Source organism: Streptomyces sp. NPDC054887 (genome assembly GCF_053610585.1).
In genome coordinates this window covers 1-57,671 of the sequence record NZ_JBSGYQ010000027.1, presented here as the reverse complement: position 1 = coordinate 57,671, position 57,671 = coordinate 1, and the positions used below count along the sequence as shown (strand labels likewise).

Genomic DNA, 57,671 nt, shown 5'->3' with positions numbered 1-57,671 from the left:
GACGAGCGGGACGTGGCCGAACTCGCCCGGACGCTGCCCCGGTTCACGGCACGGTCGCCGGAAGCGGCACTGGTCCTGGCCCGGCTGTACGAGCGCCTCGGGCCACGGCTGGGCGACTGGCGCCCGCCGTCGTGGCGCGGGGACGAGCTGCCGGTGACCGTGCGGATCGCCCTTCTGCGCGCCGAACTGCTCAACGAACCGGCGCTCCTCGACCGGGAACCGCCGGGCGAACTCCTCTACCAGGCCGTACGCGGCACGGACATCACGCGCGCCCACCGGCCCGCGCTCCTCGTGGCGGAGCTCGCGGGCAGCGGCGACGCCGTGCTCCAGGCCGAGGCGCTGCGGCTGGCCCGTCAGGGACTGCACGCCGGGCTGCTGGCCCCCGCGCTCGTCCGTGAACACCTCGTCGGCCTGCTCGGCGCGGCCGGCGCCGGCGTCGTGGCCGGCGCGCTCGCCGAACTGGCCCGGCCGTGGTCGGCGCTGCACCCTCTGCCGCCGGGGCGCCTGTTCCCCTTGCTCGCCGCGGACGCGGTGGCCGCGCACCCCGAGGTGGCCGACGCGGCGCTCGCGGCGGCGGCCCGCCACGGGAACCGGGACGCGCTGCTCCGGGCCGTCGAGGACCCGCGACTGCCGCCGCTGCCACGCCGCCGCGCGCTGGAACTCCTCGGCGACGTGGCGGAGCGCGGCGACATCGCCGGACTGACGGCCCTCGCCGCGCAGGACCCCCTGCTGCTCGGCGGACCGGCCGTGACCTGCCTGCGCGGCCTCCACCGACGCGGGCACTTCCCGGACGAGCGGGCCGTCCCGTCCGTCGTCGCCCTGGCATTGGCCGACCACACGATCGCGCCCGGCGAGATCGCGACGGTCCTTTTCACCTGCCGCCAGGCCGTGTTCCGGCTGCTGACGCGGGCCCCCGCCGACGACCCGGCCTGGCCCCGGCGGCTCGCCCTGCTGGTGGCCCTGGCCGGCCAGGGGCCGGGCGACCTGCCGATCGGAGAGGCGATCACGCGGCTCCTCCCGCTGTCTCCCGCGCCCGGCCCCTTCCTGGACGCCATCCGTCAACTCCGCCACACGGAGGCCGAGGAGGCCGTACTCGCCCTGCTGCCGACAGCCCCCACGGCCGCCCTGGACGCCCTGGAGGCCATGGGCGGCGACCGTACGGCGGCAGCTCTCGCCGAAGGGCTCGGCCTGGCGCGGGACGCGGCACCGGACGACGCCCCGAACGTCGTCGCGCCCCACCTGCGGGCCGTACGCGGCCGGGCTCTCGAACTGCTCTGGCACCTGACCCACGAGCCCGGACCACGGCAGCGCCTCCTCGCCCGTCTCGACCCAGCCGGGCTGCCGCCCCGCGTCGCCACCGACCTGGGCGCGCCCGACGCGCGCGAACTCGCGCTCCTCGGCTCCCACCTGGATCCCGCGGAGCCCGTGGAGGCGCTGTGCGGGCTGGCGGCCCACGGCGGCCCCGGCACCCTGCCGCTCCTGGCCGATCTGCTGCTCGCGGTCGTACGCGACCTGGCCGCGTCCCGGCTGCCGGACCGGGCGCCCGTGCGTCCCGGCGGCTCACGGGGCGCCGACGAGTCCGCCGGTGAGCCTGCCGTACCCCAGGAAGCGGTGGACGCGCTGTCCGCGCTGGGCCGCCGTCTGCACGCACGCGGAAAGATCCGCCCGTCCTGCCTGCTCGACACGCCGCACACGCACGAGGCCGGACACGCGCTCGTCGCCGCCCTCGCCCTCGATCTCCTCGACCGGCCGGGGCTGACCGGCGGCGAGCAGTCGGTGCTGCTCGACCTGCTGCTCAGGGCCCCCAGCGCGCGCACCCGCCCCCGCGTCCACCGGTTGCTGCGCTCCCGCGACCGGCACGTGCGCAAGCGCGTCATCGCGCTCCTCGCCCAGGAGGCGTCGGGCGACGGCGCGCAGGCCCTTTCGGCGAGCCTGATCACCCTGACCAGGGCCCAGGACGTCCAGACCGTACGGCAGTCCCTCCTCGCCCTGGGGAACGCCCGGGCCGCCTGGGCCTGCGCCGCCGTAGCGGCCTGCCTCGGCCACCCGAACATGAACGTCAAGAAGACCGCCGCCGACGCCCTCGCCACGGCCGGCACCCCCGCCGCCGTGCCGGCGCTGCTCGACCTGCTCGGACGCCACGACAACCCGGGACTGCGCACCGCGCTCGTCCGGGCGCTGCGCGCCGTCCTCGGCGACGCCTGCCCGGCGACCGTCCTCGCCGCCGCCGAACGCGCCGCCGACCGCCGCACCCGTGAACTGCTCCTCGCGGCGCTCGACGGACTGCTGCCGGCCCGCTCGGTACTGGCCCTGGACGACCAGGCATCCCCGGCGGCCCCCGCGTTGCTCGCCCTGCTCGCGTCCGGACGGGTGACTCTCGCCTCCGGAACGCTCGCGGACCTCGCGGAACCGCTGGCCCGGTACGGCCTCGGCGCGCACACCGTACGGGCGGCGGACGCGGCCACGGCGGAGAGCGACGGCGACGTCAGGTCGCTGCTGACGGAGGGCTGGGACGCCACGACCGCCCTGCGCGTCACCGAGCGGCAGGAGCCGCCGTCCGCCGACCGGCTGCGCGAACTGCGGCCCCTGCTCACCGACTGGCTCCGTCTGGCCGGCTCCGCGCACACCCCCGCACAGCGCACTCGCGTACTGCGGCTCGTACTCGACCTGTGCCCGGCGCCGTTGACCGCAGGGGAACGCGCGGCGTTCGCCCGGCACGTCCGGGTACTGCTCGACGGACTCGCCGACGCCCCCGGCGTAACCGGCGACGGGGATCGGCAGGGCCCGGGGAACGGCATCGGGAACCGCCTCGTCGCGCTGCTCGAAGCGATCGCCCCCGACCTGCCCGCCGCGGTGGGGCTCGCGGTGGCGGACGCGGTACGGGCACTGCCCGCTTCGGCCGCGGGAGGCCGGTCCACCCTGCCGCTGCTGCGGCACTGCGGTGCGGTGCTGGTCCGCGCCGATCTCGACCGTGCACTGGCCGCCGTCCGGCTCGGCGCCGACCCGTGGCGGGCCGGGACGGCCGTACTGCGTGACGCCTTCACCGCACCGGGGCCGTGCGGGGACGGCGGGGACGTCGGGGCGGGGACCGGGGCGGGGGCGGCCTGGCGGGCCGCGCTGCGGGGCGCCGTGCGTACGACCGGCGCCCTGGAGGCGTTCCGCCGCCGCGCGGGGGACGACGCCCCGGGTTCGCGGGAGCGGCTGGGCGCGCTGATCGACGCCTACGCGTCCGCCGCCCCCGAGGTCCGTTCCGCGCTCCTCGACTGGATGACGTCCCTTCAGCCCCTGGACGCACCGCCCTGGACCGTCGCGGAGACGGCCGGCGCCCCGGCCCCGGCGCCGCGCCGGATACGCGTCGACGACCTCGACCAGCCGCGTTCGGCCGCACAGCGCGCACGCCTGCTGGACACGCTGGAGAACGGTGCCGCCGACCGCCGCGACGCCGCCGCCCTGACGCTCTCGCGGTGGCCCGAGCCCGAGGTGGCCCGCCGCGTGCTGCTCGCCCACCTCCGGGGCCGCGCCGTTCTGCCGGACACCGCCGTGCCGGCCGGGGCGCTGGACGCCATGAGTGAGACGGAGCTGCGTTCCGACGGCATCCTGCCGGACCGCGTCCTCGTCACCCTCCGGCGCGCCGACGACCCGGAGAGCGGCCACCGGCTCCTCCCCCTGCTCCTCGAATGGTGGGAGCACGGCCCGCCCGCCCTGCGCGCGGACGCGCGGTCGGCCCTGCTGCGCATACCGGCGGACACGCTCGCCGCGCCCCTGGCCGACCGACTCGACACCGGCGCCCGCGGGCTCATGGACCTCCTCCAGGGGCGTCCACTGCTGCGCACTCCGGCCCTGACACGGATCCGGCAGCGACTGCGTGCCGAAGGCCACGACGACCTGGCCGACGGGCTGCGCCTGGTCGACGGCCCCCTGCGGGGCGCGGACGCGCTACAGCGCGACGCCGCCGCCGTGGCCGAGTTGCGCGCACGCGCGCGGACACCGCGCGAAGCTCCCGAACGGCCGTCCCGCTCCGAGCTGCTGAGGACGGCCGGTACGGGCACCCCGGAACAGATCCGCCGCGCCCTCACCCGCCTGGCCGAGGAGCACACCGGCCCGCACCCGGACGACGACCCCGGACTGCGGTCCCTGCTCGCCGCGTTGCTGAAGCACCCCAGGCCGGCGGTCCGCCTGCACGCCCACCGGACCGCGCGGGCGATGCTCGACCGGCCGGCGTACCTCCACCACACGGCGGTCCTGCTGGACGATCCCCAGCCCGACGTGGTGCGCCTGGCGGTCCGCACGCTCTGCCACGCGGGCTTCGAACCCGCTGTCCCCGCCGTGACCGCGCTGCTCGACCACCCGCACCCGGTCGTCCGCGGGGCCGCGCGGGAGGGGCTGCTCCTGATGCCCGGACCCGCGACCGCCGCCCTCAGACACGCAACCGGCCACGCCCGCCCCGACAAACGCCACCTCTACGCGGATGTCCTCGACCTGATCCGCACCTCGTCCGACGGAAACCCCGGCTAGCGGAGCGGTCCGCGGCGGCCGCCGCTCACTCCTCCGCCCGCACCGGCCCCGTCGCGAGGACGGTGGCGACGGTGTCGGCCTCGGTCGCCGGCTTGTCCTCCCGGTAGCGCACCACGCGCGCGAACCGCAGGGTGACGCCCTCCGGGTAGCGGGTGGACCGCTGGAGCCCGTCGTACGCGATCTCGACGACCAGCTCCGGACGTACGGTCACCACATGGCCGTTGTCACCGGTCGCCAGTTCCCCCAGCCGCTGCGTCTGCCAGTCGAGCATCACGTCGGTGAGGCCCTTGAACGTCTTGCCCAGCATGGCGAACGTGCCGTCGGGCCGCCTGGCCCCGAGGTGGAGGTTGGACAGCTTGCCGGTCCGCCGGCCGTGGCCCCACTCGGCGGCCAGTACCACCAGGTCGAGCGTGTGCACGGGCTTCACCTTCAGCCAGGACGCGCCGCGCCGCCCCGCCTGGTACGCCGCGTCCAGCGCCTTGAGCACCACCCCTTCGTGACCGCGCTCCAGCGTCCGCGCGAGGAACTCCTCCGCCGCGGGCGTCCCGTCCGGGCCGTCCACCACCGTCCGGCGGACGCGCATCGGCTCGGGCACCAGCCGTCCCAGCCGCTCGTACCTCTCCCGGTACGGCAGGTCGACCAGGACCTCGCCGTCGAGCGCCAGTACGTCGAAGAAGACGGGGGACAGCGGCAGTGCCTCGCGCGCCGCCGCCACGTCGAGGCGGGAACCGACGCGGCCCGCGATGTCCTGGAACGGCAGCGGCCTGCCGTCCGGCCCGAACGCGACGACCTCGCCGTCGACGACGTAGCTGTCCCCGGCCAACTCGGCCGCCACCTCGGTCAGTTCGGGCACCCGGTGCGTGATGTCGTCCAGGGTGCGCGTGAAGACCCGTACCCGCTCGCCCTCGCGGTGCACCTGTACGCGGATGCCGTCCAGCTTCTCCTCGACCGCGCACGCCCCCAGCTTGCCGACCGCCGCGCCGACGTTCTGCCCCGGCTGCGCCAGCATCGGCGGGACGGCCCGGCCGACCTCCAGCCTGAACCGCGCCAGCGCCCCGGGCCCCTCGGCCAGCAGCGCCCGTCCGACCTCGACCAGCGAGCCGCTCAGCATCACCGCCCGCCGCACCTCGGCCGCCGGCACCGCCGCCGCGGCGGCCAGGCCCTCCGCCGCGAGGGCGTCCAGCGCGCCCTGCCGCACCTCGCCGGTGAGCAGGCCGAACAGGAACCGCTGCTCCTCCTCCGTCGCCGCCCCCAGCAGCTCCCGCACCAGCCGGGCGCGCTCCGCCTGCGCACCGGCCCCGGACACCCCGGCGAACGCCGTCAGCGTCGCGTCCACGTCACGCACCGTCAGCGTGGGCCCTTCGGCGGGAGGGACGGGTTCCCGCAGCACGCTCCAACCGGTCCCGATGCGACCCTGCGGAAGCCGGCCGGCGAGATACGGGATCACGATCGGTACGTCGTCGGGGCCGGCGCTGCGGAAGAGCTCCGCCAGCAGCGCGGTCTTGCGGGAGCGCGCGGACGTCGAGGCGATCTCCCGGGACGCCCGGGCGAGTGTGGCCAGCAGCATGCCCCCATCCTGCAACGGCGCCCGCCGCCCCGCAGTCCTAAGGTTCCGGTTGTGGCCCTCTTCCGTATCGAACGCCGGACCCCGCTCTCCCCCGACGAGGCATGGCGGCGCCTGACCGCGTGGGAACACCACGCCGCCCAGGTCCCGCTCACCCGCGTCACCGTCCGCCCCCCGGCGCCGACGGGCGTCGGCACGCTCGTCGTGGCGCGCACCGGCCTCGGGCGCCGCGGCTTCGACGACCCGATGGAGGTGGTGGCCTGGGACCCGCCGGAAGGCGGCGGCGCCGGTCACTGCCGGCTGGAGAAGCGCGGCGCGGTCGTGCTGGGGTGGGCGGAGATCGACGTACGCCCGGCTCCCGGCGGGGCCGTGGCCGTCTGGACGGAGGACCTGCGGCTGCGGGGGCTGCCCGGGGCGTTCGACGGGGTGGTCGTGCGTGCGGGGCGTCTGGTCTTCGGGCGGGCGCTGAAAGGACTGCTCGGCCCGCCGCCGGCCCGGTGACCGTACGGGCCCGCCCCCGTTCCGCCTCACTGCGTCGTTTCCGCCGCCGCGCTCCCCGCGGGGCGCTCGGGCGGCGGTGAACGGCCGGTGCGATCGGGTGACTCTTGGCAGCGGCCGACATGCCGGGGCGGCGGGCAGGTTAACCGTGCGGTCATGAACCTTCAGCCCCTTCGCAGCAACCCCGGTGTCAGCCACCGTGCCCGGCGCGTCCGCACGGCCGTCCTCTGCGCCGCAGTCGTCGGCGTGCTCGTCGGCGGGTGCGGAAGCGGTGGTGACGCCGCGACGTCCCACGGCGCGCCCGACCGCCAGGAAGCCCGGCAGACCACGTCGCCCAGCCCTTCGGGTTCCGCCCGGCTCACCGAGGACCAGGCAGCGCGCAAGGCCCTCCTGCCGGCTGCCAAGGTCACCGCCGACAAGGCGGCGGCGACGGCGGTGGGCGAGGTGTCGGGCAGTGCGCTGCTCTCGGTCGAGCTGAAGCGCTCGCCCCGGGGAACCGGCGCGAGCCCGAGCCCGACCGGCAGTCCGAGCCCGAGCCCGGCCGTCGGCAAGCCGGTCTGGGTCGCGGAGGTCTCCGAGAAGGACGGCACCGGGCACACGGTCCGTATCGACGCCGTGTCCGGCGACGTCCTGCGCTCCCGTACGGACGCGGGACAGGACGCCGACGAGAAGGCGGAGCGCGCCGACTGGCTCACCAAGGTCAAGCAGTCCCCGGAGCAGGTGGCCAAGGCCGCCACCGGCCGGAAGAAGGGCACGATCACCTCCATGGAACTGGACGACACCGACAGCGGTGACGTCGTCTGGTCCGTCGAGGTCGTGTCCACCGACGACTGGAGCAAGAGCACGTTCGGCATCGACGCCACGACCGGCGAGGTCCTGAGCGAGGACGTCGACCGCGACTGACGCGGCACGGCGTCCGGGCGCGCCGACTGCGGCGGATCGGGTGCGGCGGTGGCATGGACGACCCACTGCGGCCACCCGGCCGAACCCACGCACGACAGCGGCCCGTACGGCGCCGTGCCCGGCGGGCATCATGTGGACATGACATGCCCGGCCGGCGCGTCGCACAGTTCACCGGCGCGGACGGCGAGCAGCGCTTCAGCGGCCCCCCGGTGGGCGACGAGCGGAGCATGCTCGCCGCCGTGCCGGACGCGCGGCGCGCCACCCTGGAGCTGAAGTGCGCGGGCCCCGGGACGGAGCCGGCCCGGCGGTCCGTGTCACCGTCGTCGCTCTCCCCGCTCGGCCTCGTCCGGCACCTCGCCGACGTGGAACGCCGGTGGTTCCGGGCCGTGCTCGCCGGGCAGGACGCCGAGCTGCGTTTCTCCTCGGCCGACGCCTCCGAGGGCGACTTCGACGGCGCCGGCCCCGTTCCCGGGGCGTCACGGCCTCATGGGCGGCCCGGCGGGACGAGGTCGCGTGCGGCGCGGGCGTTCGTCGCCGGGGCCCCGCACCTCGACGTCGAGGGGCACGACGGCCGGCGGGGGCGGGTCTGCCTGCGCCGGGTCCTCGTCCACATGATCGAGGAGTACGCCCGCCCCAACGGGCACGCCGACCTGATCCGCGAGCGCATCGACGGAGCGGTCGGGGTCTGATCCGGCGACGGGCGCCGCCGGGACCGCTCCCGGATCAGCGGCCCCCGGCTCCGACGCCGCTCACGACTGCGCCCGCGCCCCGCCGTCACCGGAGCCCGCCGCCACCGAACGGGCCCACCGGTAGTCCGCCTTGCCGCTCGGCGACCGCTGGATCTCCGGAGCGATCACCAGCTGCCGGGGAATCTTGTAGCCCGCGAGCCGGCTCCGGCAGTGGTCCTGGATGGCGCCGAGCCCGGGCGCGTCCGCGCCCCCGCGCAACTGCACCACCGCCGCCACCCGGTTGCCCCACTTCTCGTCGGGCACCCCGGCCACCAGCGCGTCGTACACGTCCGGATGGGACTTGAGCGCCTGCTCGACCTCCTCCGGGTACACCTTCTCGCCGCCGGTGTTGATGCACTGCGAGCCCCGGCCGAGCACCGTGACGATGCCCTCCTCGTCCACCGTCGCCATGTCGCCGAGCAGCACCCACCGCTCGCCGTCCGCCTCGAAGAACGTCTCCGCCGTCTTCTTCCGGTCGTTGTAGTACCCGAGCGGGACGTGCCCGCGCTGCGCGACGCGGCCCACGACGCCCGGTGCGACCGGAACGTGCGTCACCGGATCGACCACGGCGGTACGGGAGTTCACCCGCAGCCGGAAGCCCCGGCCCGGGCCCGAGTCGTCCGTCGCCGTGCCGTTGAAGCCGGACTCCGACGACCCGAAGTTGTTCAGCAGCATGACGTTCGGCACCAGGGCCAGGAACTGCTCGCGCACCGTCTGGGAGAGGATCGCCCCCGACGAGGAGACGCTGAACAGCGACGAGCAGTCGGCGCCCTTCAGCGGCCCGTCCAGCGCGTCGATCAGCGGCAGCAGCATCGCGTCGCCGACCAGCGACACGCTGGTGACCTTCTCCCTCTCGATCGTGCGGAGCACCTCGTGCGGCACGAACTTGCGGTGCAGCACCACGCGCTGGCCGAAGAAGAACCCGATGAACGCGGTGAGCGTCGAGGTGCCGTGCATCAGCGGGGGAGTGGGGAAGAACGTGATCCCGTCGCCTCCGGCCGCCACCCGCTCGGCCAGTTCCCCGGGGAACTTCACCGGCTCGCCGGTCGGCGCCCCGCCGCCGAGCCCGGCGAAGAACAGATCCTCCTGCCGCCACATCACCCCCTTCGGCATGCCGGTGGTGCCGCCGGTGTAGATGATGAACTGGTCGTCGCCGGAGCGCGGTCCGAACCCCCGCCGGTCCGACGCCGACGACTCGGCCTCGGCGAACGGCGCCGGCGGCACGGCCGGCTCGGGCGCACCGGCCGGCGGCGTGCCCACCCGTACGAGATGCCGCAGCCCCTCCGCGCGGGGCAGGGCAGCCGCGACCCGCTCGGTGAACTCGGCGTCGAAGACGAGGGCCGTGAGGTCCGCGTCCCGGTAGAGGTGGACCAGCTCCTCCTCGACGTACCGGTAGTTGACGTTGACCGGCACGACACGCGCCTTGAGGCAGCCCAGCACGGTCTGGAGGTACTCGACGCCGTTGTAGAGGTGCAGCCCCAGGTGCTCGCCGGGCCGCACACCGGCGTCGATCAGGTGGTGGGCGACGCGGTTGGCCGCCGCGTCGAGTTCGGCGTACGTGAGCCTCCGCTCCGCGCCGGTGCCCGGGTGGTCGACGTACACGAGCGCCTCACGGTCGGGGACCGCGTCGGCGACCGACTCGAACAGGTCGGCAAGGTTGTACTCCACCGTTCCTCCTGACCCGGGCTGCGTAATGGCTCGACGGTCACACGACGGTCATCAGAGCAAAGCCCGCCTCAAGTGGGAAGAGGCTGTGGCCAAAGAAACTGACTGGCTGTCAGAAAACCCTTGAAGTGGACGCCGCCCTACTGCAACCTGTTCTCGTTCCTCGGACGGGAGGCAGTCAATGGGTGGCACGGAACACCTCACCGCACGGCGCGAAGGCGCCACGCTGGTGCTCACCTTGAACAGGCCGGAGGCGAAGAACGCGCTCTCGCTCCCGATGCTGGTCGGGCTGTACGACGGCTGGCTCGCCGCCGACGAGGACGACGACATCCGCTCCGTCGTGCTCACCGGAGCGGGCGGCGACTTCTGCGCCGGCATGGACCTCAAGGCCCTCGCCGGCGACCGGGGGATGGGAGGCGACCAGTACCGCGACCGCCTGAAGGCCGACCCCGACCTCCACTGGAAGGCCATGCTCCGCCACCACCGCCCCCGCAAACCGGTGATCGCCGCCGTCGAGGGGTACTGCGTCGCCGGCGGTACGGAGATGCTCCAGGGCACCGACATCCGCGTCGCGGGGGAGAGTGCCACCTTCGGCCTCTTCGAGGTCAGGCGCGGCCTCTTCCCGATCGGCGGCTCGACCGTGCGCCTGCCGCGCCAGATCCCGCGCACGCACGCCCTGGAGATGCTGCTGACCGGCCGCCCCTACCCCGCCCGGGAAGCCGAACGCGTCGGGCTCGTCGGCCATGTCGTCCCCGACGGCACCGCCCTGGAGAGGGCCCTCGCCATCGCCGGACAGATCAACGCCTGCGGCCCGCTCGCCGTCGAGGCGGTCAAGGCGTCGGTGTACGAGACGGCGGAGATGACCGAGGCCGACGGCCTCGCCGCCGAACTCCAACGCGGCTGGCCCGTGTTCGACACCGCCGACGCCAAGGAGGGCGCCCGCGCCTTCGCCGAGAAGCGCGACCCCCACTACCGCCGCGCGTGAGCGGACGCCCGCGAAGGAGCCGTACATGCCGGAAGTCCTCAAGGCCCCCCTCGTCGTCGAGTTCCCCTTCACCCGCTCCCTCGGACCCGTCCAGAGCGCCTTCCTCACGGGCCTGCGCGCGCGCACCGTCCTCGGCGTGAAGACCTCCGGGGGCCAGGTCCTCGTGCCGCCCGTCGAGTACGACCCGGTCACCGCGGAAGAACTCCGCGACCTGGTCGAGGTGGCCCCCACCGGCACCGTCACCACCTGGGCCTGGAACCCCGCCCCGCGCCGCGACCAGCCCCTGAGCACGCCCTTCGCCTGGGTCCTGGTCGAGCTCGACGGGGCCGGCACCGCCCTCCTGCACGCCCTGGACGCGCCGGGCCCCGACGCCGTGCGCACGGGCATGCGCGTCCGGATCCGCTGGGCCGCCGAACCCACCGGCGCCATCACGGACATCGCCTGCTTCGAACCGTACGCGGGCGAGCCGGGCGGCCCGGCGGTGCCGCACGACGGCCGCTTCGCGGACCCCGTCACCGGCATCGTCACCCCCGCCCGCCTCGACTACACCTACACCCCCGGCCGCGCCCCCACCGACTACCTCGACGCGCTCGCCGAGCGGCGCACCGTCGGCGAACGCTGCCCCTCCTGCCGCAAGGTGTACGTACCGCCCCGGGGCGCCTGCCCCACCTGCGGCATCGCGACCGCCGAGCGCGTCGAGGTGGGACCGCGCGGCACCGTCACCACCTTCTGCGTCGTCAACATCAAGGCGCGCAACCTCGACATCGAAGTCCCGTACGTCTACGGGCACATCGCACTCGACGGCGCCGACCTGGCCCTGCACGGCCGGATCGGCGGCATCCCGTATGACCAGGTGCGCATGGGGCTGCGCGTCGAACCAGTGTGGACCGACGGCGGCCGGTACCCCGACCACTACCGGCCCACCGGCGAACCGGACGCCGACTACGACGCCTACAAGGAGCTGATCTGACATGCCCGGGCTCCCCGGCGCACGCGACATCGCCGTCGTCGCCTTCGCGCAGACCGCCCACCGGCGGCGCTCCGACGACCTGTCCGAGGTCGAGATGCTCATGCCGGTGCTGCACGAGGTGCTGGCGAGCACCGGCCTCAGGACCGGCGACATCGGTTTCACCTGCTCCGGCTCCAGCGACTACCTCGCGGGCCGCGCCTTCTCCTTCACCATGGCCCTCGACGGGGTCGGCGCCTGGCCGCCGATCTCCGAGTCCCACGTGGAGACGGACGGCGCCTGGGCGCTGTACGAGGCGTGGGTCAAGCTCCTGACCGGCGAGGCCGACACCGCGCTCGTCTACGCGTACGGCAAGACCTCGGCCGGCGAGATCCGCGACGTCACCACCCGCCAGCTCGACCCGTACTACGTCGCCCCCCTCTGGCCCGACTCCGTGTCCCTCGCCGCCCTCCAGGCCCAGGCGCTGATCGACGCCGGCGACACCGACGAAACCGCCCTGGCGGCGATCGCGGCCCGCAGCCGCACCGCGGCCGGGGCCAACCCGCACACCCAGCTCAGCGGGCCCGTCCCCACCGGCGACTACCTCGTACGACCGCTGCGCAAGGGCGACTGCCCGCCCGTCACGGACGGCGCGGCGGCGGTGGTCCTCGCCGCCGGGGACACCGCGCGCCGGCTGTGCGAGCGGCCCGCCTGGATCCGCGGCATGGACCACCGCATCGAGGCGCACAGCCTCGGCGTACGCGACCTCACCGACTCCCCGTCGGCCCGGCGGGCCGCCGAACGGGCCGGGGCCTTCGACGCGCCCGTCGACACCGCCGAACTGCACGCCCCGTTCACCTCCCAGGAGGTCGTCCTGCGCAAGGCCCTGCGGCTGGGCGGCGACGTGGACGTCAACCCGTCGGGCGGGGCGCTCGCCGCCAACCCCGTCATGGCGACCGGCCTCATCAGGATCGGCGAGGCGGCGGCCCGCATCCACCGCGGCGCGTCCGACCGCGCGCTCGCACACGCCACCTCGGGGCCCTGCCTCCAGCAGAACCTCGTCGCCGTCCTGGAAGGGGAGTCATGAGCGGGACAGCCACGGGCAAGGAACCGGTGGCGGTCGTCGGCATCGGCCAGACCAAGCACGTCGCCGCCCGCCACGACGTCTCCATCGCCGGTCTCGTACGCGAAGCGGCCCGGCGCGCCCTGGACGACGCCGGGCTCGACTGGGCGGACGTCGACGCCGTCGTCATCGGCAAGGCCCCAGACTTCTTCGAGGGCGTCATGATGCCGGAGCTCTACCTCGCCGACGCCCTGGGCGCCGTCGGCAAGCCCATGCTGCGCGTCCACACCGCCGGCTCCGTCGGCGGCTCCACCGCCCTCGTCGCCGCCAACCTGATCGCCGCCCGCGTCCACGGCACGGTCCTCACCCTCGCCTTCGAGAAGCAGTCCGAGTCCAACGCCATGTGGGGCCTGTCCCTGCCCGTCCCCTTCCAGCAGCCCCTGCTCGCCGGGGCCGGCGGGTTCTTCGCACCGCACATCCGGGCGTACATGCGCCGCAGCGGCGCACCCGGCACCGTGGGCTCCCTCGTCGCGTACAAGGACCGCCGCAACGCGCTGAAGAACCCGTACGCCCACCTGCACGAGCACGACATCACCCTGGAGAAGGTCCAGGCGTCCCCGATGCTCTGGGACCCCGTCCGCTACTCCGAGACCTGTCCGTCCTCCGACGGGGCCTGCGCCATGATCCTCACCGGCCGCGCCGGGGCGGCCCGCGCGCCGCACCCCCCGGCCTGGGTGCACGGCGGCGCGATGCGCAGCGAGCCGACCCTCTTCGCCGGCAAGGACTTCGTCTCCCCGCAGGCGGGCAAGGACTGCGCCGCCGACGTCTACCGCCAGGCGGGCATCACCGACCCGCGCCGGGAGATCGACGCCGCCGAGATCTACGTGCCGTTCTCCTGGTACGAGCCCATGTGGCTGGAGAACCTGGGCTTCGCCGCCGAGGGGGAGGGCTGGAAGCTCACCGAGTCCGGGGCCACCGAACTCGACGGCGACCTGCCGGTCAACCCGTCCGGCGGGGTCCTGTCCACCAACCCCATCGGCGCCTCCGGCATGATCCGATTCGCCGAGGCGGCCCTCCAGGTGAGCGGCCGGGCGGGGGAGCACCAGGTCGACGGCGCCCGCCGGGCGCTCGGGCACGCCTACGGCGGCGGCGCCCAGTTCTTCTCCATGTGGCTGGTCGGCGCCGAACCGCCCCCCGGCTGAGCGGCCGGGGGCGGCCGCGCTCCACGGCGCCCCCACGCGGCCTGTCCGTCGCCGGGCACGATGGCTAGGCTGACCGGCGGACGACGAACCGGGAGGAGCAGGGACGTGGCCGAGACCATCACCGCGCAGCGGCTTGCGGGCCGGGACAAGCCGGAACTGGACCTGAGCAAGGCGGACTGGCAGTCGGGCAGTCAGGGGGCGGGCGACGTCCAGATCGCGTTCGTCGAGGGATTCGTCGCGATGCGCAACGCCGCCGCCCCCGGCACCCCGCTGATCTTCGACCCGGCCGAGTGGCGCGCCTTCGTCGTGAACGCCCGCAACGGCGCCTTCGACCTGACCTGAGGTCCCCGCCCGCGGCAGGTAGCGCCGGCTCCGGACGACGCCGTACGGGCGGAATCGGCCCGTACGGCGCTCCGGGACCGAGCCCTCCGGCGCCCCGGCGCCCCCGGCCGCCCCTGACGCCGGAAGGCCCCCCGGGCCACGTACCATGGCGGCATGTCCTTCCTCCGCCGCCGCCCCTCCGCCACTCCCGCGGGCCCGGAATTCGATGTCCTGGCCATGGACCCGGGCGACTGGCCGGGCAACCTCGGAGCGGGCCTCCTGCCCGCACCCGACGGCAGCTGCCAGGGCGTCTTCCTGCGCTACGACCTGTTCGGCGGCCGCGGCCCCGCGATGATCATCGGGAACCTGCCGGAGGGCTCGCCCGCCCGGGAGCTCGAAGAGGGCCAGGTGCCCTTCGAGGTGGCGCAGCTCCTCCTGGCGCTGGAGAACGACGAGCCCGTCACGGTGACCGGTACGGAGGACCTGCCGGTCATGCAGGGCGACAACCTGCTGATCGTCCGCCGTATCAAACTCTCCGAAACCCGCATCTCCTGCGTACAGTTCGACCGTAGCGACAATGTGCTCGTCACGATCGCCAGCTGGGACCGGCCGATCACCGACGACCTGTACGCGCTGCTGAAGCCCCTGCCCGCGGAGTTGTTCCAGCAGGGCTGAGTCCCTGTGAGGCGAGGAGTGGTTGTGGGAGACACGGCGGTCGGCGAACCGGACACGTTGTACCGGAAGCCGGACAGGAGGAAGCAGCGCCCCTTCTGGACGGAGCTGCCGCTCCTCGTGGTGATCGCCCTGCTGCTGGCGCTGGTGATAAAGACCTTCCTGCTCCAGGCGTTCTCGATCCCCTCGGACTCCATGCAGAACACCCTCCAGAAGGGTGACCGCGTCCTCGTCGACAAGCTGACCCCGTGGTTCGGCTCCGAGCCCGAGCGCGGCGAGGTCGTCGTCTTCCACGACCCGGACAACTGGCTGAAGAACGAACCGACGCCGAGCGTCAACGGCTTCCAGAAGGCGCTCGGCTTCATCGGCCTGATGCCTTCCGCCGAGGAGAAGGACCTGATCAAGCGGGTCGTCGGGGTGGGCGGCGACACGGTGGAGTGCGCGGGCGAGGGCCCGCTGAAGGTCAACGGCAAGGCGATGGACGAGCCGTACGTCTTCGCCGGCAACACCGCGTGCAGCACCGACGACGGCGGGCAGTTCAAGGTCACGGTCCCCAGCGGCCACCTCTGGGTGATGGGCGACCACCGCCAGGCGTCCGGCGACTCGCGCTACCACCAGCACGAGCCCCGTCGCGGGATGGTGCCGGTGGACGACGTCGTCGGGCGCGCGGTCGTCGTCGCCTGGCCGGTCGGCCGGCTGGACAACCTGCCGGTGCCCGACACCTTCGGGCAGCCGGACCTCGCAGCGCGGCGCTGACCGCTCCGCCGCCCCCGCCCGGTGGTGAACCGGCCGCGGCGAGCGGCCTCTTCACCACCGGGGACGTGACGCCTACACGGGCGCCGCGGCCGGCCGGCCCAGCAGGGTGAGGATCTGGGCGGCCGAAGTGCCCATGCCCGTGGGGCCGGACAGGTGCCACGGGGCGCCGCCCGTCCCCGACCGCAAATCCTCGTCGTGGTAACGGACGCACTCCCGGTGCCAGTTGAGGATGCCCGCCATCCAGTCCTGGAGCTCGCGCACATAGCCGTCCAGGATGCCCCGGGCCTCCGCGTCGAGCGCGAAGTCGTCGTACAGCACGGGCAGTTCCACCTTGATGACGTGCTGGAACTGCCGCATCCGGCCCTTCATCAGCTCGTGCACCATGTCGACGCCCGTCGGGTAGTCCACGCCGAAGAAGTTCTGCACGACGAGGACGGCGTTGTGCACCTCGCCCTCGTACTCGATCTCCTTCTGGTACGAGAACAGGTCATTGAGCAGCGTGGCGTAGTCGACGGCGGAGTTCTCCAGCGACCGGACGGGGCCGCTGCGGTAGACCTCGTCGGGCACCCGGTCCCCGTGCGACAGCCGGCACAGCCGCATCGTCATGTCCGCGCCGAAGGTGAACCTGCGCATCTCGATGTAGTCCACCGGGTCGGGCACGCGGTGCAGCGCCTGGTTGGCCAGTTCCCACTCCCAGCTGGCGATCATGTCGTCGACCGCCTTGCGGAACGTGCGCCGGGAGGCGTCGTCCATCGGCCCCGCCGTCCGCCGCCACAGGTCGCCGAGCCCCCGTTCCATCGCGTCGGCCGGCTCCGGCACGGGCTCCCCGTCCAGCGGCATGAAGAGCCGCAGCCGCTCGTTGGCGGCGTGGGCCCCCGCGAGGTCGCGGGTGCGCCCGTAGATCACCGGGTACAGGTCGTCGCCGTACGTCCCCCAGGTGAGCCAGTTCGACGAAAGGTCGAGTTCCTCAGGCGTCGCGTCCGGTTGCAGGCCCGCCGAGCACAGCGGCAGGTCGATGTTGCGCACCCGCCGCTCGTCCCACACGTGCGAAGCGGGCCGCCCCGGCTGCGGCTCCAGCATCCCCATGCGCCGCGCCCACGCGATGTTGCGCTCCCGCGCCCCCGCCAGGTGCGGACTGAGCTGGAGCCGGTACGGGAAGTCCAGTTCGGGCACGATCGAGGGGCCGACGTGCTGATAGGGCACATGGCTGTGCTTGCGCAGCCGCGCGGTCTCGGCGCGCGGGGTGAAGCGGAGGGTGGCCGCCGCCATGCCCCAGCCCGTTCCGGCGGGCCCGGCCGCCTTCCCGCCGCCGTTCATGTACCGGCTGGAGCGCATGTGCCACTCGTGGCCGCCCGACTGCCAGTCCTGAAGGCCCTTGGCATAGGCCAGCACGGCGGCGGTCTCCTCGGGGCCCAGCCCCGCGTCGGCGCAGAGCGGAGCGATCTCGGTCAGCACGGTGTTCTCGAACTGCTGGAGCCGTGAGGTCAGCAGGTCGTTGACGGCTTCGGCGGCCTCCTGTGTCGTGCAGCCGAGGAAGTGTTCGAGGACCAGTACGCCGTTGCTGTTCTCCTGCTCGTCCTCCACCTCGCGCTGGTACGAGAAGAGGTCGTTGCGCAGGTGCACCGCGTCGGAGAACGTGTCGCGCAGTACGCCGAGCGCCCGGGAGTGCGCCACCGGGGCGGGGACTTCGGCGTTCGCCGCGAACTCGACGAGCCCGGCCGACCAGGGGGCGCCGCCCACCTTGCGGCGCATCTCGATGTACTCGACGGGGTTGGCGATTCGGCCCTCGTCCATGTTGGACAGTTCCCACAGCGACTCGTTGAGCAGGTTCCTGGTCGACTCGGCGAATCGTTCCCGCCACGCCTCCGTCATGCTCGGCACGGTCCGCGCCCACAGGTCCGCGAGCCCTGCCTCGACCGGATTCTCCGGCTCCGGCATCCCGTCGGCCAGGTCCATCGGCATGAACGCCGGCAGCCGGTCGAGGTAGTGCTTGCCGCCCTCCCGGTCCAGCGACCTCTTGAAGGTCTCCAGGAAGTGGTCGTCGAAGAAGAAGACCCACACGTACCAGTCGGTGACGAGCGCCAGCACGTCGGACGAGCAGTCGGGATGCGTGTACGCGCAGAGCAGTGCGTAGTCATGGGCTTCCAGGTCGCGCTCCTCCCAGATGCCGGAGCCTTCCAGCATCTCCATCCGGCGTGCCCACTCCCGCGTGTGACGACGGGCGTCGTCGACGTGGGGGTTGAGCCGCGCCGGATACGGAACGTAGAAGTCCGGCAGTGTGAAGGGCTGCTGTGCCATGTACGAAGGGCCTTTCCTGGACGTCCGCGCGTCCACCGTCGCGCGGACCGGTCAATTCCGCCCAGCCCTACCCGTAGCCCGGACGGCCCAAGCCCCGGCCCGATTAGTCATACAAGAGGGCGCCGTCATCGCCCGTGGCCGACGGCGCCCCTCCGTCCGTACCTTCCCGCTACGACGTGAGTACGCGCACGTCAGCGGCCTTCACATAGGCCACCCGGTGCCCGAACTGGATCTGGTAGTACGCCTCCTCGCCCCGGATCACCCGGTGCCCGGCCGTGTCGAACGCCGGAGCGAAGTAGTACTCGCCCGGGGCACGGTCCCCGATCACGTAACGCTGGCCGGCGAGCAGCTTGTACGGCAGCGGCGAGATGGCCTGCACCGGCACGGACGTCCCCGCGTACGCGGCCGCCTCCGGATAGGCCCGCCCGTACACCGGCACCTCGCCGGCGCCGTCCTTCGGCGTCAGCAGCAGGCCGCGCGAGGCGACCGCCGTTGGCCGGGTCCGCGGGTTGTGGAACCAGGCCCGCTGCCCCAGGTACCAGATCGCGGTCCAGTCGCCGCTGCGCCCGGCGACGGCGAACCGCTGCCCGGTCGATGCGCGGGCGCCCGTGTCGTTGACTCCGTTCGTCGAGTCCTCGCCGCCGGGGCGCAGCCCGACGTCCTTCACCAGCGGGGCGTCGTCGGCGGGCGCGGTGTGCAGCCGGACGGCGCCGGACCCGTGCGGGGCGCACGGTTCGCCGGCCCGCACGCAGCCCGTGTAGAGCGGCCGGTGGCTCCCGTACTCGGGCCGGACGGTCACCACACCGCTCTTCGGGCCCGCCGTCGGGGTGAAGGGCCTGCCGAGGAGTTCGAAGTAGTGCGCCCAGTCCCAGTACGGGCCCGGGTCGGTGTGCATCCCCCGGATGTTCGCGGTCACCGTGCCGGGGACGTTGTCGTGGCCCAGGACGTGCTGCCGGTCCAGCGGGATCCCGTACCGCTTCGCCAGGTACTTCACCAGCCGCGCCGAGGTGCGGTACATCGCCTCCGTGTACCAGGCGTCCGGCGAGGCGAGGAAACCCTCGTGCTCCAGGCCCACGGACTTGGAGTTGACGTACCAGTTGCCCGCGTGCCAGGCCACGTCCCTGAGCGGCACGTGCTGGGCGATGTGCCCGTCCGAGGAGCGCAGCGAGTACTGCCAGGACACGTACCGGGGGTTCTGCACCAGTTGCAGTGTGGTGTCCCAGGTCGCCTCGGTGTCGTGCACGACGATGTAGTCGATGCCCTGGCTCCGGGGCCGGTCGCCCTTGTCGTGGTTGCCGTAGTCGCCGTCCCCGAACTCCTCGTAGGGGGCGGGGATCCACTCGCACGCCACGGTCCTCGGGCACTCGGCGGGCCCGGCCCAGGCCGTCCGCAGGCCGAGTCCGGCCGCCTGCGCCCGGTCGGGCTCGATCCCGGGAACGCCCGGCAGGGCCACCCGCTGACCGCTGTCGGTCGTACGCCGCTGCCCCGTGCGGATCACGTCGTACACGTCGTTCGCGTACGTCGTCGCGGTCGCCGTGTCGTCGGCTCCGGAGAACCGGGCGACGGCCCCGTACCAGTCGGCCGGGTCGGCGCTCGGCGGATGCCCGAGCCGCTTCTGCGCGGCGGCGAGCAGCGCGGCCCCGCCCCGGACGTTCGCGGCCGGGCTCCGCCGCAGGTCCGCGTCCGGCAGGCCGGTCAGAGCGGCGGCCCGCTCCAACGTCCGCAGGCGCGGCGGAAGTTCCGACGCCTTCGGCAACGCCGCGTCGCCACCGGTCCGCGCGGGGCGCGCGTCGTCACCGCGCGGGTCCTCGCCGGAGTCCGTGTGGTGCGGGGCCTGCTCCAGAGCGGTCCGCGCGTCGGTGAGGTGCATCGGGCCGTAGCCGCCGGTCACACTCGGAGCGCCACCGTGGCCGTCCCAGCGGGACTGGAGGTACGAAACGCCGAGCAGCACGCTCACCGGCACCCGGTACTCCGACGCGGCCGCCTCGAACGCGCGTTGCAGCGCGCCGGACGGGGGCTGTTCGGCCGTGGCGGAAGGACCGGCCGAAAGGAGCGGCAGCACCAGGGCGGCACAGGCCACGAAGCCCCCCGCCCGCCGGGCACGTCCGCGCGCGGCCGCGGAACGAGACGTGACGGATCCTTGCAATGCGGCCTCCAGGGACGGGTGGTGCGCGAAGGACCTGCGGGCGGGAACCCGACTACAGGGGTATCGGCTCCCGGACGATCCGTCAATGAGGCTCCACAGCCGGGACTTCCCACGTCAGCGCCGGTGCGGCCGGCTTTCACCGTGGTGGCGCGCGGGCCTGCGGCGCGTCAGTGGTGTGAACCACCGCCGGACCCGGGAAGACGCCGGCTCAGGTCGCGTCACGCCCCGCGCGCACCGACTTCAGCGCCAGCAGCAGGACGCCGATGTCGTCGAGGAACACCGGGTCGGGCATCAGGTCCGCCGGCAGGACGAGATAGCCGACTGCGGCCCAGAACACCCAGGGACGCCCCTCCGGCAACCCGGCCTCCCGCAGGCTCCTGCGGGCGCGCACCAGCCGTACGAGCACGAACACCGCCACGGCGAGTGTCGCCACCACCAGCACCACGGCGACGGCGACCAGGATCCAGGCTTCGGTGCTCATGCGCCCTCCAGGCGGCTCGGGTTCCGCGCACTGTCCTCCCTCGTCTGCCCGTGCCGGGACGGGTTCAGGCACCGGACGACGGCACGTCGCGCGTACGGGTCCACGTCAGGAGGTCCTCCAGGGACCAGGTGTTCACCACCCGCTCCGGAGGCACGCCGCACTCCTCGGCCCGGGCGCACCCGTAGATCTGCCAGTCGAGCTGGCCCGGCGCGTGCGCGTCGGTGTCCACGGAGAACAGTACGCCCGCGTCCACGGCGCGGCGCAGCAGCCGCCGGGGCGGATCCAGACGCTCGGGCCGGCTGTTGATCTCCACCGCAGTGCCCGAAGCGGCGCAGGCTGCGAACACCTCGTCGGCGTCGAACTGCGACTCGGGCCGCCCGCGCCCGGTGATCAGCCGGCCGGTGCAGTGCCCGAGGACGTCCGCGTGCGGGTTGGACACGGCGGCGACCATGCGGCGGGTCATCGACGCCGCGTCCATCCGCAGCTTGGAGTGCACGGACACCACGACCACGTCGACCCGCTCCAGCAGCTCGGGCTCCTGGTCGAGCGAGCCGTCGAGGAGGATGTCGCACTCGATGCCGGTGAGGAGCCGGAACGGCGCCCAGCTCTCGTTGAGCGCGGCCACCACGTCCAGCTGCTCGCGCAGCCGCTCGGGCGACAGCCCGTTGGCGACCGTGAGCCGCGGGGAGTGGTCCGTGAGGACCGCCCACTCGTGGCCCAGCGCCGCCGCCGTACGGCCCATCTCCTCGATGGGGCTGCCGCCGTCCGACCAGTCCGAGTGCAGATGGCAGTCCCCCCGCAGCAGCGCGCGCAGCCGCTCCCCGCCCTCCGTCCGGGGCCCCGCGCCCTCCTCCTCCAGCCGCTGCAGATACGCGGGCGTCCCGCCGGCCAGCGCCTCGCGGACCACCTGCGCGGTCTTCGGCCCGACGCCCTTGAGCGTCTCCAGGGAACCCGCCGCCGCGCGGCTCGCCGTCTCACCCTCGGGGAGCGCGGCGACGGCCGCGGCGGCGGTGCGGAACGCCCGTACACGGTAGGTGGGGGCCTGCGCCCGTTCCAGCAGGAACGCGATCCGTTCCAGAGCCTCGACGGGATCCATCGCCACCCTCTCGTCCGCACCCGGGCCAGCAGAGGTGTCCAGCTTCACCCGGAGCCGCGCGGCGCGCACGTCCGCGCACGCCACGCGCCGGGGGACGAACCTACGGCTGCCCCGGGGCCGGCACCCGTTCCGCCACCGGCACCGGCCCCGGCGGCGTACCGTCCCCGAACGGACGGCCGCCGAGCTCCGCGCGGTCGTGCGGGGCCAGCCACCCCGACAGGTCCGGCCCCAGCGGCACGATGCCGGTCGGGTTGATGCCGGAGTGCACCCGGTAGTAGTGGCGCTTGATGTGGTCGAAGTCGACGGTGTCCCCGAAGCCCGGTGTCTGGAACAGGTCGCGTGCGTACGCCCAGAGCACCGGGTTCTCGGTGAGCTTCAACCGGTTGCACTTGAAGTGTCCGTGGTAGACCGCGTCGAACCGCACCAGCGTGGTGAAGAGGCGGAGGTCCGCCTCCGTGATGGTGTCCCCGACGAGGTAGCGGCGGTCCGCGAGCCGCTCCGCCACCAGGCCGAGCCGCCGGAAGACGTCCCGGCAGGCGTCCTCGTACTCGCTCTGGTTCGTCGCGAAGCCCGCACGGTAGACCCCGTTGTTGACGTCCCGGTAGATGCCGTCCATGACCTCGTCGAGCTCCGCGCGCAGCTTCTCCGGGTAGAGGTCCGGGGCGCCCGGCCGGTGCAGCGCCGCCCACTCGGTGGCGAAGTCCAGCGTGATCCGCTGGTAGTCGTTGGTGACCAGCCTGCCGCTCTCCACGTCCACGAGGGCGGGCACGCTGATCCCCCCGTCGTACCCCGTCTCCCGCGCGTCGTACGCCTCGCCGAGGTACCGGATGCCCAGCACGGGGTCGCGGTCCCCCGGATCCAGGGTGAACCGCCAGCTCCGGTCGTCCTGGATCGGGTCGGCCACCGCCAGCGACACGGCGTCCTCCAGACCGAGCAGCCGCCGCGAGATCACCGCGCGGCTCGCCCAGGGGCACGCGCGGCTCACCACCAGCCGGTAGCGGCCGGCCTCGACGGGCCAGCCGTCCCCGCCGCCGGCCGTGACGCGGTCCGTGAAGTGGCTCTTCGACCGCACGAACGGGTTCTTCCCGTACGCGGCGTTGCCGTCGTTCATCGTGGCCTTCCTTCCGGGTCGGTACGGAGAGCCTTCCCCGCCGGCGCCCCCGGCCCCGCGCTCCGGCACACGGACTCGCCGACACCGCCATTGTGCCGCCGCCGCCCGGGTACGCGGCGGGTCCGCACGGCACGAAGCACTGGCCCACCCGGTGACGACCCGGGCGGGCCAGTGCTTTCCCCTCTCCGTCAGCGGGTGCCGACGGCCGCCCGCACGGCCCGCCGGGCCATCGCGCAGTCGTCGTGCAGCCGCCGCAGCAGCAACCGCTGCTCCTCACCGGTCGACACCCCGCCCGCCGGTGTCTGCCCCGCCCCGCCCACCGGCGCGGCCTCGCGCATGGTGCGCTGGACAGCGGTCTCGTACGTACGGATCTCCCGTGTCAGCACGAGCATCAGGTTCACCAGGAACGCGTCCCGCGACGCCGTGCCCGGTGCCTGCGCCAACTGGCTGATCTGCCGCCGGGCCGCCGGAGCGTCGCCCAGCACCGCCCACAGCGTCGCGAGGTCGTACCCCGGCAGGTACCAGCCGGCGTGCTCCCAGTCGACCAGGACGGGACCGGCCGGTGACATCAAGATGTTGGAGAGCAGGGCGTCGCCGTGACAGAACTGCCCCAGGCTCTGCCGCCCTCCGCCCGCGTGCGCCACCCCGTGCAGGAGCTTCTGGAGGTCACCCAGATCCCGGTCGGTGAGCAGACCCAGCGCGTGGTAGCGCGAGATCCGCGAGGCGTAGTCGAGCGGCGCCTCGAAGATGCCGGGCGGCGGGCGCCACGCGTTGACCCGCGTGATCGCGCCGAGCACGGCCCGCAGATCGGCGCGGGGCGGCGCCTCGGCGGGATGCCGGGTGAGCGCGGCGACCCGGCCGGGCATCCGCTCGATCACCAGCGTGCAGTTGTCGGGATCCGCGGCGATCAGCCGGGGCACCCGCACAGGCGGGCGGTGCCGGACGAACGCGCGGTAAGCAGCTATTTCGTGCCGGAACCTCTCCGCCCAGGCGGGGGAGTGATCCAGTAAACACTTGGCGACCGCGGTGGCGCGGCCCGTGGTGCCGACGAGCAGGACGGAACGTCCGCTGCGGCGCAGGACCTGCACCGGATTGAACTCCGGGCAGATCCGGTGCACCGAGGCGATGGCCTTCCTCAGCTGCGCGCCCTGGGGACCGGACAAGTCGAGTCTCCCGCTGAGCGGTGGGGAACCCAGCCCTGCCGCCGCGCGCCGGGCCCGTCCCGCGCCGAGTGACGCTCCGCCGGCGTGGTGGGGATCGAGGTACGGTCCGCTGCCCGTCGCCACTGGACGGTACGGCCGAGGCGGGGCGGACACGGAGGACGATGCTGTGTACATGGGACAGATCCCTTCGCGCGCCGACGAGTTACGTGCGCCGCCCGCCCCGGCAACCGGTCAGCACCCTGGGGAATGCCGGCCGGTTGCCGGAACGGGGTGGCGCTTTCTTACCTGACACCCGCCCGCGGGTGGCACACCATCTGGCGAACCCTGGCGAACCCTGGCGAACCCTGGCGAATATCCCTGGCGCATCTGACACGGGGTTACTGTCGAAATCAGCCGAGAACCTGGGGGCTTGAAGTGACCGGAGAACCCAACACCCGCCTGGCAGACCTGTTCGGCCTCGCCGGCTGGTCCAAGGGCGAACTCGCGAGACTGGTGAACCGGCATGCGGCGGCCATGGGCCATCCGCAACTGGCCACCGACACCTCGCGCGTACGACGCTGGATCGACACGGGGGAAGCCCCGCGCGATCCCGTGCCCAAGGTGCTGGCAGCTCTGTTCACCGAGCGACTCGGCCGTGTCGTGACCATCGAGGACCTCGGGTTCGACCGGCACGGGCGCACGGGGAAACGGCGGGACGTCAGGAACACAGAGAATCCCGACGGTCTCCCGTGGGCGCCCGAACGGACGGCGGCGGTCCTCACCGAATTCACGGGAATGGACCTCATGCTCAACCGACGCGGCTTGGTGGGCGCGGGCGCCGCGCTCGCCGCAGGCTCCGCACTCAGCAACGCCATGCACGACTGGCTCCACGCCGACCCCGCTCCGACGACCGCTCCACGCATCGACGACCCCCTGCACGCCGACCCCGCCGGGTACGACCGCTACGAGGCCGCCCCCATCGGGTCGCAGGAGATCGAAGAGCTGGAGCGGTCCGTCGAAGTGTTCCGCGCCTGGGACGCCGCCCGCGGCGGCGGTCTCCAGCGCAAGGCGGTGGTGGGCCAGCTCAACGAGGTGGGCGGCATGCTCGCCTACCACCACCCCGACCACCTCCAGCGCAGGCTGTGGGGCGTCGCCGCCAACCTGGCGGTCCTCGCCGGCTGGATGTCCCACGACGTCGGCCTCGAACCCACCGCCCAGAAGTACTTCATCATCGCCGCCCACGCGGCCCGCGAGGGCGGCGACCGCCCCCGCGCGGGGGAGGCCCTCTCCCGGGCCGCCCGCCAGATGGTGCACCTCGGAAAGCCCGACGACGCCCTCGACCTGATGAAGCTCGCCAAGTCCGGCTCCGGCGACCAGATGCTGCCGCGCACCCGCGCCATGCTGCACACCATCGAGGCCTGGGCGCAGGCCGCGATGGGGCGCGGCCAGGCGATGCGGCGCACGCTGGGGGAGGCGGAGGAACTGTTCGTGTCCGACAAGGGAGACGTCCCGCCGCCGAGCTGGATGCAGATGTTCGACGAGGCGGACATGCACGGGATGCAGGCCCTGGCCTTCCGTACGCTCGCCGAGCACGACCCGGCGGCGGCGATCACGGCACAGCGCCACGCCAAGCAGGCGCTCGACCTGCGGGCCGGCGGCCGGCAGCGGTCGAAGATCTTCGACTATCTCTCGCTCGCCTCCGCGTGCTTCATCGCGGACGACCCGGAACAGGCGGACCGGTACGCACGCCTCGCGCTGGTGTCGATGGGGGAGACCTCCTCGCACCGCACGTGGGACCGGCTGCGCCAGATGTACCGGCTCACCGGTGAGTACGCCGGCTACCCGAAGATCGAGGACCTGCGCGAGGAGATCCAGCTCGCGCTGCCGACGAAGAAGACGAACAGGAGCACCAGCATCTAGACCGGCGGTTCCGCTCCGGAACGCCGGCCACCGACAACGGCCACGACCACTCCACGGCGACGAGAGCCGTCGTCCGCGCCTTGCACTCCTCGATCCCTGCGCGACTTCCTGTTACGCGACCTCTATGCGGCGATCCGGGCGATCAGCACGCACGCGTCGTTCTCACGCTCCGCACCACCGAACTCCTCGACGGCCAGCCGTACGCACTCCTGCGCGCTGCGGGCCCCGGCGAAGCGCGCTGCGAGATCCAGCAGCCTGGACGGGCCGGCGTCGTCGGTGGGCGTGCGGCGTGCGATGCCGTCGGTGTGCAGGACCAGCAGGTCACCGGCGCGCAACTGCACTTCGGCCTGCTCGTACGCCGCCCCGGACGTCGCCCCGAGCAGGACACCCTCGGGCGGCGTCAGCGAGCGCCCCGTCCCGTCCCGGAACAGCAGCGGGGCGGGGTGACCCGCCTGTGCCCAGGTCAGCAGCCGGGTGACCGGGTCGTAGCGGCAGCACATCGCGCTGCCGAGCGCGGGCTGCGCCGAAGCCTCCAGGAGCTGGTTGAGGTGGCCCATCAGGGCGCCGGGCGCGATACCCGCCATGGCCATTCCGCGCAGCGCGCCGAGCAGCATCGCCATTCCCGAGGTGGCGGCCACCCCGTGCCCGGTCAGGTCACCGACGGTCAGCATGGTCTGGCCGTCGGGCAGCTCCAGGGCGTCGTACCAGTCGCCGCCGATCAGCGCGCTCGACGCCGAGGGAAGGTAGTGGGCGGCGAGGTCGAGCGCGGCGGGGCCGCCGTGCGGGAGCCGCAGGGGGCCCCGCCACGACGGCAGGACCGACTGCTGGAGCTCGACCGCGATCCGGTGTTCGGTACGGGCGATGTGCTGCTGGCGCCGGAGCGTGTCCTGGGTCTCGTGCACCACCTGCTCGCTGCGGCGCAGCTCGCTCACGTCCCGCAGCACCGCCCACATGGAGGCGGTGCAGCCGTCGGCGTCGAGCACCGGCTCACCCATCATGTGCAGCGTCCGTACGGCGCCGTCGCCCGTGCGGCGGATGCGGAACTCGCCGTCGATCGGCTTCCCGTCCACCAGGCAGTCGGTGACCATCGAGGCCAGGAACGCCTGGTCCTCCGCGAGGAGCATGGACGGCAGCTCGTCGAGGGTCAGCGGCCCGCTCTCCGGGGCACGGCCGAAGATTTCGAACAGCTCGTCGGACCAGCTCGCCTCGTCGGTCAGCAGGTTCCACTCGGCGCTGCCGACCCTGGCGAGTAACGCCGTGCCGCTCGCGGCCGGCGGCCGCTCGGCGGGCGCTTCCGCCGCCCGGTCCGGCAGACCCGCCTTCAGCTGGCCCAACTGCACGCCGAGGTCGTCCAGTTGATGGACCGCCAGGTCGCACAGGGCCCGCTGCCAGCGCCCCTGCGGATCCTCGTCCTCCGCCACGGCCGCGTCCCGGCGCACCGCGTCCACGTCCCCGCGCAGCCGGCGTGTCTGCGAGATCAGCGCGTCGAGGGAGCCCCGCTCGGGCGGCTGGGGCGCAGGACGGTCCGCGAACAGATGGGACGGCATGTCGTACTCCGATACAGGCGCGGCCAAACCAGGTCTGAAGGATGGACCAGTACGACTGTGGCACAGCCGGGAAAGGCCCGTAAGGGCTTTGGCAACACTCGATACGGTGGTGCTCGCGGCATATGCCAACGGCCTCGCCGAAGACGCCGCAAAACGCCCCCACGGGATGCCGGATGCACGAGACGTCGCCCGGGATGTCAGGATAGGGCCATGACGATCAAGGCTTACTTCGACATCAAGATCAACGACGAGCCCGCCGGGCGGATCACGTTCAACCTGTTCGACGACGTGGTCCCCAAGACGGCGGAGAACTTCCGCGCCCTGGCCACGGGCGAGAAGGGCTTCGGCTACGCCGGCTCCTCCTTCCACCGCATCATCCCGGCCTTCATGCTCCAGGGCGGCGACTTCACCCGCGGCGACGGCACCGGCGGCAAGAGCATCTACGGTGAGAAGTTCGCGGACGAGAACTTCCAGCTCAAGCACGACAAGCCGGGCCTGCTGTCCATGGCCAACGCCGGCCCCGGCACCAACGGCTCCCAGTTCTTCGTCACCACCGTCGTGACGCCGTGGCTGGACGGCAAGCACGTCGTCTTCGGCGAGGTCGCCGACGACGCGAGCATGGAGCTCGTCAAGAAGATCGAGGGCTTCGGCTCGCAGAGCGGCAAGCCGAAGGCCAAGGTCACCATCGACGAGTCCGGCGTCCTCTGAGCCACCCCGCTCGGCGAACGCGGAGCCGTGAGCGCGCCGGCCGACGTCACCCGTCGGCCGGCGCTCCCACATTCGCCCCGGTGCGGATGTGTTGCTCCTGATGTGCGTGGGAACCCGCTGTGCGTAGGCACGCAGGTACCCCGCGATCAGGAGGCAGGGATCGACATGTCGAATCCGCAACAGCCCGAACAGCGGCGCAGCGACAAGGGCGGCGCGACCCCGCAGGACAGCGCCGAGCTGAAGGCCGGCCAGCCGGGGACGGGCGGCAGCAAGCACGCCCACGGGACGGACAAGGGGAACAAGGGCGGGGGCGAGGGCGGCGGAACCCCGCCGGACCAGCGCGCCGACCACCCGTGACCGACCGGGCCCCGCGCCCCGCGCATTCTGTGGACCCGCGGGTTACCCGCGGGTCCTGCGCACGCACTCGGTCACCACGTCGCGCAGACCGCCGGACCGGCCCAGCAGTTCCCGCTGGACGCGCGCCCCGTTCCCGCCCTTGAGCAGGGCCGCCAGCCCGTCCTGGGCGGGCACCACGTCACCGCTGTCCTCCAGGGCGTCCCGGACGTGGTCGAACAGGGCCCGTATCACCGTTTCGGCCGGTGCCGGAAGCATCGTGACCGGGTGGATCAGTTCTCCCTCGAGACCCGACCGGGCGGCCCGCCACGCGGCCAGCCGCAGCAGCCCGACGCCGTGCCGCGCGGGCGGCTCACCGGCCCGCCACTGGCGGGCCGCCGTCTCGACCAGGCCGCGGACCAGGGTGGCGATGAGCACCGTGGTGGAGGGGTCCAGACAGACGTCGGAGACCCGGATCTCGACGGTGGGGTAGTGGTGGGAGAGCCGGGCGTCGAAGTAGATCATGCCCTGATCGCGCAGCGCGCCCGTGCCCACCATGGCGGCGACCTGTTCGTGGTACCGGTCGGCGCTGCCGAAGATCTCCACGGGACCCGCCGACGGCCACCGGCCCCAGACCCGGCTGCGGTAGCTGCTGTACCGGCTGTCCTTGCCCTGCCAGAAGGGGGAATTGCCGCTCATCGCGAGCAGGACGGACAGCCACGGGCGGATCCGGTCCAGGACGGCGACGCCCTCCTCGTCGGACTCCACCGACACATGGACGTGGCAGCCGCACGTCAGCTGCTCCTGCGTGGTGAGCCCGAACTCCTCCTCCAGCCACTGGTAGCGCTCACCGCTGCCGATGGACGGGCTGACCGGAAGGGGAGAGGTCGCTAGGGCCACCACGGCCGCGCCGAAGCCCTCCGCGTGGCGCGCGGCCTCCGCCCGCCAGCGGACGATCTCCTCCGCCAGGTCCCCCATGCCGGTCTGCGGCCGGGTGCCGAACTCCAGCATCTGCCGGTGCAGCTCCTCCTCGAAGACCTCGGCCTCACCGCCGCCCTCCCGGGAGACGGAGGCCAGCACCGCAGTGGACAACGCCTGCGGCTCACCGGTCCGCGCATCCACCAGGAGGAGCTCCTCTTCCACTCCGACACTACGCACGACGACTGCCTCTCCGCGGCGCGGCCGGCCGCGACGGCCCGGGCGCAAGCTGTAGATCCTGTCCGAAAGCACCGCGCCACGGCTGGCGTCACGACCGGACGGGGCAGCCCGCGGTGCGGCTTCTTTCCCTCTGCCCTGCACCGCGGGCTTAATGCCCGGCGATCTCGAAGCTTCCGCGCAGGTGGGGCGGCCGACCCGGCTAGGACGCGTGCGCCTTGCGCCGGCCGCGCTTGCCGCCGAGGGCCTTGATCAGCTCTTCGCGGGTCATGGCGGAGCGCCCGGATACGCCGGCTTCGGTGGCGCGCCGGTAGAGCTCCGCCTTGGTGAGGGAGTCGAGCGGCTCGTCCTTCGCCGGCCCGCCCGCCGCCTTCTCCTTCCGCGCCCGCTGTCCTTCCGGCTTCGCCGTCCGGCCGGTCCGGCGCTTGTCGGCGGCGTCCTTGATCCGGGCGACGGGCGTGCCGGACGCGGTGGCCTTCTCCCGGCCGCCCTTCTTGGAGCCCTTCGCCTGGTCGACGCTGGCGCGCAGCGCCTCCATCAGGTCGACGACGTTCGTGCCCCTGGCGGGCGGCTCCGCCTTCTCGACCGTCTCACCGGCGCGCTTGGCCTCGATCAGCGCCGTCACCTGCTCCTGGAAGGTGTCGTGGAACTCCTCGGGCTGCCAGTCCATGGAGAGCGTCTCGATGAGCTGTTCGGCCATCCTCAGCTCACGATCGGTGACCTCGGCGTCCTCGGGCAGCGCACCGATCTCCTTGTGCGGGTCACGGATCTCGTCGGCCCAGTGCAGGGTGTGCAGCGTCAGGAGGCCGCCCTCGGCCTTGACGGCGACCAGGTACTGACGGTTGCGCATCACGAAGGTGGCGATCCCCGCCTTGCCCGCCTCGGCCAGCGCCTTCTCCAGCAGGGCGTAGATCTTGGCGTACTCCTTGCCCTTCGGGCCCAGGTAGTACGTCTTGTCGAAGAAGATCGGCTCGACCTGTTCGAGATCCACGAACCCGGTGATCTCCACCGCCTGCGAGCGGCCCGGCGCGATCTCCTCCAGCTCGCCCGGCTCGACGAGCACGTACTCGTCCCCGGCGTCGTACCCCTTGACGATCTCGTCGAGCGGAACCTCGTCGCCCGTGCGCTCGTTCACCCGCTTGTTGCGCACCCGGTCCGACGTACCGCGCTGCAACTGGTGGAAGTGGACCGTGTGGCTGTCCGTCGCCGTGAACATCTGCACGGGCAGGGACACCAGTCCGAACGTCAGGGCCCCACTCCACACCGGACGCGCCATGGCCGCTGCCACCTCCTCCTGCCTCCATGGCACCCCCACCGGACCCGATCCGCATCCGGGGGCGCGCCGGGTGGCGGCGTCACTGGAGCGCGCGGACGGCCGCCGTGAAGAGCGACGGCAGCCTCGCCGCCGCCGGTACGACCAGACGGGCGACGGCCGGGCGGCCACTCATCCGGACGAGCCCCTCCGTCAGCAGGCGGTGCCGCAGGGACAGCCGCCGCCAGCACCGCTCGTACGCCTGGGGCCGTCCCTCCGTCAGGCACCGCACCGCCGCCCCGGCCGACGCCAGGGCGAGCGCGACGCCCTCGCCGGTGAGCGCGTCGGTGTAGCCCGCCGCGTCGCCCACCAGCAGGACCCGCCCCGCGACGCGGCGGCGGGCCCCCTGCCGCAGCGGGCCCGCGCCCCGCACTGAGCCGTCGCAGGGCCGCCCGTCCAGGAGCCGGCGCAGGTGGGGGAAGTGCGTCAGGTGGGCGTCGAAGCCGCGGCGCGCGGTGCTCAGCACGGCCACCCCGACCAGGCCGTCGCCGACCGGCGTCACGTACGCCTCGCCGCAGCCGGACCAGTGCACCTCGACGAAGTCCGTCCACGGTTCCATCCGGTAGTGCCGTCGCAGGCCGTAGCGCCGGGGCCGGCCGCTCGGCAGGTCCAGGCCGAGCGCGTGGCGCAGCGGCGAGTGCAGGCCGTCCGCGGCGGCCAGCCAGCGCGCGCGCAGACCCCCCGCGGTCACCGCGTCCGCGCTTTGGCGGACCTCCGTGATCCGTCCTGCCAGGGTCTCGACGCCCAGTTCGGCCGCCCGCCGGGCCAGCGCCGCGTGCAGTTCCGTACGGCGTACCCCGAGGCCCGTGCCGTCGGCGAAGGACGCCTGCGCGCGGTGGCGTCCGTCGACGTAGCGGATGCCGCGCAGCGCCCGGCCGGCGACCCGTACGCCCAGGGCGTCGAGGGCCAGTACGCCGCCGGGCATGATGCCCTCGCCGCACGCCTTGTCCACGGGCGTGGCGCGCGGCTCCACCACGACCGCCCGCAGGCCGGCCCCGGCCGCGTGGATCGCCGTGGCCAGCCCCGCCGGTCCGCCGCCCGCCACCAGCAGGTCGATCACAGTCCGGCGCCCGCCCCGCTGCCGGCGGCGCGCCGGGGCGCGAGCCCGAGCGCCTGGTTCTCGCAGCGGATCCGCACGGTGAGCAGCGCCGCGTTGAGACCGGTGAAGAGCGCGGCGGTCAGCCACGCGCCGTGGACGAGCGGCAGGGCGAGTCCTTCGGCGACCACCGCCACGTAGTTGGGGTGGCTCGTCCACCGGTACGGTCCGCCCGCCTCCAGCGGCAGGCCGGGCACCACCAGCACCCGGGTGTTCCACCGGGGCCCCAGCGTGCGGATGCACCACCAGCGCAGCGCCTGCGCGGCGACCACTACGGCGGTCATGGTCCAGCCGGGCACCGGATCGAACGGCCGCGCGGCGAAGTGGACCTCCGCGAGGCAGCCGGCGAGCAGCCCCGTGTGCAGGACGACCATCGCCGGGTAGTGCCGGCGGCCGGCTTCCCGCGCGCCCCGGGCGAGGCTCCACCGGGTGTTGCGGCGGGCCACGACGAGTTCGGCGACGCGCTCCGCGCCGACCGCCAGGACGAGCACGGCGTACCAGAACATGTGTCTCCTCTCCCTACCAGCGCAGCAGGACGAGTTCGGAGCAGAAGCCCGGTCCCATGGCGAGCAGCAGCCCGGCGGTGCCGGGCGGCGGGCTGCGCTGGGCGAGGGTGTCGCGCAGGACGTGCAGCACCGAGGCCGAGGACAGGTTGCCGACGGCCGCCAGGGACCGCCAGGTGACGTCGAGGGCGCCGGCGGGCAGTTCGAGCGTTTCCTCGACCGCCTCCAGCACCTTCGGGCCGCCGGGGTGGCACACCCAGGCGGTGATGTCCTCGCGGCGCAGCCCGTGGCAGGCGAGGAACGTGTCGACGTCGGCGGCCAGGTTCTTGCGGACGACGTCGGGGACGCTCGCATCCAGTACGACGCGGAACCCGGAGCCGGTGATGTCCCACCCCATGACGTGCTCGCTGTCCGGATACAGGTGACTGCGCGTGTCCACGACGGTCGGTCCGGCCCCGGCCGCTTCCCGGCGGCTGCCGCAGGCGACCACTGCCGCCGCGCCGTCCCCGAAGAGCGCCCCGGCGACGAGGTTCGCGGGCGACGCGTCACCCCGCTGGAACGTGAGCGTGCACAGCTCCACCGACAGCAGGACCGCCACGTCGTCGGGACGGCCGAGCAGGAAGTCGTGCAGCCGCGCGATGCCTGCGGCCCCCGCGACGCAGCCGAGGCCGAAGACGGGGAGGCGCTTGACGTCGGGCCGCAGGCCGAGCGGCCCCACCAGACGCGCGTCCACCGACGGCGTCGCGATGCCGGTCACCGACGTGAACATCAGCAGGTCGACGTCGCGCGGCGAGAGCCCGGCCGTGTCCAGCGCCGCGCCGACGGCCTCGGCGCCCAGCGCCACCGCCCCCTCGACGAACGCGTCGTTGACCGCCCCGAAGTCGCGCAGACCGGCGTACGCGCCCAGGGGGAGGGCGGTGTGGCGCGTGTTCACCCGCGCGCTCGTGTGCAGCCGGTCGAGCACCCGGCGGTCGGCCCCCTCGGGCAGGCTCACCCGGGCGATCATGTCCGTGATCTCTCGTTGGGCGTGCCGGTGGGGAGCGAGTACACCGTGAACTGCTGCGATCCGGGTCATCTGCGGTCCGAGGCCGGGGGCGGGGGACCCTGCAATGACTAGCCCCGCCACGCCGCCGCCACACGCCATGTCGCTCGTCCGGCTCCGCCTAGCATGAGCGCGTGGACGTGGAGGCCGGCGTGGATCCGGCGGTGCAGGCCGTCGCCGGCCGCGAGCGGAGCCCTGCCGGCGTGCGCCGGACGCGGGCGGTGGCCGGCCTCCTGGGGGCGTGTCACCCGGGCCCGGCGCTCGCCGTCGGCGCGCTGGTGACCGCGTGGGCCGCCGCCCTCGGCCAGGACGTGCCGGGCTGCCTGCTGGTCGCCGCCGCGGTCCTGACCGGCCAGCTGTCCGTCGGCTGGAGCAACGACGCCGTGGACGCCGCCCGGGACCGGGCCGTCGGACGGCGCGCGAAACCCGTCGTCGCCGGCACGGTCGGTGTGACGGCCGTGCGCGCCGCGGCCGTCACGGCCCTCGCCCTGTGCGTACCGCTGTCCCTCGCGTACGGGCTCCTCGCCGGTACGGTCCACCTGGCCGGGGTCGCCGCGGGGTGGGCGTACAACCTCCGGCTCAAGGCGACCGCGCTGTCCTGGCTTCCCTACGCCGTGGGGTTCGCGGCGCTGCCCGCCTTCGTCTCGCTCGGACGCGAGGGCGGGCCCTGGCCGCCCTGGTGGATCGTCGCCTCCTCGGCGCTGCTCGGAGTCGGCGCGCACCTGGCCGACGTGCTCCCCGACATCGGCGACGACCTGGCCACCGGCGTGCGCGGCTGGCCGCAGCGGCTCGGCCCCGCCGGGACCCGGCTGCTGCTTCCGGCGCCGCTGGTGACGGCGACCGCGCTGCTCGCGTTCGCCCCGCCCGGCCCGGCCGGCGCCGCCGGGATGATCGTGCCGGCCCTGGCCCTCGTGGTGGCGGGCGGCGGCGCGCTGCTCGGCCGCCGGCGCCCGAGGCTGCCCTTCCTGGCGGCCGTGCTCGTCGCCGCGCTCGCCGTGTCCCTGCTCCTGCGGCACGGGGCGGCCGCCCCCTGACCCGCCCGCCCGTGCGCCATACGGGCGACGGGCGGCGCCGTCGGCGCAACAACACGTGCCGGCCGGGCCGCGCGCCGGAGATCCTGGGGCACTCCCCCGAGAAAGGTTCAGCGATGCTGGAGCGCAGCCGACGCAAGAAGCACACGGACATCACCTTCGTCATCCCGGCGGGCCAGACCTGCGGGCAGGTCAGCGTGGTCGGCGACTTCAACGACTGGCAGCCCGGAGCGCACCCCTTCAGTGAGCGCGCGGACGGCACCCGTGCCGTCACCGTGAGCCTCCCCAAGGAGCAGCGCTACGGTTTCCGCTATCTCGCGCACGGCGACTACTGGTTCAACGACGGCCACGCCGACGACCAGGACGGGCGCAACAGCGTCGTCCACACCTGAGAGCCGGGCCGTGCGGCCGGAAGGCGGGTACGGCGCGTCCCGTCGGCGACCGGCCGGGAGCGGTCCGGCCGCGGCCGAAAAGGACGCCTGGTCGCGCGGACCGGCAGGGTACACAATGCCTAGTACCGGGACCGATCGGGCGGCCGGCCGGCCGCCCTCAGGAGAAAGAAGTGCGGTCATGCGTGCTCAGCACCGTACGACGTCGATCACCTGGGCCCCTGTGCGACGGGCGGCGCCCCTCGCGTCCGTGACCGCCCGGGGCGTTCGGCTCGCCCCTGCCCCGCGCCACGGCGCGGGACACCGGACGGAGCCGGCGTGATCACTGTGGGAGTCGAGGAGGAGTACCTCCTCCTCGACCCGGACACGGGGCTCCCGGTGCCGCTGGCCGACGAGGTGCGCGGGTCGTCCGGCCTGGAACCGGTCGTGGACCGCCGCGAGGTGCAGGCCGAGCTGCTCCAGGCGCAGGTGGAGGTCGCGACCCCGGTGTGCACCGACCTCGAAGAGGTGGGCGGGCACCTGCTGCGCCTGCGCCACGCGGTCGGCGCGGCGGCGGAGGAGTTCGGGTGCCGGCTCGCCGCCTGCGCCACCGCGCCCTTCCGGGAAGTGGCGCCGGTCCCCGTGACCCGGTCCCCGCGCTACCTCGCCATACAGTCCCAGGCGCCGCAACTGGTCGCGGAGCAGCTGGTCAACGGCATGCACGTGCACGCGGCCGTGTCCGACCCCGAGATGGGCGTCGCCGTACTGAACCGCATCCGGGTGTGGCTGCCCGTCCTGGTGGCCATGTCGGCGAACTCACCGGTCTGGGACGGCCGCGACACCGGGTTCTCCAGCTGGCGCACCCTGATCTTCGGCCGGTGGCCCGTCAGCGGCCCGCCGCCTCACTTCGACGGTCTGGCCGACCACGAGCGGCGCATCCGCGGACTGCTGACGTCCGGGATCATCAGCGACGCCGGCCAGATCTACTGGCAGGCGCGGCTGTCCGACAAGTACCCCACCGTCGAGGTGCGGTGCATGGACGTCCAGCTGAAGGCCGACGAGGCGGTGATGTTCGCGGGCATCGTGCGCGCGCTCGTCGCGACCGCCATCAGCGACGAGAAGGCCGGCGTCCCGCTGGCCGAATGCCCGCCGGAGCTGCTGCACGGCGCGAACTGGTACGCGGCCCGGGACGGCATCAGCGGATCACTGGTGGCGCCCGACGGCAGGCTCCGCAGCGCCGGCGACGTGATCGCTCAGTTGATGGACCACATCGCACCCGCGCTGGAGGAGTCCGGCGACGCACGGGAGGTGGGTTCCCTCATCCACCGGCTCCTGCGCCAGGGCACCTCCGCGGATCTCCAGCGCCGGGTGCTGGCCGAGGGCGGCATGCGGGCGCTGACCGACCTGATCACGATGCAGGGCCCACCCCAGTAGCGCGACGACGCCGTCGGCGGATATCTGTCGTGACGGTGGTAGACATGCGAGTCCACGGTGATTAGAGTTTCTGACGTAACCAACGGAGTCAGTACAGCGCGGCAGAGACGACCAGCGCCTGCGGCGGACATCGCCGCATCGAGAGCAAGGCACGTTGGAACTGATCAGCAAGGGAGGAGCAGACGCCATCAGGAGCACTTGAGTCAGGAGCTGTTGGCTCGAGTACCGCAGACCCCGGATTGGAAGGTGGTCCCCGGTCAGGCATCCGAAACACTCGCACCTCCGGCCTTCCCGGCGGACGTGCGGACATACAAGAGTCGGCGCGAAGCGCCGATAGATGGTGTTGAACCCCTAAGACCCCGGTGCCGGACGCACCGGGGTCCCCCCTTTGTCCGGCGGCCCCCGCCGGCCGCCGTGTTCGTCGCCGTGTCCGCCGCGACGCGTGCAGTACGCTGCTCCGGTGCTTCAGCCGTAGTACTGCAAACGGAGTGGTCGGTAGATGGTACGCAGGAACGACGAGCGCCGGGCCGCCCTGGTCGACGCCGCGATCGAGGTCCTCGCCAGGGAAGGCGCGCGAGGGCTGACCTTCCGGGCGGTGGACACCGAGGCCGGTGTGCCCGCCGGCACGGCCTCCAACTACTTCGCGAACCGCGACGCCCTGCTCACCCAGGCGGGCGCGCGCGTCTACGAACGGCTCCAGCCCGACGAGGAGACGATCGCGCGGCAGCGCGCGAGCGCGGCGGACCCTGAGACCTACGCCGGGCTGATGCGCGAACTGGTCGGACGCGTCAGCTCCTTCCGCACCGGGTACCTCGCGCTGCTCGAACTGCGCCTCGAAGCCACCCGGCGCCCCGGCCTGAGCGCGGTGCTGACCGAGCGGGTCCGCGCCGACCTCGACGCGAACGTGGCCTACCACGAGCAGTCGGGCCTGCCCGGCGACGCGACCGCCGTCCGGCTGCTGTACCTGGCGTTCAACTGGCTCATCGTCGAACAGCTCACCCTGCCCGGGGTGTTGTCGCAGGACGAGCGGGACGCCCTCGTCACGGCCGCGGTGGAACGCGTCGTGGCGCCGTGACGGCGCGGTGGCCGCAGTCGGGGCGGGCGGCACCGCTCAGCGTGCGACGTACGCGATCCAGGTCTGTCCGGAGGCGAACGTCATGCGCTTGCCGTCAGGGGCCGTGAACGCGGTCCCGGAGCCGGCGTCCTGCCGCGACCACCGCGCCTCGTACGCCTTGCCGTCGCGCAGGACGGTCGCCGAGCCGGAGCCCACGGTCTCGGTGAACGGCGTCCGGTTGCCCGAGCGGTCGCCGAAGTCGGAGGGACGGACGGTGACTTCCTGGAGGACCACGGACGCGGCGGCGAGCCGGCCGCCGTCCGCCGTGCGGGCGGGAGCGCCGTCCATCGCCACCAGCCACCGCTCGCGCTCCGCCGACCACGTGAACGTGAAGCTCGCCGCCGGGTAGCGGACCGTCCGCTCGGCGGCCGGTGAGCCACCGGCCGGCGCGGGACCCGGGGGGAGCCCGATGTCCTCGCCCGCGTGCGTGCCGGACGCGCGGTACGGGAGTTCGCCCGGCCGCAGGTACAGGTTGTGCGGAGCCGGCCGGTTCCCGCCGCGGAAGTACGCGCCCGGGGCCTGCGAGGGCGACAGCGCGTCGATCGGCGCGGCCTCGATGAGCGGTGTGAGCCTGCTCTGCGCACCCGAGTAGGCGAGCTTCGGCCGGTCGAACTGCCGCAGCAGTTCCAGGTCCGTCTCGCGGGCGCTGCGCACCGGCCCGACGACCGGCGGCACGGTGGACGAGTAGACGGCGAGTATGCGGCTGAGTCCCGCCTCCACCTGCTCCAGGTAGACCAGGTCCGCCCGCTCCAGGCCCGTCGGCGGCCGGGCGGCCCCGACGTTGTCGATCTTGACCGCGAGCACCCGGGCGCGGCCGCCGTCGCGGTTGTCCGGTGGCGAGGCGCCGTCACCCGTGCCTCCGGCCCCGCACGCCGCCGCGAGCAGCAGCGTCAGCGCGGCGAGCGAGGCCGCGGCCGATCTCTTCGCACGGGCTGCGGACATGGCTGTCACCTTCCGGTCCGACACGGGGCGCCGCGCCGTACGCGGGCCGCGGCGACGACGGCTCCCTCGTCCATCATGACGCCGCGCGGGGGGTTTCCGGTTTCGTGCGCCCGGCAGCCGCCGGGGCGGCGCCGGGGATGAGGGCGCATGCTGGGTAGAAGACGATGGGAGACAACGGCGGCGGGCGGAAGGAGCCCGGCATGCGCGCGACCGAACCCGTGCCTGCCCACTTCGCGGAGCCGGTGGGCGCCCCGTCCGCGCCGGGGGGTCTGCTGGATCTGCTGAGCGTGGCCGCCGTGGTGCTGGACGCGCGGGGGCGCATCGTGCTGTGGAGCCCCCAGGCCGAGGAGCTGTTCGGTTACTCCGCCGAGGAGGCGCTCGGCCGGTACGCGGGCCGGCTGCTGGTGCAGGAGAAGCACCTGGAACTCGTGGACGGCCTGTTCGCGAAGGTCATGGCCGGCGGGGCGGACTGGGCGGGCGTCTTCCCGATGCGCCACAGGGACGGCAGCACGCGGCTGGTGGAGTTCCGCAACATGCGGCTGGAGGACGACCGGAAGGACCTGTACGCCCTGGGCCTCGCCACCGACCGGGCCACGCTCCAGCGGCTCGAGCAGGATCTCGCTCTGTCCACCCGGCTGGTCGCCCAGTCCCCGATCGGCCTGGCGGTCGTGGACACCGATCTGCGGTACGTCACGGTCAACCCGGCGCTGGAACGCATCAACGGCCTGTCCGCCGCCGAGCACGTCGGCCGGAACGTCCACGAGGCACTGCCCTTCCTGGACACCGCGTCCATCGAAGCCGCGATGCGTGAGGTCCTGGGCAGCGGCGTACCGATCGTCGACCGGGAGTCGACGGGGCGCACCGCCGCCGACCCCGGCTCGGAGAGGGCCTGGTCGGTGTCCTTCTACCGGCTGGAGGGCTCCAACGGGAAGGTGCTCGGTGTGGCCATCTCCGTCGTGGACGTCACCGAGCGGCGGCGCGCCACCATCGAGGCCGCCCAGGCCCGCCAGCGTCTCGCGCTCGTGGCCGACGCCTCCATCCGCATCGGCACCACGCTCGACCTCGACGAGACCGCCCGTGAGCTGGCCGCGGTGTCGGTGCCGGAGCTCGCCGACGTGGCGGCCGTGGACGTGCTCGACAGTGTGCTCAACGGCCGGGCGGCCACGACGGCGCAGGCGGGGCCCGCGGTGTTCCGCGCCCTCGCCGTGGCCAGCGCGTACCCCAGCGAGGCCGTGGGCGCGGCCGATCCGCCCGGCGAGGTGGCGCGGTACGAGGCGGACCGGCTCGTGACGCGGTGCGTGAACACCGGCCGGCCGGTGCGCGTGCCCCGCGTGAGCGCCGACGACCTGCCGTGGATCGCCCGCAGCCCCGAGGCCGCCGAACTGCTGGCCACCGCCGGGCTGCACTCCTACCTGGCCGTGCCCCTGATCGCGCGCGGTCAGGTGCTCGGCGCCCTGGACCTCAAGCGCACCCGCAACCAGGAGCCCTTCAGCGACGACGACGAGGTCCTCGCGGGGGAACTCGCCGCGCGGGCCGCCGTGTGCATCGACAACGCGCGCTGGTACCGGCAGGCACGCAACACCGCCCTCACCCTCCAGCGCAGCCTCCTTCCCGAGCGGCCGCCGGCGCAGCCGGGACTGGAGATCGCCAGTCGCTACCAGCCCGCGCAGGCCGCCGACGAGGTGGGCGGGGACTGGTTCGACGTCATCCCGCTCACGGGCGACAAGAGCGCCCTGGTGGTCGGCGACGTCATGGGCAGCGGCATCAGCGCCGCCGCGACGATGGGCCAGTTGCGCACCGCCACCCGTACGCTCGCCGAACTCGATCTCGCGCCGGACGAGGTGCTGCACCACCTCGACCGCATCACCGACCGCATGGCGCAGACCATCACCACGTGCATCTACGCCGTCTACGACCCGCACCGGGCCCGGTGCCTCATCTCCAACGCGGGCCACCTCGCGCCCGCGCTGGTACGCCCCGGCCGGCCGCCCGAACTGCTCGAACTGCCCACGGGCGCCCCGCTGGGCGTCGGGGAGGTCACCTTCCACACCACCGCGCTGGACCTCAACCCCGGTGACCTTCTCGTCCTCTACACCGACGGCCTGGTCGAGACGCGCGACCAGGCCATCGACGACCGGCTGGACGTCCTCCTCACCCACCTCGGCGATCCGCCCGACTCCCTGGAGGAGACGTGCGATCTGCTGCTGCACGCGCTGCGGCACCCGGGCGATCACGACGACGTCGCGCTGCTGATCGCCCGGGCCACCGTCATGGGCCGCGGCGCCTGAGACCGTTCGCCCCAGGCGCCGCGACGACCGCTCAGGGCAGGGTCCACTTCTGGTTGGGGCCGGTGTGGCAGCTCCACAGGTGGACGCGGGTGCCGTCGTTCCAGGTGGCGCCCTCGGCGTCGAGGCACTTGCCGGACTGCGGGTTGCGGACGGTGCCGTCGGCCTGGGGCTGCCACTGCTGTGCGCCGCTCGCGTTGCACGTCCACAGCTGGATCTTCGTCCCGTCGGCGCTTCCGCCGCCGCTCACGTCCAGGCACTTGCCCAGCGCCCGCAGTGTTCCGTCGCCCGGCACGGACCACTTCTGCCGGTCGGCGCCGTTGCAGGTCCAGATCTGGGCCTGCGTGCCGTCGGCGCTCGCCCCGCCGGCGACGTCCAGGCACTTGCCGTTGACGCCCTTGACCGGCCCGGTGCGCGGGCCCGGCGGCGTACTGCCCGAGGTCTTGACCCGGACGTTGCGGAACGACACCTGGTCGCCGTCGCCGTGGTTCTGGATGCCGATGTGCCCCTGCCTGAGGCTGCGGGCGGGGTCGGCGTTGGTGAAGTCGTTGATCCTGCGGCCGTTGAGGAAGACCTCCAGTCGTTCGCCGGTCACCCGGATCTCGTACGTGTTCCACTCGCCGGGCGGGTTGAGCGCGGCGTCACGGGCGGCGATGTCGGCGGACTTGAACCCGTACACGGATCCCGTGGTCCGGTCGGCGCTGTCGGTGGCGTCGATCTGGATCTCGTACCCGTTGTCGACCGCCGACCACGGGTCGTCGGACGCCGGGAAGCCCACCAGCACACCGGAGTTGTCGTCGCCCTCCGCCCGCCAGTCGAGCTTCACGGAGTAGTCGCCGGTGAACTCCTTGGCGGAGTACCACAGCATCCCGAGACCGCCCTGCGAGGTGAGCGTGCCGTCGGCCAGGGCGAACGAACCGGGTCCCGCCTGCTTCCAGCCCGCCGTGCCCGTACCGTCGAACAGCGGTGTGTACCCCGTCTCGGGGCGGCAGTCCGCCTCCGTCATGCCCGCCGCCCACCGGACGCCGCCCAGCAGGTGCCTGCGGAACGCCGCCTCGCTGTACGACTCGGCGGTGTGACCGCCGCCGGTGTAGAAGGCCCGGCCGCCCTCGTAGTCCTTGCACCAGGAGATCGGGTGGTCGCCGGACATGTTGCCGCCGGTGTAGCTGGACTCGTCGAGGGAGGCCAGCACGCGGGCCGTCGTACGGGGGTTGGTGCGGTAGTTGTACCACTCGTCGAAACGCTGCCAGGTGGCGCCGAGATGAGCGGTCGCGTCGTGGGCCCGGTTCTCCACCCGGACCGTCGCCGTCTGGTTGTGCGGGTGCGAGTGGAACAGCGCCCCGGCGAGGCCCGCGTAGAACGGCCAGTCGTACTCCGTGTCGGCGGCGGCGTGGACGCCGGCGTAACCGCCCCCGCCCTTGATGTACTGCTCGAACGCCGTCTGCTGGGTGCTGTTCAGCACGTCCCCGGTCGTGGAGAGGAAGACGACGGCCTTGTACTGCGCGAGGTTGGCGGTGGTGAAGGCCGCGGAGTTCTCCGTGGCGTCGACCGTGAAGTTGTTCGCGCCGCCCAGTTCGCGCAGCGCCGTCAGTCCCTCGTCGATGGAGTCGTGGCGGAAGCCCGCCGTCCTGGAGAACGCCAGGACCTTGTACGCCGGGTCCGCCGCGGCGGCCCGTACAGCTGTGCGGGTGGTTCCGGCCTTCGCGCGGCCGTCGTCCACGGCCACGGCGGGCGCGGCGGCCGCGCAGAGCAGCAGCGCCGCCGCGAGCCGGCAGCCGGCCCGGGTGAGGTTGATACGCATGTCGGTCGTGCCTCCTCTCCTGCTACGGCAGGGTCCACTTCTGGTTCGCGCCGGTGTGACAGGTCCACAGGTGGACGCGGGTGCCGTCGTTCCAGGTGGCGCCCTCGGCGTCGAGGCACTTGCCGGACTGTGGGTTGCGGACGGTGGTGTCGGTCTGGGGCTGCCACTGCTGCGCCGCGGTCCCGTTGCACGTCCACAGCTGGATCTTCGTCCCGTCGGCGCTTCCGCCGCCGCTCACGTCCAGGCACTTGCCCAGCGCCCGCAGTGTTCCGTCGCCGGGCACGGTCCATTGCTGGCCGCCCCCGGTGCCGCAGGTCCAGATCTGGGCCTGCGTGCCGTCGGCGCTCGCCCCGCCCGCGACGTCCAGGCACTTGGCGTTGACGCCCTTGACCTGACCCGTGCGCTCGCCGGAGCCCGAGGTCGTGAAACGGAAGTCGTCGACGTCGAACAGCGAGCCGGCGCCGCCCTTGAAGGCCAGGTACAGCGTCGTGGTGCCCGCAGGGCGGTTGGTCAGCGCCGTGCCGACCTCCTGATACGTCTCCCAGCCGCCCGTCACCGGCACGGTCGCCGTGCCGAGCAGCGTGCCGGTGGGGGAGCCGGCCCGTACCTCGATCGTCCCGCCGGCGCCCGCCGACGCGATCCTCGCGGTGAACCGGGTGGCGTTGTCGAGGGCGTACGGCTTGAACGAGATCCAGTCGCCGTTGTCGATGTAGCCGACCGTCCTGCCGCCGTGGGCCGGTGTGTGCGTGACGACCTGCACGCCCGAGGAGTCGCCGTAGTGCTCACCCTGCCGGTGGCTGGGCTGGCTGATGTGCTGGGCGTGGGTGGTGAGGGCGGGCTGGCCGTTCGCGCCCTTGTCGGTGTACTCCGCGTCCCAGACGCCGAAGATGTTCGCGTTCGGGTCGTGCTCGCCGTCCGCGATGGTCTGGACGGTTCCCGAACAGCCGGTCGCCGAGGTCTGCGGGTGGCCGTGGCTGTCGTGCCCGACGATGAACGTGATCTTCACCTTGGAGCAGTCGACGGTGGCGTCCTCCGGGTCGGTCACGGTCACCTTGTACGGGACGGCCGCGCCGGGGTCGATGATGCGCCCGTCCACGGGCAGTTCCAGCTTCACGGTGGGCGCGGTGTTGCCCACGGTGATCCGCACCGACGCGGTGGCGCTGCGGCCCGTGCCGTCGGAGACGGTGAGTTCGGCCGTGTACTGGCCGTTGGCCGTGTAGGTGTGGGAGGGGTTCGCCGCGGTCGAGGTGGCACCGTCGCCGAACTTCCAGGCGTACGTCAGCGGGTCCCCGTCCGGGTCGGTGCTCCCGGCGGACGAGAAGGCCACCGTCAGCGGCGCCTTCCCCGAGGTGCGGTCGGCCTTGGCCTGCGCCACGGGGGAGCGGCCGTCGGTGACGTGCTCGATGCGGTACAGCGCGGAGTTGGCGTCGCCGTTGAAGTAACCGGTGCCGTAGTCCAGGACGTACAGTGCGCCGTCGGGTCCGAAGGCCATGTCCATCACCTGGGTGCCGCTCCAGGGGAAGGCGTTGATGGACTGGACCGTGCCGTCGGTGCCCTGTGCGATCCGCTTGATCCACTTGCGGCCGAACTCGCCGGCGAAGAAGTTGCCGTCGTAGCTCTGCGGGAACTTCACGGCCGACGTGGAGGAGGCGTCGTACCGGTAGACGGGTCCTCCCATGGGGGACTCCGATCCGCTGCCGAACTCGGGCACCGAGCCGCCGTCGTACGGGATCCACGCGGGCTGGGCCGGCGGCAGGTCGGTGAGACCGGTGTTGCGCGGCGAGGTGTTCTTCGGGGCGGCGCAGTCGAACTTCGCGCCGGAGGTGGCGGTGGCGAAGTTGTAGTCGGTGTACGCGTCGTTCTTGCCGGTGCAGTACGGCCAGCCGTAGTTGCCCGCCTTCGTGACACGGTTGAACTCGACCTGCCCGGCCGGCCCGCGCGCCGCGCTCGCCGTGCCCGCGTCGGGCCCGTAGTCACCGAGGTAGACGATGCCGGTGGCTTTGTCGACGCTCATGCGGAACGGGTTGCGAAAGCCCATGGCGTAGATCTCGGGACGGGTCTTCGCCGTACCGGGCGCGAAGAGGTTGCCCGCGGGGGTGGAGTACGTGCCGTCCGCGTTGACCTTGATGCGCAGCACCTTGCCGCGCAGGTCGTTGGTGTTGCCCGCGGAACGCTGGGCGTCGTACGCGGGATTGCGGGAGGCGCGTTCGTCGATCGGCGTGTAGCCGTCGGAGGCGAAGGGGTTCGAGTCGTCGCCGGTGGTCAGGTACAGGTTGCCCTGCGCGTCGAAGTCCATGTCACCGCCCACGTGGCAGCAGATCCCGCGCGACGCCGGGACGTCCAGGATCTTCTTCTCGCTGGCGAGGTTCAGGGTGCCGTCGGCGGCGAGCGAGAAGCGCGAGAGGCGGTTCACCCCGTCGAAGGGGGCGAAGTCCGCGGCGGCGCCGTCGCCGGGGGCGTCACCGCCGGGCGTGCTCAGCTTGGGCGCGTAGTAGAGGTAGACCAGGCGGTTGGAGGCGAAGCCGGGGTCCACGCCGACGCCCTGCAGGCCCTCCTCGTCGTGGCTGTAGACGTCGAGCTTGCCGGCGACCTTGGTCGTGCCGGCCGCGTCCGTGAGCCGCAGGGTGCCGTCGCGCGAGGTGTGCAGGACGGAGCGGTCGGGGAGTACCGCCATCGTCATGGGCTCACCGGTCTCCGCGACGCCCTTGGCGAGGGTGACCTGCTGGAACTCCTCGGCGGCCGCGGCCTTCACCGCCCGGCGGTCCGGGTCCCAGGAGGCGGCGGAGGCGGATCCCGCGGGGGCCAGGAAGCCGGCGGTGAGCAGCGCGGAGAGCAGGAGAGAGGGGAGGTGGCGGGGTCTGAACGGTCTTTTGCGCACAGAAGTCTCCCAGAGGAGGTGGGGGAGCCCGGCGGACCGGGAAGTGAGTCCCGCCGGGGGGAGCCAGGCGCGCGCCGTCGCGCCGGAAAGCGCGCCGGACACATGTTCATGTCCGGTGCGTTGCAAGGAAGTTAGCGGCCTTCGTCCCGCCGCGTAACCCCTTTGGCGTCCGCATTCCCAACTTCTTCCGCACCCAGGACAAAGCGGCTGGGACCCTCGTGATCAGCCGTGCAGCAGGAACGGAACCTCGTCGTGGGGGCGGCCGTTGACCTGGATCCGCACGAGGTGGGTGCCCGGGTGGTAGCGGCGGGTGGTGAGGGGCCGGAAGGAGTGCCGGCGCGTGGCGCGCCACGTCTCGCCGGGTGCCAGGGACCGGGTGGTGAGCTTGAAGACCTTGGGGGTAAGGCGGCCGTCGGCCTTCACGTGGTGGACGACGTAGTCGATGACGACGTGGGCCGGACGGTCGTCGTCGTTGGTGACGGCGCAGTCGAAGACGAGGTCGTCGCCCACGCGGATCTCCGCCTTGTGCAGGTGCGGACCCTCGACGGTCACCGGGAGCGCGGGGGAGTGCCCGAGCAGGGTGAGCGCCTCGGGGTCGCCCGCCTTGACCAGGGTCCGCAGGCCGTGCCGTACCACCCGGAAGGTCGTCGGCGCGGGCGCGTCCAGCCAGCGCGCCGCGACGCCCACGGCGGTGGCGGGGTGGTCGCGGCTGATGTCGTTGAGGTGGTTGGCCACCGAGCGGCGCACGTAGGGGGAGTCGTCCCGGTACAGCGCGTCGAGCAGGGGCAGCGCGGGGGCCGGATCGCTGATCAGCGCGGGCAGCCGGGGCGCCCAGGGCAGGCGCGGCCGGGTTCCTTCGCTCGCCAGCCGGCGGACGTGCGGATCGGGGTGGGTGGTCCACCGCCGCATGAAGCGCAGGGCGCGCTCCTGGTCGGTGGCGAGGAAGGGACGGACCGCCGTCTCGGCGGTCAGGCGGGGGGTCAGTTCCGCCAGGAGCGCGAGGGCCGGCTCGAAGTCGCCGAGGCCCCGGACGGCGACGGCCTCCGTCACCGGGAAGATCATCCAGCCGGTGAAGCCGTCGTCCCGCAGCGCCGACCGCAGCACCCGGGCGAAGGCGGGGAAGTCCGCCGGCAGGTCGGCGAGGACGGCGTCCCTGACGAGGGCCACCCGCTCGGTGAAGCGCAGGCCGTCCAGGCCGGCGCCGCACCCCCGGAGCGCCGCGGCCGTGACCCCGGCGTCGGCCCGTGTCAGGCACCGGGCGAGGCGGGTGAGCGTCTGGGCGTTGAGCAGTTCGTCTGCCGAGGGCACGGCGTGGGTCTCCCGAGTGGTGGGCCGGCGTTACGCGCTGTGGAGCACCTGGGCGTGCCGCATCTCGTGCACGCTGCCGATGAGGCCGAAGAAGCCCGCCGCGCGGGGATCGGACGGCATCTCCCTCGCGGCGCGCTCGGCGACCTCGGCGGACGACCAGACGATGAAGTCGAGCAGGGTGCCGTCGTCGAAGCGGGCCAGGTGCGCCCCTTGGAAGCCGTCACCGTACCGCTCCCTGAGCAGGGCGACGAGCCGCTCCCGCTGGGCGGTGAGGGCGGCGGGATCGGTGGTCTCGAATCTCACGTACTCGATGGTTGTGCTCACGACGTCCTCCGTGACGACGAGCCTGTGACTCACGCAATTGACTGCCTGAATCCGTGAGGTCACGTTATCACGGGTTCGCTCCGCCGAATCCGGTAGATTGGCCGCATGACCATCCGTGACCTCCAGGAAATGCCGTGGATCGGTGAGGGTTCGGGTGTCCTCGATCTGGCCAACACGGTCGTCGTCGGCGCGGGCCCCCGCCGTGGTGATGTGGACTTCTTCGCGGACCCGGAGCTCACCCGGCGCTGGCGGGAACGGGCCGCGGACCGCGCGCTCGCCGGACTGCCCCTCGAAGAACTCGGGCCGTTGCGCGGGCTGGTCCGCGACGCGCTCGACGCGACCGCCGGACAGGAACCGCTGCCCGGCGGTGTGCGGGACGGCCTGAACGAACTGGCCTCGTCGGCCCCCGTCGTGCTGCGGCTGACCGGGGACGGCCGACTCGAACAGCGGGAGCACGGCGGGGGCGCCGCCGCGGTCGTCGCCCGTGAGGCGCTCGTGCTGGCCGCCGGCCCGGACCGCGGACGGGTGCGGCGATGCCACGCCCCGAGTTGCGGCATGTTCTTCCTGGCCCGGCGCAGGGACCAGGCGTGGTGCTCAGTCGGCTGCGGCAACCGGGTGCGGTCCACCCGGCGCGGCTGACCGCCCGCCGTCGGCGGAGTCCCCGGAAGTCCCGGCCCGCACCCGTGCCGCCCCGGCCGGGGTCGCTTCCCCGGCCGGGGCGGCCTCCGTACGGGCCGTACGGTCAGAAGGCGAAGAGCGCCCCCTCGGCCAGGCCGGCCTCCATCAGGCACGTGTTGCCGAACGTCGTCGACCATGAGACGGGCTTGCCCTGCCACACGCCCTGGGCGGTGATCACGACCGGGTCCCATTCGCGGGTGCAGATCCGCCGCGGCGACGTGTCGACCAGGCCGGAGAACTCACCGCCCGCGTTCCGCAGTTCCGCGCAGGCGGCCTCGGGCGACGGGTGGGTGCCGCCGGGGGTGGGCGCGCAGCTGAGCGTCACGGCTCGCGTGACGGTCGCCGCGCCCGCTTCCTCGCCCGTGCCCGTGCTGAGGACCAGCGCGGACGGGGCGTAGAGGCTGGTCGTCCCGGCCGGCTCCGCGTGAGCCGGGGTGGCGGTGGCAGCGCCCGTGAGGGCGAGGACCGTGGCCGCGCCGACGGCGCCGAGCGTGTTCCGGATGCGACGCATGAATGAAACTCCTTCGATTGCGGATGAGTTGCGGAGGTGTTGCGGTGAGGAGTGTTGCCGACGCGGACAGTGAGCGCACACCGATCAGTGCAATCCGGCCGCAAGCGGGGCGAGTGACCTGACCGAATGGTCGTTCGGGCAGCTCGGAGGTGGTGTGCATGTCACCTCGGCGGGTGTCCATCATGTGGACACGCCGCAGTGGTATAACGCGAAACAAAGCTGTGAGCTGCGCTTTCTCGAAAATGGTTCACTCGTCACCTACGCCGCTTCGACTGGAAACCATCGGTTCCGGCGGCCGTGGCGCGGTAGACGGCAACGTGTGCGGACCACACCCCCCGCCGCTCGTGACGGTGGCGCCGCCCCGTCCTGCGCCCCGCCAGAGCGGCCCTACGCTCCGATTCCCGCACGGACGGGGAGACCCGCTGAAGGAGCCGCCATGTATACAAGCGCAGCCCGTGAGGAAGCCCGTACGAAGGCGCGCACGAGAGCCGGTACGCGGGCCGGTGCGCAGAAGGGGCTCCCGGCCGTCGCCGTGCTCCTCGCACTGCTCGCCGCCCTCCTCGGCACGGGCTGGACCGCCTTCGCGCCCCCCGCGCGGGCCGCCTCGCTCACCGAGGTCACCGGCTTCGGCACGAACCCGGGCGCGCTGCGGATGTTCCGCTACGTCCCGGACGGGCTGCCGGCCGGGCGGCCCCTGGTCGTGGCGATGCACGGCTGCACGCAGTCGGCGGCGGCGTACGACGCGGAGACCGGCTGGACGGCCATGGCCGACCGCTGGGGCTTCGCGCTCCTGCTGCCGCAGCAGCAGTCGTCCAACAACCTCAACTCCTGCTTCAACTGGTTCGAGGCGGCCGACATCGGGCGCGGCTCCGGCGAGGCCCTGTCGGTCAAGCAGATGACGGACCGGATGAAGGCGGACCTCGGCAGCGACCCCGCCCGCGTCCACGCCACCGGGCTCTCCGCGGGCGCGGCCATGACCAGCGTCATGCTCGCCGCGTACCCCGACGTCTTCGCCTCCGGAGCGCCGGTCGCCGGCCTCCCGTACGCCTGCGCGACCTCCGTCGCGGCCGCCTACACCTGCATGAGTCCCGGCACCGACCTCTCGCCGTCGGCGTGGGGCGCCAAGGTCCGCGCCGCCCACCCGGGTTACGCCGGGCCGTGGCCGACCCTCTCGGTCTGGCACGGAACGAGCGACACCACCGTGGTCCCCGCCAACCTCCGGGAGACCGTGGAGCAGTGGACCGACGTCCACGGCGTCGACACGGCGGCCGACACCACCGACACCGTCGCGGGCCACCCGCACGCCGTGTACCGCGACGGCGCCGGGCGTGCGGTCGTCGAGACGTACGCGATCACCGGCATGGGCCACGGCCAGCCGGTCGACCCCGGCACCGGCGCGGAGCAGTGCGGCACCGCCGGGGCGTACGTCCTCGACGTCAACGTGTGCGCCGCGTACCGCATCGGGCTGTTCTGGGGCCTCGGCGCCGGCGGCACACCACCCCCCGGCGGCGGCGCGCACACCGTGGTCCTGCCCAGCCGGGCGGCGGACGACGGATACGTGAAGGCCGCGGCGACCGGCGCCGGAGCGGCCGTCGGCACGCTGGAGTCCACCTACGGCGTGGCGGTCGGCAGGGGCGCGGACGGGCAGCACAACCGCGCCCTGCTCTCCTTCGACACCTCGTCCGTCCCCGACGGGGCCACCGTGAAGCGCGCCTACGTCAGCGTCACGTACGCCACGGGCAGCGGCGACCCCTGGGCGGCCGGGAACCGTATGGTGCTGGACGTCAGGTCGGGCTGCTTCGGCGCCGGCTGCGCGACGGGCGCCGACGACTGGAGCGCCGCCGCCTCGGCGTCCGACGCGGCGGAGATCGGCCGCTTCACCTCCGGAACCCGTACGTCGACCGACTTCACGGCGGTGAACACCACCGGGACCACGCAGGTGCGTCTGCGGCTGGCCGCCGCGCCCACCGCCACGGCGTACGTGTTCGTGAAGTCCGGGGCGTCGGCGACCCTCACGGTGGAGTGGGAGTGAGGGGGCCGGACGCCGTCCGCCGGCGGGTGGCTCAGGTCAGCAGGCGCAGCAGATGCGTGCAGGCGCCGGCCTCGCTCGCGTGCCGGGACAGGGTCTCGTAGACGCCGCGTTCGTACACACCGGTCTCCCACGCCCCATCCGCCTCCCGGCTCTTCCTCAGCCACAGGAAGTCGGGGGGCGTGGGCACCGGTTCGTGGACGCCCTCGATGCGGAAGCAGCCGTCGGGCACTCCCGCCGCGCCGAGCGCGGCCCGCAGTTCGTGGCGGTCCATGGGGGCGGCCTATGCGCCGGCCGGTTCCAGGTAGTCGTGCTCCAGCAGCCACTTCACGTTCAGCCGCTGCCCCTGGCCCGGATCCAGGAACGCCGGGTCGAGCTTGATCTGCTGCCCCCCGCCCGGCTGCCCGAACCACGGCGCGATGCTGCCCTGCCACACCTGGAAGGGCTTGGTGACCTCGTAGACGCGGTAGTCGCACGGCACGGACGGCTCACGGGTGTTGAGATTCTGCGGCGGCAGCGCGCGCCGGGCGTAGGGATCACCGGCGGGCGCGAGGTAGGACCCGTACTCGGAACCGAAGCGGTCCAGCCGCTGACCGTCCCGCAGTTCCGTGGGCGCCTTGTCGACCTCGCCGTTCACCTCGGCGAACCCGTCGTTGGGCGGGTACTTCCAGCCGCCCGTGTCGGCGGGCCCCTGCCAGTACTCCTTGAGGAAGGCCGACGGCGACAACCCCCCTGTGCGCTGGTAGCCCCGCAGCAGCGGTCCCACCGGCTCCTCGTGAGCCGAGGGCAGCCACTGGGGCCCGAGCCGCGCGTCGTCCTGGAAGGAGCCGGTGCACGGCTCCGGACGGGACGCCCCGGCGGTCCGCCGCTCCTCGGGGGGCGGCGGCTGCGGAGCGGCGCTCGCGGCGGGCGCGAGCGCCGTCGCGGCGGTGATGCCGAGCGCGGCGAGTACGGTGCGGATCCGGTTCACTCAAGGTCCCCTCGGGATACTGCGTCCAACACGACGAAACGCAGCGTAGTGGATCCACTACGCTGCGCGCCGCCGCATCGGAGCCCGTCACCCCGAGGGGTCCGGTCAGAGCAGGTCCCGCGGCAGGGTCTCGTTCCAGGTGCGGGAGAACACCCGGCGGTCGCCCTCGTACCCGTCGAGCGTCGCGTCGACGAAGAACTCGCTCTCGCTGCACCGCAGTTCCGTACGGGTCTCCACCCGCACGTCCCAGTCGTCCCGCCGGAACCGCATGGTCCAGGCCGCCTCGCCGCCGACCGACGTGAAGTCGTCGGCGGTGGCCGTGTAGCGCTCGTACGCGCGGCAGCCGACGTCGAGGCCGATGTCGTCGATGCGCACGGTGCCCCGGTCCTTCACGATCTCCAGCGCGGACTCGTACCCGATCAGGTCGCGCCTGACCTCCCAGCGCTGCTCGGGAGGCGACAGCCGGGTGGTGGTGATCGGCGGGGCGCCCTCCGGCTCGCCGAAGGGCCGCTGCGGCAGCTCGTCCGGCTCCTCGACCGGGCGCACCGGCAGCGTCAGGGTGCTCGACCCCTCGTGGACGCTCAGCAGGACGGGCCGGGGCGGCGGCCAGGCCAGCGGCCAGTACGACGTGGACAGCGAGAGCCGGATGCGGTGGCCCGGCGGGAAGACCTGGGCCACGCCGTTGAGCTGCACGGTGGCGCGGTAGCGCCGGCCCGGCTCCAGCGGCTCGGGCTCGCCCGTCCCGTCCCGGTGCGTCAGGTTCAGCACGCCGTACGTGACCCGGGTGGCCCGGCCGTCCGGCGCCACGTCGGAGAGGCGGGCGGCGACCGTCGCCACCGGTTCGCTGACGGACAGGTCGAGTTCGACCGTCGGGGACCCCAGGATCTCGACCGGCTCGCTCAGCTCCGCGCTGTCGAAGACCAGGGATCCGCCGTCCTCCTCGCGCTGGTCGTACGGCAGGTCCGGCGGGGCGTTGTACGACGCCCACTTGCCGGCGAACTGACCGACGGACAACGGCGACTGCACGGTCATCGGCTCACCCGCGCCGCCCGCGGCGGGCTCCCCGTCCTCCGGCGGTACGGCGATGCGGTGCCGCAGCAGCGGATGCGCGACGGGCCGGATGTGCGGCGAGGGCCACTGCGGCTCGCCGACCCAGCGGCCGGGCCGCTCCTCGTACGACGTCGAGGGCGGCACGCTCTCCTGCATCCAGGTCTGGAGCATCGGCCCGTCCATGACGCCGTTGTCGGCGCCCTTCAGCCAGTGGTCCCACCACCGGACGACTTCCTGGAGGTAGCCGATGGCCGGCCCCGGCTCGCCCAGGTGCGGGAACTTGTGCGACCAGGGGCCGATCAGTCCCTTGCGCGGCACGTCCAGGTTCCCCAGCAGCCGCGTCACGGCGTTGGAGTAGCCGTCGGCCCACCCGCTGGACGCCAGCACCGGACAGCGCACGGCCGTGTAGTCCTCGCAGACCGATGCCTGCCGCCAGTAGTCGTCGCGACGCTGGTGGCGCAGCCACTGGAGAACCCACGGACGGGTGTTCTCCATCCGCTCGTGCCACATGTCGCGCCAGCGGTCACCGACCACCGCCGGGTCAGGGGGGCAGGTCGCGTACGCGAACATCGTCCCCGCCTCCGCGAGGTTGTCCGACAGCATCGCACCGCCCATGTAGTGCATGTCGTCGGCGTACCGGTCGTCCGTGAAGGACGCGATGACGACGGCGCGCAGACTCGGCGGCCGCCGGGCCGCCGTCTGGAGGGCGGCGAACGCGCCCCAGGAGATGCCCATCATGCCGGTGCTGCCGTCGCACCACGGCTGCTCGGCCAGCCAGGCGAGGACCTCCTCGGCGTCGGCCTGCTCACGCTCCAGGTACTCGTCGGCCAGGACGCCCTCGGAGTCGCCCGTGCCCCGCAGGTCCACGCGGACGCAGGCGTAGCCGTGACCGGCGATGTAGGGATGGTGGATCGAGTCGCGCACCGCGGTCAGGTCGCGCTTGCGGTACGGGATGGCCTCCAGCACCGCCGGCACGGGCTCCTCGTCCGAGGAGACGGGGCGCCAGATCCGCGCGGACAGGCGGGTGCCGTCGGACATGGGGACGACGACGTGTTCCTCTTCCTTCGTCGCGTGCGGCAGATTGCTCACGAAACGCATACGGCTGGGCCGCTCCTTCCCTCGTGTCCTCAGACGTTCTTCTGGTCGCGACCGCCCGGAGTCGTCTCGTCGAAGGCCAGGCCGAGCGCCGCCACACAGCGGTCGTACTTCTCCCGCAGCTCCTTCTCGCTGTTCCCGCCCGTGAAGATGTGGGCCAGTTCGTAGCTGTAGCTGTCCTGCTGCGGCGTCTCGGACAGCCGCTGCCCCTCCTCGGGCACCACGTCGATCCGCACGCCCGGGATCTCCCGCTCGATGCGGGCGATGTCCTCGGGCGTGGGCACCCGGCGCGCGGCGCCGTCGGCGAACCAGCGGTAGTACCACTTGGCGGCCACCTCGTACGGGCCCGCGCGGTGCGGAAGCGCCGGGTCCTTGCCGAGGGCGAGGCTGATCATGCAGTGGTGGTTCGGGACGCCGTCGACGTACTCGAACAACTCGGCGTGCGACTGCGAGTGCCGCGGGTTGATCTCCAGCAGGTTGATCGCGTCGGTGTGCGGGTCGTAGAAGTACTCGATGCTGAACGTCGCCGCCTCCATGCCGATCTGCCGCATCACACGTTCCGACACGTCGTGCAGCCGGCGGATCACCGGCTCCGGCAGCGCGGAGGGGTACTGGTGGCGCAGGAAGCTGGAGGAGTCCGGGTAGTTGATCGAGTCGAGGGCGCCGTACACGGTGACCTCGCCCTCGTGGACGTACCCCTCCACCGCGACCTGGATGCCGGAGAGTGCCTCCTCGGCCAGGCAGACCTGGCCGCCGACCCCGGCCATCTCCTCCGGCAGGTCGAGCCGGTCGAGGATGTACTCGAAGGGGCGGCCCACCCGGGCGACGCCCTTGCGGATCGCCTCGACCGCCTCGCGGAACTCCTGCTCGTCCTTGACGCCGAAGGCCAGCTCCGACGAGTACGACAGGGCCGGCTTCAGCCACATGGGGAAGCTCATGCCCTCGGGCGGCCGCGGGTCGGCCGCCTCCAGGTCCACCCGCCCGAAGCGCGGATGCTCGTCGACGACCTTCTGCTGTTCGAGCCGGCTCCAGTACTTGTGCTCGCACTTGACGACCGACTCCAGGCCGGTGCTGCGGGTGCCGTAGCGCTCGCTGAGCATCGGCACGAGCGTGCTCACGGGAAAGTCCCAGTAACCGACGATCGCGTCGATGCCGCCGTCGAAATCGTCCAGCACCTTCTGCGCCTTCTCGAACAGCTCGGCCACGGACACCTCGCCGTGCTGGAGCTCCTCGATGGTGAGCAGCGGGTGGAACGCGTAGTCCTCCACGCCCGGCACCGCGCGCAGGGTCGGCAGGTTGGACTCGTCCAGGCCCAGCACGAATATGTTCTTGCGATCGCTCACTGACTCTCCTTCGTCGGCTGTCCCGGTCGCCTTCCTCGTCAGGCGCTTCTCACACATCGGATCGGGAAACCGGCAGGTCGGAAGGGTCGGCCGACTCGGCAAGGGGTGCCGGCGAAGGGCGTCGGCCGGGGTCGCCGGCAGGCGTCAGGAGGAGCCGCGCACCACGAGCGAGGTCGGGAGGACGATGTGCTGCCGCGGCGCCTGGGGGTCGGCGATCTCGCGCAGCAGCACCTTGGCGATCGTGGCGCCGATCTCCTCGATCGGCTGGCGCACGCTCGTCAGCGGCGGGTCGGTGTGCCGGGCGAAGAACGAGTCGTCGAATCCGACCACGGCCACGTCGTCCGGCACACGCCGTCCCTGCCGGCGCAGCTCCGTCAGCGCGCCGGCGGCCATGACGTCGGACGCCACGAAGACGGCGTCCAGTTCCGGGGCGGTTTCAAGAAGCGAACGCATGGCGTGCTCGCCTCCCGTCTCGGTGAAGTCACCCGCGACGACCAGCCGTTCGTCGGCGGCACGGCCCGCCTCCTCCAGCGCGTCGCGCCAGCCCTGGAGCCGGGTGCGGCCCACGTCCATGTCCAGCGGACCGGTGATCGTGGCGATCGCCGTGCGGCCGCGGGTGACGAGGTGGCGGACGGCCGCCGCCGCGCCGCCGAGGTTGTCGGAGTGGACGTGGCTGAGGTGTTCGGCGGGGGAGCGGCGGCCGGCGAGCACGGTCGGCAGGCCCATGTCCTCCAGCAGGCCGGGCAGCGGATCGCGTTCGTGCACCGAGACCAGCAGGACGCCGTCCACCCGCCGCTCGGCCACCGAGTCGGTCAGCTCGTCCTGCTCGCCCTTGTCCCGTACGAGCACCAGCTGGAGCTGGGTCCGTGTGTCGGCCAGCGCGGTGCTGACGCCGCGGATGACGGCCGAGAAGTACGGCTCGGAGCCCAGCCGGCTCTCGGACTCGGGGATCACCAGCGCGACGGAGTTGGTCCGGCTGGTGACGAGGCCGCGGGCGACGGAGTTCGGTACGTAGTTGAGTTCGGCGATCGCGGCCAGGACGGCGGCGCGGGCCTCGTCGCTGACGAGCGTCGAACCGTTGATGACACGTGAAACGGTCGTCCGCCCCACTCCGGCTCGCGCGGCCACGGTTTTGATGGTCGGACGCTGCCTTCCCCCCATGGCTTCCTCCTCGTAGAACGACGTCCGGGCGCCGTTCACCAGCGCATTGTGCCAGAAGGCGACCGGCCGACGCGGGCGTCGGCGGATCTTCGCCGGACATCTGTCCGCAACGAAGTCGATTCAAGTTCTTGACAGAGGGTACGCGCGGCGGCCAGTCTTCGGGAACTTGGTGGGTACGTTCCCACCTCGCCAGTGGGAACGTACCCACTTCACCATTCGAGGCCACAGAGCGGACTGACCGGCATGTACTCCGGTGCGTCGGCGCCGCCACTGGGAGGGCTACATGAGCAGGGCTCACAAGCTGTTGCGTACAAAGGTTGTGGCTACCGTTTCGACCGTGGCCGCACTCGGCCTGGTCGTCGGATGCAGCGGCGGCGGAGACGGCGGGGGAGGGACCGGCGGTGGCGTCAAGGACGGCAAGACCACCATCACCATGGGCCTGTTCGGCGTCATGGGATACAAGGAGACCGGCCTCCTCGACCAGTACATGAAGGAGAACCCGAACGTCCTCATCGAGGCCGAGGTCGCGGGTGACGAGCAGACGTACTACACCGCACTCCAGACGCACCTCGCCGCGGGCAGCGGGCTCAAGGACATCCAGGGCATAGAGATCGGGCGCGCCAAGGAGCTGGCCGACACCCAGGCCGCGCGGTTCGCCGACCTGTCCGATGTCAAGGGCGCCGACCACTTCCTGCCGTGGAAGCTCAGCCAGGTCACGGCCAAGGACGACAAGGTCATCGGCTTCGGCACCGACATCGGGCCCATGGCCGTCTGCTACCGCAAGGACCTGTTCGAGCAGGCGGGTCTGCCGACCGACCGCGAGGAGGTCGCGAAGCTGTGGGAGGGGGACTGGTCGAAGTACGTCGCAGCGGGCAAGGACTTCAAGAAGGGCAACAAGAAGGACAAGGTCGCGTTCATGGACAGCGCCAGCGGGCTGTTCAACGCCATGATCTACGGCAACTCGGAGCAGTTCTACAACGAGTCCGGCGAGCTGATCTACAAGGACAACCCCGCGGTCACCGAAGCCTGGAAGCTCGCCTCGGAGGCCGGCCGCACGGGCCTGACGGCGAAGCTGCGGCAGTTCCAGCCCGGCTGGGACCCCGGCCTGGCCAACGGCACCTTCGCGACGGCGGTCTGCCCGGCCTGGATGCTCGGCCACATCAGTGAGAAGGCCGGTCCGGCGAACAAGGGCAAGTGGGACGTCGCCAAGGCGCCCAAGGGCGCGAACTGGGGCGGCTCCTTCCTCGGCGTCATCGACAAGAGCCCGGTGAAGGAGGAGGCGAAGAAGCTGGTCGCCTGGCTGACCGCACCCGAGCAGCAGGAGCACGTCTTCAAGAAGATCGGCAACTTCCCGTCCTCGCAGGAGGCGCTGAAGGCCCCCGCCGTCGTGGACGCCAAGTCCGCGTACTTCAACGACGCCCCCATCGGCCGGATCTTCGGCGAAGCCGCCCAGGAGATCCCCGACAAGCAGGTCCTCGGCCGCAAGGACGGCACGATCAAGGACATCTTCTCGCAGGGGCTGACGCTCATCGAGTCGCAGAACAAGAGCCCCGACGCGGCCTGGAAGGCCACCGAGGAGCGCATCGAGAAGGCCACCGGCTGAGTCCGGCCGCCCCGGTGTCCCGGCGACCGCCGCGATCC

At 73.0% G+C, this 57,671-nt stretch carries 47 protein-coding genes (1 of these 47 running past the window's edge); 22 read left to right on the top strand and 25 right to left on the bottom strand.

Annotated features, from left to right (window positions below):
• On the top strand, positions 1-4,515 hold the 3' portion of the coding sequence (locus tag ACWGH0_RS17415) for a HEAT repeat domain-containing protein (RefSeq protein ID WP_453405012.1). 78 nt of this gene lie to the left of the window's left edge; 4,515 of the gene's 4,593 nt are visible here — the last part of the coding sequence; its start codon lies beyond the left edge, outside the window; it ends in the stop codon at positions 4,513-4,515.
• Positions 4,516-4,540: 25 nt separating this feature from the next.
• On the opposite strand, the gene ACWGH0_RS17410 is transcribed toward ACWGH0_RS17415, so the two are convergent.
• On the bottom strand, positions 4,541-6,082 hold the full coding sequence (locus ACWGH0_RS17410) for an ATP-dependent DNA ligase (protein ID WP_453405011.1): 1,542 nt from the start codon (positions 6,080-6,082) through the stop codon (positions 4,541-4,543).
• Between the two features lie 51 nt (positions 6,083-6,133).
• Between ACWGH0_RS17410 and ACWGH0_RS17405 the strand changes: the two genes are divergently transcribed.
• The 3 genes from ACWGH0_RS17405 to ACWGH0_RS17395 all read left to right on the top strand — a co-directional run bounded on the left by ACWGH0_RS17405 (position 6,134) and on the right by ACWGH0_RS17395 (position 8,169).
• The gene (locus ACWGH0_RS17405) at positions 6,134-6,580 is read left to right on the top strand and encodes an SRPBCC family protein (RefSeq protein WP_453405010.1); all 447 of its coding nucleotides are present in this window, start codon (positions 6,134-6,136) and stop codon (positions 6,578-6,580) included.
• Positions 6,581-6,733: 153 nt separating this feature from the next.
• On the top strand, positions 6,734-7,480 hold the full coding sequence (locus ACWGH0_RS17400) for a PepSY domain-containing protein (protein ID WP_453405009.1): 747 nt from the start codon (positions 6,734-6,736) through the stop codon (positions 7,478-7,480).
• A 143-nt stretch (positions 7,481-7,623) separates the two neighbouring features.
• A complete protein-coding gene (locus tag ACWGH0_RS17395) occupies positions 7,624-8,169 on the top strand; it encodes a mycothiol transferase (protein WP_453405008.1) in 546 nt (181 codons plus the stop codon).
• A 60-nt stretch (positions 8,170-8,229) separates the two neighbouring features.
• Here the strand turns inward: ACWGH0_RS17395 and ACWGH0_RS17390 are convergent, their stop codons facing one another.
• Positions 8,230-9,876 carry an acyl-CoA synthetase gene (locus tag ACWGH0_RS17390; protein WP_453405007.1) on the bottom strand — a complete coding sequence of 549 codons (1,647 nt, stop codon included), beginning with the start codon at positions 9,874-9,876 and terminating at the stop codon, positions 8,230-8,232.
• 178 nt (positions 9,877-10,054) lie between these two features.
• Here ACWGH0_RS17390 and ACWGH0_RS17385 point away from each other — a divergent pair, with 178 nt between their 5' ends.
• The 7 genes from ACWGH0_RS17385 (at position 10,055) to lepB (ending at position 15,818) form a co-directional block, all read left to right on the top strand.
• Positions 10,055-10,858 carry a crotonase/enoyl-CoA hydratase family protein gene (locus ACWGH0_RS17385; protein WP_453405006.1) on the top strand — a complete coding sequence of 268 codons (804 nt, stop codon included), beginning with the start codon at positions 10,055-10,057 and terminating at the stop codon, positions 10,856-10,858.
• 25 nt (positions 10,859-10,883) lie between these two features.
• Positions 10,884-11,828, top strand: a complete 945-nt coding sequence (locus tag ACWGH0_RS17380; RefSeq protein WP_453405005.1) for a Zn-ribbon domain-containing OB-fold protein — start codon at positions 10,884-10,886, stop codon at positions 11,826-11,828.
• 1 nt (position 11,829) lies between these two features.
• Positions 11,830-12,891 carry a thiolase domain-containing protein gene (locus ACWGH0_RS17375; RefSeq protein ID WP_453405004.1) on the top strand — a complete coding sequence of 354 codons (1,062 nt, stop codon included), beginning with the start codon at positions 11,830-11,832 and terminating at the stop codon, positions 12,889-12,891.
• Positions 12,888-14,069, top strand: coding sequence for a thiolase domain-containing protein (locus ACWGH0_RS17370; RefSeq protein ID WP_453405003.1), 1,182 nt, complete (start codon positions 12,888-12,890; stop codon positions 14,067-14,069). Before ACWGH0_RS17375 ends, ACWGH0_RS17370 begins: the two co-directional genes overlap by 4 nt.
• Positions 14,070-14,174: 105 nt before the next feature.
• Positions 14,175-14,411, top strand: coding sequence for a DUF397 domain-containing protein (locus tag ACWGH0_RS17365; protein ID WP_453405002.1), 237 nt, complete (start codon positions 14,175-14,177; stop codon positions 14,409-14,411).
• Positions 14,412-14,564: 153 nt separating this feature from the next.
• On the top strand, positions 14,565-15,065 hold the full coding sequence (locus ACWGH0_RS17360) for a hypothetical protein (RefSeq protein WP_453405001.1): 501 nt from the start codon (positions 14,565-14,567) through the stop codon (positions 15,063-15,065).
• Positions 15,066-15,089: 24 nt separating this feature from the next.
• Positions 15,090-15,818, top strand: a complete 729-nt coding sequence (gene lepB, locus ACWGH0_RS17355) for a signal peptidase I (RefSeq protein WP_453405000.1) — start codon at positions 15,090-15,092, stop codon at positions 15,816-15,818.
• A 72-nt stretch (positions 15,819-15,890) separates the two neighbouring features.
• Here the strand turns inward: lepB and ACWGH0_RS17350 are convergent, their stop codons facing one another.
• The 6 genes from ACWGH0_RS17350 to ACWGH0_RS17325 all read right to left on the bottom strand — a co-directional run bounded on the left by ACWGH0_RS17350 (position 15,891) and on the right by ACWGH0_RS17325 (position 24,287).
• Positions 15,891-18,116 (bottom strand): terpene synthase family protein, encoded by a 2,226-nt coding sequence (locus ACWGH0_RS17350; RefSeq protein ID WP_453404999.1) that lies wholly within the window; start codon positions 18,114-18,116, stop codon positions 15,891-15,893.
• 169 nt (positions 18,117-18,285) lie between these two features.
• Entirely contained in the window at positions 18,286-20,262 is a 1,977-nt protein-coding gene (locus tag ACWGH0_RS17345) for an N-acetylmuramoyl-L-alanine amidase (RefSeq protein ID WP_453404998.1), read from the bottom strand.
• 208 nt (positions 20,263-20,470) lie between these two features.
• Positions 20,471-20,743 carry a hypothetical protein gene (locus ACWGH0_RS17340; protein WP_453404997.1) on the bottom strand — a complete coding sequence of 91 codons (273 nt, stop codon included), beginning with the start codon at positions 20,741-20,743 and terminating at the stop codon, positions 20,471-20,473.
• A gap of 64 nt (positions 20,744-20,807) precedes the next feature.
• Positions 20,808-21,839 carry a PHP domain-containing protein gene (locus ACWGH0_RS17335; protein ID WP_453405039.1) on the bottom strand — a complete coding sequence of 344 codons (1,032 nt, stop codon included), beginning with the start codon at positions 21,837-21,839 and terminating at the stop codon, positions 20,808-20,810.
• 100 nt (positions 21,840-21,939) lie between these two features.
• Positions 21,940-22,950, bottom strand: coding sequence for a glutathione S-transferase family protein (locus tag ACWGH0_RS17330; protein WP_453404996.1), 1,011 nt, complete (start codon positions 22,948-22,950; stop codon positions 21,940-21,942).
• 188 nt (positions 22,951-23,138) lie between these two features.
• Positions 23,139-24,287 (bottom strand): aminoglycoside phosphotransferase family protein, encoded by a 1,149-nt coding sequence (locus ACWGH0_RS17325; protein WP_453404995.1) that lies wholly within the window; start codon positions 24,285-24,287, stop codon positions 23,139-23,141.
• Positions 24,288-24,527: 240 nt separating this feature from the next.
• Here ACWGH0_RS17325 and ACWGH0_RS17320 point away from each other — a divergent pair, with 240 nt between their 5' ends.
• Entirely contained in the window at positions 24,528-26,012 is a 1,485-nt protein-coding gene (locus ACWGH0_RS17320; RefSeq protein WP_453404994.1) for a DNA-binding protein NsdB, read from the top strand.
• A 122-nt stretch (positions 26,013-26,134) separates the two neighbouring features.
• Here ACWGH0_RS17320 and ACWGH0_RS17315 read toward each other — a convergent pair whose 3' ends face one another.
• On the bottom strand, positions 26,135-27,559 hold the full coding sequence (locus tag ACWGH0_RS17315; RefSeq protein WP_453404993.1) for a PP2C family protein-serine/threonine phosphatase: 1,425 nt from the start codon (positions 27,557-27,559) through the stop codon (positions 26,135-26,137).
• A 210-nt stretch (positions 27,560-27,769) separates the two neighbouring features.
• Between ACWGH0_RS17315 and ACWGH0_RS17310 the strand changes: the two genes are divergently transcribed.
• A complete protein-coding gene (locus ACWGH0_RS17310) occupies positions 27,770-28,267 on the top strand; it encodes a peptidylprolyl isomerase (protein ID WP_453404992.1) in 498 nt (165 codons plus the stop codon).
• Between the two features lie 165 nt (positions 28,268-28,432).
• Positions 28,433-28,624 (top strand): hypothetical protein, encoded by a 192-nt coding sequence (locus ACWGH0_RS17305; protein WP_453404991.1) that lies wholly within the window; start codon positions 28,433-28,435, stop codon positions 28,622-28,624.
• A 42-nt stretch (positions 28,625-28,666) separates the two neighbouring features.
• Here the strand turns inward: ACWGH0_RS17305 and ACWGH0_RS17300 are convergent, their stop codons facing one another.
• The 5 genes from ACWGH0_RS17300 to ACWGH0_RS17280 form a co-directional block, all read right to left on the bottom strand.
• Positions 28,667-29,758 carry a glutamate--cysteine ligase 2 gene (locus tag ACWGH0_RS17300; RefSeq protein ID WP_453404990.1) on the bottom strand — a complete coding sequence of 364 codons (1,092 nt, stop codon included), beginning with the start codon at positions 29,756-29,758 and terminating at the stop codon, positions 28,667-28,669.
• A 199-nt stretch (positions 29,759-29,957) separates the two neighbouring features.
• The gene (gene ku, locus ACWGH0_RS17295; RefSeq protein WP_453404989.1) at positions 29,958-31,031 is read right to left on the bottom strand and encodes a non-homologous end joining protein Ku; all 1,074 of its coding nucleotides are present in this window, start codon (positions 31,029-31,031) and stop codon (positions 29,958-29,960) included.
• Between the two features lie 79 nt (positions 31,032-31,110).
• Positions 31,111-32,127, bottom strand: coding sequence for an NAD(P)/FAD-dependent oxidoreductase (locus tag ACWGH0_RS17290; RefSeq protein ID WP_453404988.1), 1,017 nt, complete (start codon positions 32,125-32,127; stop codon positions 31,111-31,113).
• On the bottom strand, positions 32,124-32,669 hold the full coding sequence (locus tag ACWGH0_RS17285) for an isoprenylcysteine carboxyl methyltransferase family protein (RefSeq protein WP_453404987.1): 546 nt from the start codon (positions 32,667-32,669) through the stop codon (positions 32,124-32,126). The genes ACWGH0_RS17290 and ACWGH0_RS17285 overlap by 4 nt, the downstream gene beginning before the upstream one ends.
• A 13-nt stretch (positions 32,670-32,682) precedes the next feature.
• On the bottom strand, positions 32,683-33,741 hold the full coding sequence (locus tag ACWGH0_RS17280; protein ID WP_453404986.1) for a type III polyketide synthase: 1,059 nt from the start codon (positions 33,739-33,741) through the stop codon (positions 32,683-32,685).
• A gap of 101 nt (positions 33,742-33,842) precedes the next feature.
• Here ACWGH0_RS17280 and ACWGH0_RS17275 point away from each other — a divergent pair, with 101 nt between their 5' ends.
• From ACWGH0_RS17275 to ACWGH0_RS17260, 4 genes are all read left to right on the top strand, one after another.
• The gene (locus ACWGH0_RS17275; protein ID WP_453404985.1) at positions 33,843-34,742 is read left to right on the top strand and encodes a UbiA family prenyltransferase; all 900 of its coding nucleotides are present in this window, start codon (positions 33,843-33,845) and stop codon (positions 34,740-34,742) included.
• A gap of 113 nt (positions 34,743-34,855) precedes the next feature.
• Positions 34,856-35,131 carry an isoamylase early set domain-containing protein gene (locus tag ACWGH0_RS17270; protein ID WP_453404984.1) on the top strand — a complete coding sequence of 92 codons (276 nt, stop codon included), beginning with the start codon at positions 34,856-34,858 and terminating at the stop codon, positions 35,129-35,131.
• Positions 35,132-35,446: 315 nt separating this feature from the next.
• A complete protein-coding gene (locus tag ACWGH0_RS17265) occupies positions 35,447-36,541 on the top strand; it encodes a carboxylate-amine ligase (RefSeq protein WP_453404983.1) in 1,095 nt (364 codons plus the stop codon).
• A 499-nt stretch (positions 36,542-37,040) separates the two neighbouring features.
• On the top strand, positions 37,041-37,616 hold the full coding sequence (locus ACWGH0_RS17260) for a TetR/AcrR family transcriptional regulator (protein ID WP_453404982.1): 576 nt from the start codon (positions 37,041-37,043) through the stop codon (positions 37,614-37,616).
• 36 nt (positions 37,617-37,652) lie between these two features.
• Here ACWGH0_RS17260 and ACWGH0_RS17255 read toward each other — a convergent pair whose 3' ends face one another.
• Positions 37,653-38,597, bottom strand: coding sequence for a DUF3048 domain-containing protein (locus ACWGH0_RS17255; RefSeq protein ID WP_453404981.1), 945 nt, complete (start codon positions 38,595-38,597; stop codon positions 37,653-37,655).
• 200 nt (positions 38,598-38,797) lie between these two features.
• On the opposite strand from ACWGH0_RS17255, the gene ACWGH0_RS17250 reads away from it, so the two are divergent.
• Complete coding sequence (locus ACWGH0_RS17250) at positions 38,798-40,885, top strand: SpoIIE family protein phosphatase (RefSeq protein ID WP_453404980.1); 2,088 nt, start codon at positions 38,798-38,800, stop codon at positions 40,883-40,885.
• 31 nt (positions 40,886-40,916) lie between these two features.
• Here the strand turns inward: ACWGH0_RS17250 and ACWGH0_RS17245 are convergent, their stop codons facing one another.
• The 4 genes from ACWGH0_RS17245 to ACWGH0_RS17230 all read right to left on the bottom strand — a co-directional run bounded on the left by ACWGH0_RS17245 (position 40,917) and on the right by ACWGH0_RS17230 (position 47,193).
• A complete protein-coding gene (locus tag ACWGH0_RS17245; protein ID WP_453404979.1) occupies positions 40,917-42,683 on the bottom strand; it encodes a ThuA domain-containing protein in 1,767 nt (588 codons plus the stop codon).
• 22 nt (positions 42,684-42,705) lie between these two features.
• Positions 42,706-45,561, bottom strand: coding sequence for a PQQ-dependent sugar dehydrogenase (locus tag ACWGH0_RS17240; protein WP_453404978.1), 2,856 nt, complete (start codon positions 45,559-45,561; stop codon positions 42,706-42,708).
• A gap of 222 nt (positions 45,562-45,783) precedes the next feature.
• Positions 45,784-46,869 (bottom strand): DNA alkylation repair protein, encoded by a 1,086-nt coding sequence (locus tag ACWGH0_RS17235; protein WP_453404977.1) that lies wholly within the window; start codon positions 46,867-46,869, stop codon positions 45,784-45,786.
• Between the two features lie 30 nt (positions 46,870-46,899).
• Positions 46,900-47,193, bottom strand: coding sequence for a hypothetical protein (locus ACWGH0_RS17230; RefSeq protein ID WP_453404976.1), 294 nt, complete (start codon positions 47,191-47,193; stop codon positions 46,900-46,902).
• A 105-nt stretch (positions 47,194-47,298) separates the two neighbouring features.
• On the opposite strand from ACWGH0_RS17230, the gene ACWGH0_RS17225 reads away from it, so the two are divergent.
• A complete protein-coding gene (locus ACWGH0_RS17225) occupies positions 47,299-47,832 on the top strand; it encodes a CGNR zinc finger domain-containing protein (RefSeq protein ID WP_453404975.1) in 534 nt (177 codons plus the stop codon).
• Between the two features lie 103 nt (positions 47,833-47,935).
• On the opposite strand, the gene ACWGH0_RS17220 is transcribed toward ACWGH0_RS17225, so the two are convergent.
• Positions 47,936-48,382: a subtilase-type protease inhibitor gene (locus ACWGH0_RS17220; protein ID WP_453404974.1), complete on the bottom strand. Its 447-nt coding sequence runs from the start codon at positions 48,380-48,382 to the stop codon at positions 47,936-47,938.
• A 436-nt stretch (positions 48,383-48,818) separates the two neighbouring features.
• Here ACWGH0_RS17220 and ACWGH0_RS17215 point away from each other — a divergent pair, with 436 nt between their 5' ends.
• Positions 48,819-50,414 carry an extracellular catalytic domain type 1 short-chain-length polyhydroxyalkanoate depolymerase gene (locus ACWGH0_RS17215; RefSeq protein ID WP_453404973.1) on the top strand — a complete coding sequence of 532 codons (1,596 nt, stop codon included), beginning with the start codon at positions 48,819-48,821 and terminating at the stop codon, positions 50,412-50,414.
• 31 nt (positions 50,415-50,445) lie between these two features.
• On the opposite strand, the gene ACWGH0_RS17210 is transcribed toward ACWGH0_RS17215, so the two are convergent.
• The 5 genes from ACWGH0_RS17210 to ACWGH0_RS17190 form a co-directional block, all read right to left on the bottom strand.
• Positions 50,446-50,685 (bottom strand): hypothetical protein, encoded by a 240-nt coding sequence (locus ACWGH0_RS17210; protein WP_453404972.1) that lies wholly within the window; start codon positions 50,683-50,685, stop codon positions 50,446-50,448.
• A 9-nt stretch (positions 50,686-50,694) separates the two neighbouring features.
• Positions 50,695-51,381: a TNT domain-containing protein gene (locus ACWGH0_RS17205; RefSeq protein WP_453404971.1), complete on the bottom strand. Its 687-nt coding sequence runs from the start codon at positions 51,379-51,381 to the stop codon at positions 50,695-50,697.
• 105 nt (positions 51,382-51,486) lie between these two features.
• Positions 51,487-53,529: a CocE/NonD family hydrolase gene (locus ACWGH0_RS17200; protein WP_453404970.1), complete on the bottom strand. Its 2,043-nt coding sequence runs from the start codon at positions 53,527-53,529 to the stop codon at positions 51,487-51,489.
• Between the two features lie 29 nt (positions 53,530-53,558).
• Entirely contained in the window at positions 53,559-54,869 is a 1,311-nt protein-coding gene (locus tag ACWGH0_RS17195; protein WP_453404969.1) for an ATP-grasp domain-containing protein, read from the bottom strand.
• 144 nt (positions 54,870-55,013) lie between these two features.
• Positions 55,014-56,030 carry a LacI family DNA-binding transcriptional regulator gene (locus ACWGH0_RS17190; protein WP_453405038.1) on the bottom strand — a complete coding sequence of 339 codons (1,017 nt, stop codon included), beginning with the start codon at positions 56,028-56,030 and terminating at the stop codon, positions 55,014-55,016.
• A gap of 283 nt (positions 56,031-56,313) precedes the next feature.
• On the opposite strand from ACWGH0_RS17190, the gene ACWGH0_RS17185 reads away from it, so the two are divergent.
• Positions 56,314-57,633: an ABC transporter substrate-binding protein gene (locus ACWGH0_RS17185; RefSeq protein WP_453404968.1), complete on the top strand. Its 1,320-nt coding sequence runs from the start codon at positions 56,314-56,316 to the stop codon at positions 57,631-57,633.
• Positions 57,634-57,671 lie beyond the last annotated feature (38 nt).

Coding starts and splice junctions, on each gene's coding strand:
- ACWGH0_RS17340 (WP_453404997.1), bottom strand. CDS start 20,743: ATGAGCACCGAAGCCTGGATCCTGGTCGCCGTCGCCGTGGTGCTGGTG.
- ACWGH0_RS17225 (WP_453404975.1), top strand. CDS start 47,299: ATGACCATCCGTGACCTCCAGGAAATGCCGTGGATCGGTGAGGGTTCG.
- ACWGH0_RS17315 (WP_453404993.1), bottom strand. CDS start 27,559: ATGCCGTCCCATCTGTTCGCGGACCGTCCTGCGCCCCAGCCGCCCGAG.
- ACWGH0_RS17260 (WP_453404982.1), top strand. CDS start 37,041: ATGGTACGCAGGAACGACGAGCGCCGGGCCGCCCTGGTCGACGCCGCG.
- ACWGH0_RS17255 (WP_453404981.1), bottom strand. CDS start 38,597: ATGTCCGCAGCCCGTGCGAAGAGATCGGCCGCGGCCTCGCTCGCCGCG.
- ACWGH0_RS17395 (WP_453405008.1), top strand. CDS start 7,624: ATGCCCGGCCGGCGCGTCGCACAGTTCACCGGCGCGGACGGCGAGCAG.
- ACWGH0_RS17370 (WP_453405003.1), top strand. CDS start 12,888: ATGAGCGGGACAGCCACGGGCAAGGAACCGGTGGCGGTCGTCGGCATC.
- ACWGH0_RS17220 (WP_453404974.1), bottom strand. CDS start 48,382: ATGCGTCGCATCCGGAACACGCTCGGCGCCGTCGGCGCGGCCACGGTC.
- ACWGH0_RS17310 (WP_453404992.1), top strand. CDS start 27,770: ATGACGATCAAGGCTTACTTCGACATCAAGATCAACGACGAGCCCGCC.
- ACWGH0_RS17285 (WP_453404987.1), bottom strand. CDS start 32,669: ATGTTCTGGTACGCCGTGCTCGTCCTGGCGGTCGGCGCGGAGCGCGTC.
- ACWGH0_RS17330 (WP_453404996.1), bottom strand. CDS start 22,950: ATGAACGACGGCAACGCCGCGTACGGGAAGAACCCGTTCGTGCGGTCG.
- ACWGH0_RS17190 (WP_453405038.1), bottom strand. CDS start 56,030: ATGGGGGGAAGGCAGCGTCCGACCATCAAAACCGTGGCCGCGCGAGCC.
- ACWGH0_RS17250 (WP_453404980.1), top strand. CDS start 38,798: ATGCGCGCGACCGAACCCGTGCCTGCCCACTTCGCGGAGCCGGTGGGC.
- ACWGH0_RS17410 (WP_453405011.1), bottom strand. CDS start 6,082: ATGCTGCTGGCCACACTCGCCCGGGCGTCCCGGGAGATCGCCTCGACG.
- ACWGH0_RS17215 (WP_453404973.1), top strand. CDS start 48,819: ATGTATACAAGCGCAGCCCGTGAGGAAGCCCGTACGAAGGCGCGCACG.
- ACWGH0_RS17400 (WP_453405009.1), top strand. CDS start 6,734: ATGAACCTTCAGCCCCTTCGCAGCAACCCCGGTGTCAGCCACCGTGCC.
- ACWGH0_RS17245 (WP_453404979.1), bottom strand. CDS start 42,683: ATGCGTATCAACCTCACCCGGGCCGGCTGCCGGCTCGCGGCGGCGCTG.
- ACWGH0_RS17270 (WP_453404984.1), top strand. CDS start 34,856: ATGCTGGAGCGCAGCCGACGCAAGAAGCACACGGACATCACCTTCGTC.
- ACWGH0_RS17305 (WP_453404991.1), top strand. CDS start 28,433: ATGTCGAATCCGCAACAGCCCGAACAGCGGCGCAGCGACAAGGGCGGC.
- ACWGH0_RS17210 (WP_453404972.1), bottom strand. CDS start 50,685: ATGGACCGCCACGAACTGCGGGCCGCGCTCGGCGCGGCGGGAGTGCCC.
- ACWGH0_RS17380 (WP_453405005.1), top strand. CDS start 10,884: ATGCCGGAAGTCCTCAAGGCCCCCCTCGTCGTCGAGTTCCCCTTCACC.
- ACWGH0_RS17335 (WP_453405039.1), bottom strand. CDS start 21,839: ATGGATCCCGTCGAGGCTCTGGAACGGATCGCGTTCCTGCTGGAACGG.
- ku (WP_453404989.1), bottom strand. CDS start 31,031: ATGGCGCGTCCGGTGTGGAGTGGGGCCCTGACGTTCGGACTGGTGTCC.
- ACWGH0_RS17360 (WP_453405001.1), top strand. CDS start 14,565: ATGTCCTTCCTCCGCCGCCGCCCCTCCGCCACTCCCGCGGGCCCGGAA.
- ACWGH0_RS17280 (WP_453404986.1), bottom strand. CDS start 33,741: ATGACCCGGATCGCAGCAGTTCACGGTGTACTCGCTCCCCACCGGCAC.
- ACWGH0_RS17200 (WP_453404970.1), bottom strand. CDS start 53,529: ATGCGTTTCGTGAGCAATCTGCCGCACGCGACGAAGGAAGAGGAACAC.
- ACWGH0_RS17185 (WP_453404968.1), top strand. CDS start 56,314: ATGAGCAGGGCTCACAAGCTGTTGCGTACAAAGGTTGTGGCTACCGTT.
- ACWGH0_RS17350 (WP_453404999.1), bottom strand. CDS start 18,116: ATGGCACAGCAGCCCTTCACACTGCCGGACTTCTACGTTCCGTATCCG.
- ACWGH0_RS17375 (WP_453405004.1), top strand. CDS start 11,830: ATGCCCGGGCTCCCCGGCGCACGCGACATCGCCGTCGTCGCCTTCGCG.
- ACWGH0_RS17325 (WP_453404995.1), bottom strand. CDS start 24,287: ATGTACACAGCATCGTCCTCCGTGTCCGCCCCGCCTCGGCCGTACCGT.
- ACWGH0_RS17385 (WP_453405006.1), top strand. CDS start 10,055: ATGGGTGGCACGGAACACCTCACCGCACGGCGCGAAGGCGCCACGCTG.